Consider the following 45,104-nt stretch of genomic DNA (forward strand, 5'->3'; position numbering starts at 1 on the left):
TTGAAGACCAAGTCGCTGAATATAAATCAGCGATGGATAGCATCAGTCAGTTTGTAACAGATGAGTGCGAACAGGACAGTAATCATATCTGTGCAGCCTCTAAGTTCTACCAAGCCTATCGTGATTGGTGTTGTAGCGCTGGCCGAAAGCCACAATCACAAACAGCCTTCAAACGAGCATTGGAAAAGCTGAACGGCGTATATCAGCAGCGATCATCCAGTGGCCTTCAGTGGCATGGCATCCAACCCTGCCTAGCCTACTGATGTAGCCGATGTAGGCTGTGTAGCCCTTTCTGAAAACTATCTACTGGAATTTCTGTAGGGACTTTTCGGATTGGGCTACATTTACTACATTCTCTACATTGTTTTTTCTTCTACGAGGAAGAGGAATACTAATAGATTGCCCCAACCTCGTGGATGCACCGCCAGCCCCATCCCCCTGTATAATCAGAACTGTCAACTTGACGATTAACAAACCCCAATCTCAGGTCAGGCCTATATACGATACCCCCTAGGGCTGGGGTGGCACTCGCCCCCTACCGACTGATACCCCTGCGACGCTCTGTAAGGCCCTTATAAAACCATCAACTCCATCAGCCAACCTACTGACCAACAAGTGGATTGCCCTCGGCATGACTCACCGAGTGCCTCTGAGGCCTAGGATCAAAGGAAAGCCTATAAGCTAAGTTAACGTGCGGTAGCCCTAACTTTGGGCCGTAGACCAAATCGTAGACCAATATGGCCCTGTTGCAGGAACCCGAATGAGACAGTAGCCTTGTTTTATGAGGTTAATGCTTAGCCTTGGTGCCTGCTGGCAGAAAAGAAACCCTCCAGCAGCACCATTTCCCAGCCAGATGTTGTCGCCTATTACGCTTGGTCTGCGTTTGTCTTCGCGGTGAGCGCCAATTGTATCCGCGGGCGGCATGAGTCGAGTTTAACGGCTAGGCCATTAGATGGCTGTTGTGGCCTAAGCGCGCGTGTCCATCCAAATCGTAAATGGGCCGTCGTTCACCAAAGACACTTCCATCGCGGCACCGAATTGGCCGGTTTGGGCTGCAATGTTTTGGCTGCGGATGGCGTCAATGAACGCTTCATATTTTGCGCGGCCTTCATCGGGCGGGGCGGCGGCGGAAAAGCCGGGGCGGTTGCCGCTTTTGGTGTCGGCGGCCAAAGTGAATTGGCTGACAATCAACATTTCACCACCGGTTTGCAGCAATGACACGTTGGTTTTGCCATTTTCATCGTTGAACATGCGCAGCTTAGGAATTTTGCGTGCCAGTTGCGCCACGTCCTCGTCTGTGTCGCCTTGCATCGCGCAGATCAGCACCAACAACCCCGCGTCGCATTTGCCAATAACACTGCCCTCAACCACGACCTCAGCCCGTGTTACCCGTTGGATCAATGCCCTCATATCAGCCCCTCGCTTAGCGCATAAAAATAGCCCGACACACCTGCAAGCAGGGCACCGACCAAGAGTGCTAGCGTAATTTTCCACGCGGACCAAGGGCGCTCACCCTGTACGCGGCCGGTGCGTGCGTTAACCACAAAGCGGTATGTTTGTCCGCGGTATTTATAGGCAGCCAGCCACACAGGAAGCAGGATATGTTTGAACGTGACATCGCTGACTTGCGTATCAAGTGCGGTAATCTTTTGGGCATCGCCGCCAATGTCGAACTTCACGTCACGCTCAATCACACGGTCCATAATTTGACGCGCCTCATCAAATCCTTGCTCAAGGGGCACGGTATAGGCCTCGGCGCGAAAACCGGCCAAAAACGCGGGGCGGTAGGGTTCCAGAGAGGATAAATCCCACGGCTCTAGCGCGTCAGTGAAGCGTTTCGGCAATGATGTAGAAGCCAGCACAAGAACATCGTCAAACGCCCGTGCAACGCGGCCGCGCACAGCACTCCACCGAATTTTGCGCACTTGCCGTGTTTGACTTTTGCCGTTCACGCGTACTGTTTTAGTCGTTGAATAATACCGGCCCCGTTGGCCGCGATAGGTACTTTTGGTAGCGGCATCGAATGTCCAATAAGGCACGTAGATGCCCTCCATCTTGCGGCCCTTGCGAGCGTACGCTTGGAGCGAATTTGGCGCAAACCATAACTGCCCCAGCCAGTCGTTCATGGCTGCTTTTGCCTCGCGTTCGTCAAGGGCGAAGGGCAGCAGCCCTTTGGGCTTGATGCGTCTGTGCGTGCCTGTTCCCGTGACAACGGGTGTCGCGCAAAACGGGCACTCCGCGGCGTGGACAGCGCTTTCAAACGTTACCTGCGCACCGCAATTTGTGCAGGCCAGTACGTTTGTTTGTTCTGTTTCGCTGGCGTCAAGCTGGCCTTTCAGCGCGTCGGAAAAGTCCTGCTCGCGGATGGGACTGAAGTGATGGCCAGATCCCTCAAGAACGTCGGTACTTCCGCAATGATCGCACTCCAACTGCCCTTGCTGAGGGGCAAAGCGCATGTCCGCGCCGCAACTGTCGCATGGAAAGCGATGTTCAAGTTTTTCGTCCATTGCGTCTGTGGTCTACCGGTCTGGGGCAGGTGGTGGGGGCGGCAAAATCGTGAAAAGCTGGGCCAATTCGGTGACATCATCCGCTTTGAGCCAGCCGTCTTGGCCTTGGGTCCACACGTATGTTGCGCGATCGATCTCGCCTTTGCTTGCCATCTGTCCGATTGCGGCTTTTGAAAACGGCCCACGGGTCTCTCCGTTGATGGCGATGTGCCAAACATGTTCGATAGGCGGCGGAGGAGGGGCGACCGCCGCCGTAGAGCCACTCGGGCGTGGGCCCCATGGCCCTGGCTGTTGCGCCATCGCCATGCCGAGCCCCATTCCCAATCCGGCGCCCATGCCAGCTCCCATACCTGCGCCAGCACCGCCTTCGCTCTTCAGGCTCTCGGCCGCTGAGTACTGCATAAACCCGCCCAGATCACCGGCCATTCCCATTGAGGTCCGTTTATCTAGGGCGGTCTCCACAGCGGGGGGCAGACTGATGTTTTCGATATAAAGTTCGGGGATGGTCAGCCCGTAGTTTGCAATTGCGGGTGCAATCGCTTGGGCAACCAGCTTGCCCAGATCACGGGTGTTGGCCGCCATATCCAGTACAGAAATTCCAGCGTTTGCAATGACATGGCTGAACTCTTGCACGATGATGTTTCGGATTTGATAGCTGATCTCATCCATGGTGAACTCACCATCCGTGCCGACGATCTCGACCAAGAATTTTGCCGGATCACTGACCTTTACCGAATACGTGCCAAATGCGCGCAACCGCACCATGCCAAACTCCGGATCACGGCAGATGATCGGGTTTTTCGTGCCCCACTTTAGGTCATTGAAACGTGTTGTGTTGACGTAATAAATCTCTGATTTGAAGGGGGATTTAAATCCGTGATCCCAATGGTTCAGGGTGGTCAAAACAGGCATGTTGTTGGTTTCCAACATGTAAAGCCCAGGCGTGAAAACATCGGCCAATTGACCCTCATGAACAAAGACAGCCGCTTGGCCTTCGCGCACAGTTAGCTTTGCGCCGTATTTGATCTCGTGGGCTTCACGCTCAAAGCGCCAAACCATTGTGTCACGCGTATCATCAACCCAGTGAATAACATCGATGAACTCGCCGCTCAGAAAATCAAAAATACCCATGAAATAACCTCTCTGGGGGAGAAACAAATAAAGGCGGGACCGCTAGGTGCCACCCGTTAATTCAGCCGCAATGCGGCGCACAATTGGAAGCGCTTGTTGCGCGCTCATGCCTGTCTTTAGGCGGGGATCATAAAGCATGCGCAGCAAAAACTCGTCATGTGATGTCAGCAAAGCAAACTCTTCGTCGTCATTGAAAATAGATTGGCGTGCAGCCGCACTGTCATTGGCAAGGCCTAGCCCTTGGGCAACTTCTTCATGCACGCACGACCAGCGGAGTAGATCAGGGTGTTCTGCGCGAATGATGGCGACCGCTTTGGTATAGCCGCCGGTGCTTTGGGCCTCGGACAGGGCCAGCACCAAACATAGGGTCGTCTTAGGCAGGTTCTCAACTGTGCGGATCAACCCGTCAGAGGCACCAGGGATCATGTCAAGCAGGCGTGGCCCGATCTGGCGGCGGTCATCTTCATTGAGCACTAACACATGGTAATTTGCGTGGCGGTTCGTCAGATTGATCCGCTTGCGCGAGACCCGCTCAAGGCGCTTTGCATAGGCCTTGATGCGCGGCAGGTCGTCTTTGCGGATTTGCGCGCTGACTGTGTCGCCAAATTCGATCGACATCCGAATAGGCCCGTCCCACCGCCTCAAAGGGCTGGCTTTATTGTTAACGGCTTGAAGGCCACCATTGGTGTCGTATTCGTCAAAAAACGCAATGCGCACAAAGTTTTGCACCAAGTCTTCGGTGCTAAAGGGTGTATCTACACCGCCGCCGTCCTTGCGAAGAAGACCGCGCACCAACAGATAGTCCTGCAGTTTTTGGTAGTGGGCCTCAATTTTGTAGCTTTTGGCAGAGCGGATCACCTCGGGGCGTAGGGCATCGATACTGATTGTGTTGTCATAGAACGCATCATTTTGTCCGGGCGTGACACAGCCCGTTGCTGCTAAAAGGCCAAAAGTGGCCGCGAATTTACGCGCATTTTGGCGTAAAAGACGGCCCAAAGAATAGGGCGCTGCGCGATATGAACAGCGCCCTATCATTTACTTAGGAACAGACATGCCCGCGGCGTCACCAAGCCCTGTGCGTTTGGCTGTAGCTGCGGCAAGGGTCGCCTTTAATTCGGCTTCCATGGTTTGCAATTCGGTCTCGGTCTCGGTCTCGGCCTCGGCGCGTTTGCGTTTGCCTTCATCGGCAATTTCGAGGCTTTCCTGAATGGTGCCGATCAAATCCGCGTTTGCCTTTTTGACCGCTTCAATGTCGAAGACACCGCGTTCCATTTCCTGGCGGATCACCTTGTTGGCGCTGCGCAAGTTTTCAGCGTTTGACGTCAGCAGCTCGTTCGTCAGATCATTGGCATCGCGCACCGCACCCGCCGCCTCGGCCGAGCGCTGGATGGTCACCGCTTGGGCCAGTTGTGTCTCCTAAAGAGGCACGGTGTTCACCAGCGTAGAGTTGATTTTCGTGACCAGTGATTTGTCATTTTCCTGCACCAAGCGGATCGAGGGCAGCGATTGCATTGTGACTTGTCGCGTCAGTTTAAGGTTTTGCACGCGGCGTTCCAGATCATCGCGGGCGCTGCGCATGTCGCGCAACTCTTGGGCCTTCATCACACCGTCTTCTTCAGAGGAAGCGCTCACTTCGGCCTCTTTGGCGGGGATGGTTTTTGTGTCTAGTTCCGCCAGTTTCTCTTCGCCAGCCGCGATATAAAGCGCCAGCTCATCGTAGAAGTTCAGCGTTTTTTCATAAAGCACATCAAGGCTTTCGATGTCCTTCAACAGTACGTGTTCATGGGCCAAAAGATCATCGGTAATTTTGTCTATCTGTCCTTGCACATCTTCAAAACGGGCCACAAATTTTGCCATCGGTGCGGCGCGACCTAACAGCCGCTCCCACCATGATTGTTTGCGGCGCACATCAAGCTCGCTAACCGAAAAGCCGCGAATGGTGCTCACGATGCCGCGCAGGCTGTCACCGGCGGGGCCTACGTCTTTGTTGCGCACGCCTGCCAACATGGACTGGCTGATTTGTTGTAATTCGGTTTGCGCGTTTGATCCAAAGCTGATGATCGATTGTGTGTCGCTCATGTCCAATTCGGCCATACGCTTTTTGATCTGCTCGCTTGCGGGCGCGTCTGCATCTTGTAACGTCACCAACGCGTTCGAGGGTTCTGCCAAGACAGCCTTTGTGACCTTCTCCACATCCTGAAGCGCCGCCTCAGCCTTTTGCTTGTTTGCTTGAATACTCGTCATACTTTCACTCCCCACTTGCGCTTAAGCCTTCACGTCGCAGACGATCCCGCAACACTTTGATTTCAATGTCCATGTCTGTTCGGTCATCGAGCAACATTTTTTCGGTCTGTGCTGCAAAATTCAACTCCAGATCATCCAACAGCGCCTCGTAATCTGCGCGGACATCCGCATTGCCATTTCGCGCATAAAGATCCGCAAATTTTGCGGTGGTATCCCGCGCCCCCTGCAAATAGACCCCCAAAAATTTGCGCTCGCCAGTCAGATCGCGCGGATCGTCTTCAATTGTGCGAAACATCGTGCGCGCGGTTGCTCCAAATTGCTCTACCCGTTCGGTGAGGCGCCGGTCGCCGGCGCGCAGCACTTCGCGTTTCATATTTTGCAAGTGCGCCTCGGCCTGATCAACGGCCTTCGTGACGCGGTCTTGTTGAAAACTGTCGACCCCTTCAAGACCCTTGTCGCGCAGGGGATCAGGACCAAACACAAACAAATGCAGCACGACCCCCGCCATCATAAATACGGCTACATTCATCAACGATGCAGCGCCCGAGAAGCCAGCAAGCCCAAGCCCCAACGCCAAGGCGACGCTTGCTAAAATCTTGCGTGGTATGGCGGGTTTTCGGGCGGTTTTGCGTGCGTCATAGGCCTCATGGGCGATGACGCCTTCGCGGGTTAGCCAAGCCGCTAGAATGAGCAGCCCAAACGCGAGTAAGTTCTGTGCAAGCTCGCTTGGGGTGCCTTGGAATGCGCGGATCGCCAAAGGGATCGCCACGAAAAACATCAGGTTTACGCGACCACCCGCTTTGGTGCGTTTTTTGCCCGCAAAACTTTCGGCGCGGGCAGGGGAACGAGGGGCTTGGTCACCGCTTTGGCGCGGCGAATGTGTGCTTGAGTACCGTTTTGCCATCACGCGCCCCCCGATGCCGCAACATAGGCAATCAGCGCGATCAACAAAAAGAACGCAATTTTTCTAAGGCCCGTTTCTTCCATCGGCTTACCTTTTCACTCTCTTACCAGATTACATATGTACGGTTTGCAAAACTACCAATGGCGCGCGATTGTGGGCCGCTTAGTGCCCACTAGGCCGCGCACCTGTGCGCCGCTCGGCGTTTAGTTTGCGGGTATAGCCCGATTGGATGATTTCTACCGCAAATAGCACCACGACGCTGAAATAGAACGTGGTTTTGGACATTGGGATGACTTCATATCCGAACACCATCAAGGCAAGGCTGTCGTCATGCATAGCGTGGGCCGCGGCTTGGCCGCTTTCGCCCAACAAGACAACGCCGACGATCAACAAGATGAAAAGGCCAAGAACCTCGTACATGCGGTTCTTTTCCAAAAACGCAGTCACCGCGTCTGCAAGGGCCAGCATGGCGATGCCCGATAGAATAATCGCGGTGGCAAGCACCCAGAACACGTCTGTGATGGCCAATGCCGATAGCACGGAATCGAAACTAAAGATCAGGTTCATCAACACAATCAGCATCACGACTTTCATTGCAGATTTGCCCGACTTGCCCTCAACGTCGTGATCAAGGTGCTCAACAGTCAGCAGGTGACTGATTTCTTTGACGGCTGTGTACATGATGAAAATACCGCCCAACAAGAAGACGCAGGTGGCAAAGTTTACGCCCCCCGTTAGCACACCGTCCCAGTTCATAATGAAGAACGGTTCTGCCAGCGCGTCGATCAGCCGGATCATCACAAATAAAAGGACAACGCGCAGCGCCACAGCGATGATGATTCCCCAAAATCGCACGGCTTTCTGGCTGGCAACGGGGGCGCGTTGGCTCTCGATTGAGATGTAGAGCAAGTTGTCAAAGCCCAGTACCGCTTGCAAAAAGCACAGCATCAACAAGTTACCGAGGTTTTCGATCGTTAAAATATCAGCCATAAAACGCGGCTCCTTACACCATAAACACTTGGTCTATGGGTAAAGCAGCTTGGCGGAGAAAGGAACAGGGCTGTTCAGTTTGGCTTAACGCCCGTGTTTACCGGCGGCCTTTTGGCTTGCCGCCACCTTGGGGTCCTTTGGCAGGTCCGCGCCCCGGTCCTTTAGAGGACCCTTTGGGTCCATTCGGATTTTCCATCCGGCCTACACGTGTTGCACTGCCTGCGCGTTTTCCAGGTGCTACGCGGCCGGATCGGTCAAAATCACGTTGCACACTGCGCGTTACGGTGCGCTTTGGCTTGCCGCTTGTGTCATCTGTATCGCCGCGCGGCTTGAATGCTGGCTTACCTTTGCCTTTGAACGCTGGCTTCTTGCCTGCCTTTTTGGCGAAGCCTGTGTCGTCGTCAGCCCCGATCCCGAGTTGGTCGCGCAGGACGCGGCCTTTGACTTCTTCTACTTCGCTGGCTTTGAGGTTGTTAAGGCGGAACGGACCGTAGCTGATGCGGATCAGGCGGTTCACCACCACGCCCATCGCTTCCATCGTGCGGCGAATTTCGCGGTTTTTGCCCTCGCGGATACCCACGGTTAGCCACGCATTGGCCCCTTGCTGGCGATCAAATTGCACGTCCATGCCGAGGTATTTCACCCCGTCAACGGTAATCCCTGCGCGCAACTCATCCAACTTGCTCTCCGACAGGCTACCTTTGATCCGCACGCGGTAACGGCGCAGCCAGCCGGTGCTTGGCAGTTCCAAACGGCGCTTGATGTCCCCGTCATTGGTCAGCAGCAAAAGCCCCTCGGATGTAAGATCAAGCCGGCCCACAGACATCACGCGGGGCATGTCTTCGGGCAAATCGTCAAAGACAGTGGTGCGGCCTTTTTCGTCACGGTCCGTTGTCACCAAGCCGCTTGGCTTGTGGTACAGCCACAGACGGGCTTTTTCAGCGGGACCAACGGGGGCGTTATCCACCATCAACCGCGCGCCGGGGCCGACATTCAACGCGGGGCTGTCGATAATTTTACCGTTCACACTTACGCGACCGGCTTCAATCATACGCTCCACCTCGCGCCTGCTGGCAACACCGGCGCGGGCAAGAACCTTGGCGATGCGCTCGCCTTTGACTGGCTCACCGCTGGCGTCAGGGCGCGGCGCACCAATGGCCTCAGCAGCAGAAGAGGGTGTTTTCGCGGCGGTTTTGTCGGCGGGCGTTTTGGGTGTGTTGCTCATACGCGCGCTCGTAGCACGCAAGCCTGCCCACGGCTAGCGTATAACCTTTGCTGCGTTGATCTGTTTATGGGCAGCACGTGAAACGGCGGGCGGGGATGGCGGCCACTTCATAAAGAGCTTTCACGCAGGCACAGGCGAGCGTAAACTGCGTCTATGCGGTTTCAAACTCATATGGATGTGGCCTTAGCCCAAGCAACCGCCGCGGCAGAGCGCGGTGAGGTTCCCGTGGGTGCGGTGATTGTCTGGCAAGGGGATGTGATCGCTGCTGCGGGCAATGAGACGCGTGCGCGATCAGACCCCACCGCACATGCGGAAATATTAGTGATCCGTGACGCGTGTAAAATGTTGGGTGTTGAGCGGCTCACGGGATGTGATCTCTACGTCACTCTTGAGCCGTGTCCGATGTGTGCGGCGGCTATTTCCAACGCACGGATTGCGCGGCTTTACTATGGCGCGGCTGATCCGAAATCAGGTGGTGTTGCCCAAGGCGCGCGCGTGTTTAGCCACCCACAATGTCATCACGCCCCTGAAGTCTATGACGGCATCAACGCCTCTGCGGCCCAAGACATGTTAACTCGTTTCTTTTCTGGTTTGCGCGGCTGAATTAACGACCTGTTGCGTTGCGCGTGTGGGGCGAAGATCAGCTCAAGCCGATCAATGTGCGAAAACAAACCGGTAATTGACGTTTTTGAGGTCTATTGCACCTTGCGGGCGCGGCACGTGCTTGGCAATTCCGGCGCGCCCCGCTAAACCGCCCTAAATAGGTTTCGGAGCACCCCAAATGTCGATTGATATAGATACCGCCCGCAAAGTGGCCAAGCTGGCCCGGATCAAAGTGGAAGACGACGCGCTGCCCGCGCTCGCCACGGAATTCAGCAATATCTTGGGCTTTATCGAACAGCTCAACGAGGTCGATGTTGAAGGCGTTGAGCCAATGACATCCGTGACACCGCAGCGCCTTTATCGCCGCGAAGATGTGGTCGCTGATGGTAACCAACCCAAGTCAGTTTTGAAAAATGCCCCCGATGCACGCGAAGGCTTTTTCGCCGTGCCCAAAGTGGTGGAGTAAACCCGATGTCTGATCTGTCTAAACTTACTATCGCCGCTGCCCGTGACGCCATGCGCAAAGGTGAGCTGACGTCCGTTGAACTGACTGATGCGTGCCTGTCTGAAATCGAAGGTGCTTCGGCGCTGAATGCATTTGTTCACAACACGCCCGAGATCGCCCGTGAGCAAGCCAAAGCCGCAGATGCGCGTCGCGGTGCAGATGCGCCCGATATGAACGGCGTCCCTGTGGGCATCAAAGATTTGTTCTGCACCAAGGGCGTGCCGTCACAGGCCGCTTCGGGCATTCTTGAAGGCTTCCGCCCCGAGTACGAAAGCACGGTGTCTGGCAAGTTGTTCGACGCTGGCGCGGTCATGCTTGGTAAGTTGAACATGGACGAATTCGCCATGGGGTCATCAAACGAGACCTCTGTTTACGGTGACGCAATCAACCCGTGGAAAAACGATGACCGTGCGCTGACGCCGGGTGGTTCTTCTGGTGGGTCGGCAGCTGCGGTTGCTGCTGATTTGTGCCTTGGGGCAACAGGCACGGATACTGGTGGATCAATTCGTCAGCCGGCGGCCTTTACTGGCATCACCGGTATCAAGCCTACGTACGGGCGGTGCTCGCGGTGGGGTGTTGTGGCGTTTGCGTCATCGCTCGATCAAGCGGGTCCTATGACAAAAGACGTGCGCGACGCGGCTATTATGCTTGAGGCCATGTGCGGCTTTGACGCCAAGGACAGCACATCAGCCAACCTTGCTGTGCCAAACTTTGAAGCGGCGCTGACTGGTGATATTCGCGGCAAAAAGATTGGTATTCCCAAAGAATACCGCATGGAGGGTATGCCCGCCGAGATTGAACAGCTTTGGGCCGATGGCCAAGCAATGCTCAAAGACGCAGGTGCCGAGGTTGTTGATATTTCACTGCCCCACACCAAATACGCGCTGCCTGCGTATTACGTGATTGCACCTGCCGAGGCGTCTTCAAACCTTGCGCGCTATGATGGCGTTCGGTTCGGCCATCGCGCCACGCTTGATGCGGGTGATGGCATTACTGAGATGTATGAAAAGACCCGTGCCGAAGGGTTTGGCGCCGAAGTTCAGCGCCGCGTCATGGTGGGTACGTATGTGCTGTCTGCAGGTTTTTATGATGCGTATTTCAACCGCGCCCGCAAAGTGCGCACGTTGATCAAGCAAGACTTCGAGAACGTCTTTAATGCGGGTGTGGATGCCATTTTGACCCCTGCGACCCCATCTGCGGCTTTTGGCCTTGGTGAGGCGAAGTCAGCGGATCCAGTGCAAATGTATCTTAATGACGTTTTCACCGTCACAGTTAACTTGGCTGGTCTGCCAGGCATCGCTGTTCCTGCGGGGACAGATGGGTCAGGGCTGCCGCTTGGTTTACAGCTGATTGGCCGTCCGTGGGAAGAGGGCGATTTGTTGAATTCCGCCTACGCGTTGGAACGCGCCGCAGGATTTGTAGCAAAACCAACCAAATGGTGGTAATCCCTTGGCCGTGCGGTAAAAATCGCGCGGCCTTTGACGTTTTGTCGCCCGAGGCCGCCACGTGATCCACGCACGCAATTGAATTGAGTGTAAGGACGTATTTGCGGTGAAAAACTTTGTGATCTTGGGGCTTGGTGTGGCTCTTTTGGCGGCGTGCCAGCCTGCAGTGCCCAACAGCGCACGCGGCGTTGGGTTTGATGATTTCAAATTGCGCAGCCAGCAACGCGATGCAGAGTTGCGCGGCACAGGGTCCGTCGGCTTGCCAGTTGAAAACGAACCCGCAGTGACCACCGCTTCGCTTAACCCGCAGGTAAACGGCATCACAGTTCCCGCAGGAACGGGCCCAGTGAACGGGGCCGCGCAAGGGGTCAGTGGCGCACAAACCTCAGGTCTGACTGACGCCCAAGAGATTGCAGCGGCCACAACGGCTGCGTTGAATAATTCGGGCCAAGCACCCCTTGAGGCATCCCCGAGCAACCCCGCCCCCGAAGCTGTTGCTGTAACCGGTATCAGCCGTGAGAACGACTTTGACGCGGTTTCGCAATTACGCGATATTGAAGCGGACGCGGCACGGCGCACGGCAAACCAAGGCCGCTTTGAGCAGGTCGCCCCAACTGCGTTGCCCACGCGGGACGGCGCGTCGGGGCCGAACATTGTGCAGTATGCGCTGCAGACCACCAATGCGCGGGGCGAGAGCCTTTACACCCGTCGCGGCATTGCCCTTGCGGCTAAAAATGCCCGCAATTGTGCCCAGTATTTATCAGATGATCTGGCCCAGCAGGAATTTTTGGAGTTAGGCGGCCCGCGTCGTGATCGCAAAGCACTTGACCCTGACGGTGATGGATTTGCCTGTGATTGGGATCCAAGCCCCTACCGCCGCGCCCGTGCTCAGGCACAGTCGGGCAATTAAATAGGGTCCGCGCACAGCATGCTTGCGGATAGTATTTGGCACCCAAGTCCTAATTTCGGCCCCCGCCGGGATGGGCTGACGCCCCAGCTTGTGGTGCTGCATTACACGGCGATGACCGATTTGGACGAGGTGCTTGAACGGCTCTGTACCCCCGAGCATGAGGTCAGCTGTCACTATCTGATTGATGAGGATGGTCGGCTCTTTACGCTTGTGGATGGCGCTATGCGCGCGTGGCACGCAGGGGCGGGCAGTTGGGCTGGGGTGAGTGATATCAACTCGCGCTCAATTGGAATTGAGTTGCTAAACAGTGGGCGGGTACGTTTCAGTGACGCGCAAATGCACCGTCTTGAAGTGGTGCTGGCCTGTGTGATGGATCGTTGGCGCATCGCACCTCACGGCGTTATTGGTCACTCGGACATGGCCCCTGCGCGCAAGCAAGACCCGGGCCGGTTTTTTGATTGGCAACGTTTGGCCCAAAAAGGGCTTTCTGTTTGGTCTGATGCATCGATTGGGCGCGACACAGCTGATTTTGCGCAGACTGCTGCACAGTTTGGCTATCCTGTGAACGAGGCGGGTGTGGATGCGGTCTTTGAAGCATTCCGCCATAGGTTTCGCCCGTGGCACGTTGGCCCGCTTGATGCGACGGACTGCGCGATGATGGACGATCTTGCGACACGGTTCAGCGCGCGCAGCTTGTCGTTGACCTGAGACAGGCGCGGGGGTAAGCGCGAGCCTATGTGTGGAGGGTCGGATGACCGCGCTGTTGCGTCCTTTCGGGGGCGCGCATCGAGGAAAGTCCGGACTCCGTGATGGAATGGTGCCAGGTAACGCCTGGGCAGAGCAATCTGACGGATAGCGCCACAGAAAACAGACCGCCTTGCATGCAAGGTAAGGGTGAAACGGTGGTTTAAGAGACCACCGCGTCGCTGGTAACAGGGACGGCATGGCAAGCCCCACCAGGAGCAATGCCAAATAGGAACCGCGTGCCTGATTTCGGTCGGGCGGGGCGCCATCGGCCCCAGCAGGTTCGGGTTGGCAGCTTGACGGGCTTGGTGACAGGTCCGCTAGAGGAATGGTCATCCAGAGGTGGTAACGCCTTGGACAAAATCCGGCTTATAGACCCTCCACACATTTTAAGTCTGCATGAGCTTCGGTGTTCCGAAAACAAATTGTAAACTAAACGGTACACATTCATGTGTGGTTAAAAGTTTACAGTGTAGATTCAAACAATGAGGCGGCAGGTTCGCTGTGTCTAAGTATATTCATACTTTGTTTATGATTGGGGTCTGCCGCTATGGCAGCGTTAAATGTAATTCGAACAATTGATAGTTATGCGTGCGATTTGAGCGGAGCGCGAGCTCAGGCGCGCATGGATTTAATGATGGACGAAACCAACCTGTCCGTCGAAATTCTTGAAACGGATGGCAGGATCATCCGCGAAAATAACATGAGCCAAAGCCACTTCGGTGTAGGTGAGCGCAAGGGGCTGCATTGGGAGATGCTTTGGCCTGCTTCAGTGCGAGAGGCGATAGCAGCAGCGATTTGTAGCAGTGCAGATGGGCTTACAGTGCGCGTTGAGCACAAGCGCGTAGACAGCAGCGGCGTCAGCAGATTATGGGCGGCGGTGCTTGCGCCGATCACGTATGGACCTGATGATATCACGGCAATTATGGTGGTATCCCATCCGCAATCCGCCAATCAGCCAGTTTAGCGCAGGTATTTTTCAAGCGGCGGATGATTTGCCCGATTTGGACGCAGAATCAGGTTGACTTGGGGCCTGTTGCGGATAGAAGGCGGGTTCAAGTTTCCGGAGCGGCCCCCGAGGTGTGGCGCGGCCCCCTTTTAGGAGAGATCAAATGGCGAAGCCAACCACGATTAAAATCCGCCTGAATTCAACAGCAGGCACTGGCCACTTCTACGTGACCAAAAAGAACGCCCGCACGATGACTGAGAAAATGGTTGTGAACAAATACGACCCCGTCATCCGAAAGCACGTTGAGTACAAAGAAGGCAAAATCAAGTAAGCTTCGCGCTACTGATTTTCCGACTACTCAATCTAATTCAAGAAGCCGCGCAGATCTGCGCGGCTTTTTTCGTTCGCTGGTTTGTGTTTAGGCGTCTCAACAGTGTGTAGATCAGTTTGGGTGGATGCAATGGTATCACGTACCAGATCACCTTAAAGAGACCTACTGCGTCTCTCTTCCTTCTCTCAGAGCACTTCCTTAGCTGCAGGTTAAACCCGCATCGCAGAAAGAAAAAAGCCCCCCGTGCGATGTGCGCGGAGGGCTTTACGTTCGTCAAAATAGCGTTTGATTATTCACGATTGCCGAGCAGTTGCAGCAGGAACATGAACATGTTGATGAAGTCGAGGTAGAGGTTCAACGCACCCATGATTGCTGACTTTCCGAGCCACTCTGTATCGCCGTGGTGAGCGTGTGCGAGGTACTCTGTCTTGATCTTTTGGGTGTCGTAGGCTGTGAGGCCCGCGAAGATCAGAACACCCAGAACAGATACGACGAACATAATCGCTGGTGATTGCAGCCAGATGTTGACGACCATTGCCACCAAGATGCCGATCACGCCCATGATCAAGAAGCTACCCCAGCCTGAGATGTCTTTCTTTGTGGTATAGCCGTAAAGCGACAGACCCGCGAAAGCGATCGATGTTACCAAGAACACTTGTGCGATGCTCATGCCTGTGAAGGCCACGAAGATCCACGCCATTGACAGCCCCATCACCGCCGCAAAGGCGTAAAAGAACAGCTGTGCAGCAGCTGCCGAGAAGCGGTTAATCATGGCGCTGAAGCCGAAAACCATCGCCAGCGGCGCGAACATGATGATCCAGCCGAGGATGTTTGGTTGCAGTGTTGCGGGATCACGGAACACAGACAGCAAGGCAGGGGATGTACCCACGGCCCAAGCCACTGCGAATGTGATCAGCATGCCCACGGACATTGTGCCGTAGACTTTGTTCATATGTGCGCGCAGACCCTCGTCGATTTCTGCGGTGCGGATGCCCACGCCTGCGCGGGCAGTGTCGAATTGTGCCATTTCCATTGGCCCTTTCGCTTAAGTTTCCCTGACGCCGCGTCGGGAAGGGTTAAAACCCCCGCCGCGATTGCTTGTCATATTGTCATACTCGCGCCCGTTTTCAAGGGATATCGGTCTAATATACTGGTCTGTAGTATGGAATATCCAGTTCAAAATTACCTTTAATCACGGTGTTTTGAAATTGCCTTGTAAGGACTGCATTAAGCCGTGCCGCTAGAGCGTAATAACGATCTTTCCTGTGGATTTGCGTGCACGCAACAGCTCAAAGCCGTCTGCTGCTTGCTCAATTGGTAGAACGTGGCTGACGTGGGGCGCAAGATTTCCGGCAGCGTGCCAACGCATCAGATCACCCAGGCTTTCATACAGCGCGCCCGGATTTATGGGTAGGTATCCACCCCAATAAAAACCGATCAGATCAATGTTCTTCACCAAGAGGTGATTTGCGGCAACGGGGGGCACAGTGCCACCAGCAAAGCCGATCACAACGATACGCCCGCCTCGGTTGCACGCTTTGAAAGCTGACGTGAAAATATCACCGCCGATGGTTTCATAGATAACGTCCGCGCCGCCAAGCGCTTTGACGCGGGCGGTTAGGTCGTCAGTGTCTGTGTCGATCACATGATGTGCGCCTGCCGCTTTGCAGATTTCGAGCTTTTGTGCCCCGCGCGCGGCTGCAATCACTGTTGCGCCAAGCTTGGCCCCCAATTCAACTGCGGTCAGTCCAACACCACCGGCGGCGCCAGTCACCAGCAAGGTTTCGCCCTTGGCAAGGCGCGCGCGCTTGGTGAGCGCTAGGTGGCTGGTCCCATAGGCCACCTGAAAAGCGGCCGCGGTTATGTCGTCCATGGTGTCATCCAGCGGGGCGCAACGGTCTGCTGCCAGTGCGCAGTAATCTGCAAGCCCGCCGTGGCCGCCAAATCCAATGACTCGTTGACCCACGCGAAGATGGTGCACACCATTACCTACTTCTGCCACCGTGCCCGAGATTTCCATACCTAATGTAGCAGGCAAGGGCGGGCGTTCTTGGTAGCGGCCCGTCATCATCAGTAAGTCACCAAAGTTCAGCCCGCATGCGGCAACTTTCACGACCACTTCACCAGCGGCTGCAGTGGGTCGGGGCACGTCACGCAAAGTGGGAGGCGTTTCCAGGTCATGAATTTGAAAAGCGCGCATATCGGGCCTCATTGGTTAAGCATTCAGGCGAATCGTTAGGGACAAAAGGGTGCTTTTGTAAAATTTCCCATACAATTTTGTATGCTGTTTAATTGCAGACCAATGGATACAGTGAAGTGACGTAGGGGCAAGGTGTCAAATATGTACCATAAATGCAGGATTTTGAATATTTTCTTGTTTCGAAAGATATTCACGCACATATTCAATAATTGAGGCTAGTTATCTATAACGTTATCAATGTATTGCATCACATTGAAATTTTTTGACTACAGCAGCGTGAATTTTTTGTGATTTGTCGCATGGGTTGCTTGTGGTAATTGCTATGCAATCAGAGGTGGAATGAATTTATGACGCATCACGTCGACGAACATGTTGGGAAACGGATCCGTCACCGGCGATGGCTGGTGGGGATGACCCAACAGCAATTGGCGGAAGCTGTCGGGATCAAGTTCCAGCAGATCCAAAAGTACGAGACCGGTGCAAATCGGGTTTCTGCGTCTCGACTTTGGGACATTGCCGGTGCTCTTGATTGCCCCGTTAGCTTTTTCTTTGATGGCGCAGACACGCCCACCACTGAGGTTGATGACATGTTCGCCGAAAAAGAGGCGATGGAATTGGTGCGCACATATTACGCCATTCCAGAAAACCAGCGCCGCAAGCTGTTTGATCTTGCGCGTGTCCTCAGCGATGTTGCGTAGCGCAGCTTACCGTTCCTCATTTTCGGGATCACTTGAATAGGGCAGTGGGTCTGCTGTAGGTCTTTAGGGCGCCGTAGGGTGCCCTTTTTGCTTTGATGGAGCGCCGCACATGGACCGCCGCACGATTGATCCAGACCTGCAACGCGCTTTGATCGAAGCCGCACATGCCGCAGCAGATGCTGCGCGTGATGTGATCCTGCCGTATTTCCGCGCGCCGCTGGTCGTGGACAACAAGCGCCCAGCTGATTTTGACCCTGTGACCGAAGCAGACCGCGCCGCCGAGCGTGCGATGCGGGACGTTTTTGCAAATCTGCGGCCCGATGATGGGATTTTGGGTGAGGAATACGGCGCGACCTCTGGCACATCGGGGCTGACGTGGGTGCTTGATCCGATTGATGGCACACGCGGGTTCATTAGTGGCACGCCGACTTGGGGCGTGTTGATTGCTCTGCAAGATGAGCACGGTGTTTTGCTTGGCGTGATTGATCAGCCGTATATTGGCGAGCGTTTCGTGGGCGGGTTTGGCACCGCACGGATGAGCGGCCCGCACGGTGAGATGCCGCTGCGTACATCGACCCAGACGACAGCACTTGGCGATGCGATTTTGCTCAGCACTTTCCCCGAAGTGGGCAGTCCCGTTGAACGCGCAGGTTTTGAGGCCGTCTCGAAGCTGTGCAAACTAACGCGGTTTGGCATGGATTGTTACGGATATGCTTTGGTTGCGACGGGTCAGGTTGATTTAGTAATCGAAGCGGGGTTGAATGCTTATGATATCGCGGGTCCGATCGGGGTGATCGAGGCCGCGGGTGGTGTTGTGACCAGCTGGGATGGGGGTGTGGCCCATCACGGCGGGCGGGTCGTCGCCGCGGCAAATGCGCAGGTACACGCTGAAGCGTTGAAGATTTTGGAGCCGTTTAACGATAGCGTTTAGTAAGGGGTGAAAGATGTTACGAGTATGGATCGGGGCGTGTATTTTGGCCCTAAGCGGATGCGCTGTTGGCGGTAATTTACGGCCCATCGTAATTGAGGGTGAGCAATACGCAGAGCTGTCCGCGGTACAGGGTGATTTTCTGCTCACGGTTAATCAAAACAGGTTGCGCAACAGTGTGCCCGCGGTTGTGCGTGATACGCGTTTGGACCGCGCAGCACTGGCCCATGCCTCTGATATGAGCACTGTTGGTTTTTTCTCGCATCGCGGCTCAAGCGGTTCTAACGTGCTGCAGCGGGTGAAAATGACCGGTTACGATGCCTGTTTTGCTGCAGAAAACATTGCCAACACGTGGCCCAGTGAGGCAGCTGTGCTGGCCGCATGGCTGGGCTCTGCGGGGCACCGCGCCAATATTTTGAACCCCAAAGCCCGCGCTTTTGGTTTGGCGCAAGACGGCGATACCTGGGTAATGGTTTTGGCCGCCCCCTGCCGCTAGGTTCGGGCGATTGCGCGGTTGATTGATTGGCCCGCGCGTTTCATACAAGAGACGCAGCGACGAGGGCGATGGGGGCAACAATGGCCGAGCACGACAGCACAGCATCCATGAGTGACGCCGGTGATTTCGCCCTTGATGGACGGTTTGCCTCGGCGGTGCGCGAGGCTGTTGAGGCGCAAGACGGGGATGCAATCTCGGTCCTGATGGAGCCGCTCCACCCCGCCGATATTGCCGACTACCTCGAGCAAATTGATGACAGCGCGCGGTCGCGTTTGCTATCGGTTTGGAAGGGCGGCGTAGACGGGGATGTTCTGTCCGAGCTGGAAGAAAGTCTGCGCGAAGGGGTCATTGACGGGCTTGAGCCGCAAGAGCTTGCCTCGGCGGTGCGCGATCTTGAAACTGACGACGTTGTTGACCTGCTTGAGGACATGGGCGCCGAGCAACAGGGCGCGGTGCTTGAGGCGCTTGATGATGCGGACCGCGTCGCTGTTGAGCAATCACTTTCATACCCCGAGGAATCCGCTGGCCGTTTGATGCAGCGTGAGGTCGTTATGGCCCCGCAGCATTGGAAAGTCGGCCAAGCCATTGACTTTCTACGAAATGAAGATGATCTGCCAGATGATTTTTATCACGTCGTTCTGACGGACCCGCGCATGAAGCCTGTGGGCTATGTGACACTCGGCAAGCTTTTGGGCTCACGCCGCGACACAGATCTGAGCGAGATCGTTGAGGACAGTTTTCGCACGTTCCGCGTGGATCAGGACGAAGGCGATGTGGCCTATGCGTTCAACCAATATCACCTCATTTCGGCCCCCGTTGTGGATGCTGACGAGCGCCTTGTGGGCATCATCACGATAGATGACGCCATGGCCGTGCTGGATGAAGAGCACGAAGAAGACATCCTGCGGCTTGCAGGTGTGGGCGAGGGATCGCTGTCGGACAAAGTGATCGAGACCACCAAGCGCCGCTTCCCGTGGTTAGCTGTCAATTTGGTCACCGCGATCTTGGCCTCGCTCGTGATCGCGCAGTTTGAAGATGTGATCGCGCAATTTGTGGCCCTTGCGGTTTTGATGCCGATTGTTGCCTCCATGGGCGGGAATGCGGGCACGCAGTCATTGACCGTGGCTGTGCGCGCGATTGCGACCAAAGATTTGACGGGCAGCAACGTGTGGCGCGTTATCCGCCGCGAGGTTTTGGTGGGCTTGGTGAACGGTTTGATCTTTGCAGTTGTGATGGGCGTGGTCGGTGTGCTGTGGTTCGGCTCGCCCGTGTTGGGGGCTGTCATCGGTGTGGCCATGGTGGTCAATTTGGTTATTGCGGGGCTCGCAGGCACGGTCATTCCTGTGGCGCTTGAAAAGCTGGGCGTTGATCCTGCGCTTGCCTCTGGTGCTTTTGTGACCACCGTTACGGATGTTGTAGGCTTTTTCGCGTTTCTTGGCTTGGCCGCGATGGTGCTGTTGTGAGCAGCGCTGAAAACGAACTTGCTTTGTTGAAAAAGGCCGCCCGCGCCACTGCTTTTGCTGCCCGCCGCATTGCCCATGAGGCCAGCACAGACGCGGCTGCGGGTGTGCTAAGTGAGGTTCTTGCAGGATACCGTGGTTCTTGCGTCGCTGGATACTGGCCCATCAACACCGAGATTGATCCGCGCCCTGCAATGTCCGAGGCCGCTGCACACGGTAAAGTGTGCTTGCCCGTTATCGAGGCTGCGGGAAAACCGCTGACGTTTCGTGAGTGGGTACCAGATGCGCGCATGATCGAAGGCCCGTTTAAGGCGATGGTGCCCGAAAAGGGCGATACGTTGATCCCCGAAGTTGTGATTGTGCCGCTTGTCGCATTTGATGCCGCTGGCGGGCGTTTGGGCTACGGTGGCGGTTTTTATGACCGCACTCTTGAGTTGCTGCGCGCCGCGCGTCCTACGTTGGCGATTGGCTTTGCCTATAGCGCACAACAGCAAACCGCCTTGCCGCTTGAGCCAACAGATCAGCCGCTCAACATGATTGTGACCGAACAGGGCGTGATTACGCCATAGGCGTTTGTTGGATTATTTGAGCGCGCATCTTGCTCACACCGGCGACTAGGCCTAGGCAGGGACCTTATGAAGATACTCTTTTTAGGTGACGTCGTTGGCCGCTCTGGCCGCAGTGCTGTGGTCGAACATCTGCCCAAGATGCGGGCGCAATGGGGCCTCGATTTTGTTGTGGTGAACGGTGAAAACGCGACCAATGGCGCAGGTCTGAACGAAGCCCATGCCAAGTTGTTGTTTGAGGTAGGGGCTGATTGTGTGACGCTTGGCGATCATGCTTTTGATCAGCGCGACATGCTGCAATACGCCGAAAAAGAGACACGCATCATTCGCCCTTTGAACTTTGCCAAGCAAGCACCGGGCCGCGGGGTGCGCATTTTCGAAACCGCCAGCCGCAAACGCATTTTGGTTACTCAGGTTTTGGGACAAGTCTTCATGAAGCGTGCGTTTGATGATCCGTTTTCGGCCATCGATGCGGTTTTGTCGCGCCATCCGCTGGGCGGTCAGGTGCAGGCCATTTTGGTCGATGTGCATTGCGAGGCAACATCCGAGAAGATGGCCATGGGGCATTTTTGTGACGGGCGCGCCAGCGTCGTTGTGGGGACACACACCCATGTGCCAACCGGTGATGCGCAGATTTTGCCAAGCGGTACAGCCTTTCAGGCGGATGCGGGCATGTGCGGCGATTACAATTCAGTGATTGGCATGGACAAAAAAGAACCGTTGCGCCGTTTTGTGACGGGCATGGGTAAGGGGCGTTTTGAACCGGCGGCTGAGGCGGGCACGTGCGCGGGCCTATATGTTGAGACTGATGATGCCACGGGCAAGGCGCTGCGCGTCGAGATGGTGCGCATCGGGGGGCGGCTTCAGCAATCTGGGCCAAGCCCGCTGACTTAGATCGTTTTCACCTCGCAAAAATAAGCCCCAAGCATGCGCAAGCATTTCTTTTGCGCGCAAGACAGACGCGCTATACTTACGAACAAGTCTATTGAGTAAGGTAGCATCATGATTGAACTTTTATCCCTTGGACAGACGGGCCAAGCGGTTATCACGCTGGCGGTTGTTGTGGGGATGTTTGTGCTGTTTATGCGCGAAGCCTTTCCCACCGAAGTGGTCGCGATTTTGGGCGTTGCGATGCTGTTGGCTTTGGGTGTGTTGCCCTATCAGGCGGCGGTGGATGTGTTGGCCAACCCTGCGCCGTGGACAATTGCCGCGATGTTTATCGTGATGGGGGCTTTGGTGCGCACTGGCGCTTTGGCGGCTTTTACCCATTTGGCCGAGCGGCATGCGGATAAAAACCCTGCCCTCGCGGTGGGTGGGCTGATCGGGTTCGTGGTGATTGCCAGTGCGTTTGTCAGCAACACGCCTGTGGTTGTTGTGATGATCCCTGTGTTTATCCAATTGGCCAAAAAGCTTGGCAAGAAACCCTCGAAACTTCTGATCCCGCTTAGCTATGCGGCGGTGATGGGTGGCACACTGACGTTGATCGGCACGTCGACAAACCTGCTAGTAGACGGTGTCGCGCGTGCGGAAGGACTGGCGCCTTTCACAATCTTTGAGATCACGCCTCTCGGTATCATCTTGGTGGCGTGGGGTATGGTGTATCTTGGGGTGATCGCACCGATGCTGCTACCTGACCGTGACAGCATGGCGGGCCTTCTGGGCGGCCGCAGTAAGATGAAGTTTTTCACCGAAGTCGCACTGCCTGAAGGGTCGGGGTTGATCGGACAGCAGGTGGTGAACGTGGATATGTTCAAGCGTGAAGGTGTGCGCCTGGTTGATGTTCTGCGCGGAGATTTGTCTTTGCGCCGCAATTTGCCATCCGTCAGCCTTGAGGCAGGTGACCGCGTGGTATTGCGCACCGAGATGTCCGAGTTGCTGGGCATCCAAGCCAGCAAAGATGTGGCAACTGTCGATAAGCTTAGCTCTGTTGAGACAAGCACCGTTGAGGTGTTGATCACACCGGGGTGTAAAATGGTTGGTCGTTCACTTGGGGCGATGCGGCTGCGTCGGCGTTTTGGTGTGTATCCCTTGGCCGTGCACCGCCGTAACCAAAACATCGGGCGCGGCCTTGATGATATTGTGGTGCGGGTCGGGGACACGTTGCTGATTGAAGGCGCGGCAGCAGATATTTCCCGCCTTGCCGAAGAGATGGATTTGGTCGACGTCAGCCAGCCATCGGACCGCGCCTTACGCCGCAGCAAAGCTCCCATCGCCCTAGCGGCTCTTGTCGCGATCGTGGCTTTTGCTGGCCTTGGTGTTGCGCCAATTTTCTTGTTGGCGATTGTCGCAGTTGCAGTTGTTTTGGCCACCCGCTGCATCGATGCAGAGGAGGCCTTTGGTTTTGTAGATGGCCGTTTGTTGGCGCTAATTTTTGCAATGCTCGCGGTGGGTGCTGCGTTGCAATCATCGGGGGCTGTGTCGCTGATTGTTGGCATTCTTGAGCCCGCTTTGGCGATCTTGCCACCCTTCTTGTTGGTGTGGGTGATTTATCTCATCACTTCTGTTCTGACGGAACTGGTTAGCAACAACGCTGTTGCAGTGGTTGTCACCCCCGTGGCCATTGGTGTCGCGACCCAATTAGGGATTGATCCGCGCCCGCTTGTTGTGGCCGTGATGGTCGCTGCCAGTGCCAGTTTTGCCACGCCAATAGGCTATCAAACGAATATGCTGGTGTATGGTCCCGGTGGATATCATTTCAAAGATTTCATGCGGGTGGGTATTCCGCTGAACCTGTCAATCGGTGTGCTGGCAAGTGCGATAATTCCAATCCTGTGGCCGTTCTAGCTGCGTAGTTATAGCGGCCAGAACACCAAGATGGCTGGTATGGACACACCGACAACAAGAATTTCAAGCGGCAATCCCATCCGCCAGTAGTCCCCGAAACTGTAGGCCCCGGGCCCCAGAATAAGGGTGTTATTCTTGTGCCCGATGGGGGTGAGAAACGCCGATGATGCGGCCACTGCCACAGCCATCAAAAACGGATCGGGGTTCACACCCAAAGACTGCGCCATCTGGATGCCAATCGGGGCCGCCACAATAGTCGTTGCGGTGTTGTTCAGCACGTCAGACAGGGTCATGGTCACAATCATCAGCACTGTCAAAATGGCCCATGCGGGCAGGCCTGTAGTCAGATCAATCAAGCTGTCCGCGATCAATTCTGTGCCGCCCGATGTCTCAAGAGCAGCGCCAAGCGGGATCATTGAACCAAGCAGGACCACCACGGGCCATTCGATATGGTCATACACTTCGCGGATCGGAATGATCTTCAACAAAACAAAACCGATGACCACAATACCAAGGGCGATGGGCAGGTAAATCCAGCCAAGAGAGGCGGCAATAACCGCAGCTGCGAAAAGTCCAATCGCCACCCAAACTTTATTGTCTTGGGTCACACTAAGGCCACGGTCCGCAAGGGGCAGACATCCAAGCCAATCAGTGACATCCGCCTCAGTTCCGTCAGGCAGCAACACCAGTAAGATATCACCAGGCTTAAGGGGGGTTTGGCGGATTTGGCTTTTGATTGCGCGACCTTCGCGGCTGATGCCCATCAAAATGGCCCGCCGTCGCCATGACATACCCACGGCCTGCGCGGTACGGCCGTTCAGACGTGACGCATCGGTCACAACAATTTCTATGATGTTTAGTCCGGCCCCATCAGCGCGCAGCAATTCTTCGCGGCGTTCATCTGCAAAATCTAACGAAAGGGCTGCACGGAATTCATCCAATGCCTCGGGGGAGGCTTCGATCACTAAGGCGTCAGCCGCTTTTAACGTGCGGGTTTTGGACAGCCCGCGCAGGCGTTTGCCATCGCGGATCAATCCTAAAATTGCCACGTCGTTCTTCTCGGCCACTTCATCAAGCTCGGCCACGGTTTTGCCGATATGTTTGCTGTCCTCAGGCACAGTCAACTCGGCGATATATGAGGCAAACTCATCTGCGGCGTTGGTGCTATCGGCTTTGCTGGGGATTAATCGCCACCCGATTAGCGCGACAAATGCCAAACCGGCGATGGCCGTGATCCCGCCAACAGGGGCGAAGTCGAACATCTTGAGCGGCTCACCAAGGCTTTCTTCGCGGATCGTTGCAATGATGATATTCGGGGGTGTCCCAATCAGCGTGGCCATGCCCCCAAGAATTGTTGCAAACGATAAAGGCATCAGGGATAGCCCCGGCGCACGGCCTGCTTTGCGCGCGGTTTGAATGTCGACTGGCATCAAAAGTGCCAGCGCCGCCACGTTGTTCATAAAGGCCGATAATACCCCGCCAATGCCGCCCATTAACGCGATATGCCCGCCAAGTCCACGTGTGGCGTCCACCAACGTGCGGGTGATCAAGTAAACCGCGCCTGATCTGACCAGACCTGCAGACACAATCAAAACGAGGGCTACCACCAAAGTGGCTGGATGACCGAAGCCGCTGAACGCATCCTTGGTGGGGACAACGCCCAACACCACCCCGATCATCAGGGCCGCAAACGCCACCAAATCATAGCGAAACCGCCCCCAAAGAAGCATGCCGAACACGGCACCAAAAAGAGTGAAAAGGATAATTTGATCAATCGTCATAAGGCACGCTCCGTTTGGGTCATGTGAAAGCAAGCCCCTGCCCATTGCAACCCGCTTTCACGCGGGGCTATAAGGCAGCAACACTAAATTAAAGAGGGAGGATGGCACATGGCTGGCCACTCAAAATGGGCGAATATTCAGCACCGCAAGGGCCGTCAGGATAAGCTGCGCTCAAAGCTGTTTTCCAAGCTCGCAAAAGAGATCACTGTGGCCGCCAAAATGGGCGACCCTGATCCAGACAACAACCCGCGCCTGCGTCTTGCGGTGAAAGAAGCCAAATCACAATCGGTTCCCAAGGACGTAATTGATCGCGCGATCAAGAAGTCCCAAGGTGGTGATGCGGAAAACTACGATGAGATCCGCTACGAAGGCTACGGCCCAGGTGGCGTTGCTGTGATCGTGGAGACAATGACCGACAACCGCAACCGCACCGCCAGCACCGTACGTTCAACTTTCACCAAATCAGGTGGCAACTTGGGCGAAACCGGTAGTGTGGGCTTTATGTTCGACCGCAAAGGCGCGGTTAGCTACCCAGCATCCGTAGGCGACAACGACACAGTTATGATGGCAGCAATTGAAGCCGGTGCCGAAGATGTGGAAAGCGACGAAGAAGGCCACGTGGTCTATTGCGCCGACACAGATTTGCACGCGGTATCCCAAGCGCTTGAGGCTGAATTGGGCGAGTCAGACAGCACAAAACTGATCTGGAAACCCACAACGACGACCGAGCTTGATCTTGAAGGTATGCAAAAGCTGATGCGCCTGATCGAAGCGCTTGAAGACGATGATGACGTGCAAACAGTCACCGCCAACTTCGAGGCTAGCGACGAGGTCATGGAGCAACTGGGCAGTGAGTAAACCCAGCTACTAGCTCTGTAAGGTTCTAATGTCGCGGCTCGGGGTCGCGGCATTTTTTATTTGGATATTTTGAACAAAAGAAGAAGAGGGTATGCCCATGGTGAACGGTGCGTTTTTCGCGGGCTATGGTGTTGCTTTGTCATTGATCGTGGCGATTGGGGCACAAAATGCTTTGGTGTTGCGCTATGGTGTACGCCGCGAGCATGTCCTGCCGCTGGTGCTGTTCTGCGCAACTTCAGATGCCATTTTGATCACAGCAGGTGTCATGGGATTTACAGCCATGACAAATGCGGCACCGTGGGTTGAGCCGCTTTTCACATACGGCGGTGCGGCGTTCTTGATCGCCTATGGCGCGCGTAGTTTTCTGTCCGCCTATAAAGGCGGGCAAGCGCTGGTACCATCGGAAGGGCAACGCACCCCGCTGATTGGGGCTTTGGCCGCGGTGGCTGCCATCACATGGCTAAACCCACACGTGTATCTTGATACAGTCATCCTAATCGGATCGGTGTCAGCGGAATATGATGATAAAATGGCTTTTGGCATTGGGGCAATTTTGGCCAGCTTTTCGTTTTTCTTCACTCTCGGATATGGCGCGCGGTTGCTGACGCCTTTCTTTGCCAAGCCGCGCAGTTGGCAAATCTTGGATGCCGGTGTGGGGCTGTTGATGTGGGCTATTGCGCTTAAGTTGTTGCTGCCATGACGCAACCTTCTGCGCGCCGCGGTATTTTCTGGATGGTCGTCACGGGTGTAATGTTCGTGACAGTCACGGCGTTGGTCAAATACACGGATGGCCGCGTGCCCGCCGCACAAAGCGCATTTTTGCGGTACCTGCTTGGGTTGGTGTTCCTGATCCCAATGATCAAGCCGATCCTTGATGCGCATTTGACCAAGCGTCAGTTGGTCCTGTTTTCAGCACGCGGTTTTGTACACACGCTTGCGGTGATCTGTTGGTTTTATGCAATGACGCGCATCCCTTTGGCCGAGGTCACAGCGATGAATTACCTAGGCCCTGTTTACGTCACCATCGGTGCGGCGCTGTTTTTGGGTGAAAAGCTTGCCCTGCCGCGCATCGCTGCGATTATCTGTGCGCTGGTTGGCGCACTGATCATTTTGCGCCCCGGATTTCGGGAAGTTGATATTGGCCATATCGCAATGCTATTTACGGCTTTTGGTTTTGGTGCTGGATATCTTCTGGCCAAACAACTCAGCGGACAGCTTGGACCGGCGGTGATTGTTGGCATGCTCTCGATCACGGTGACAATTGGCCTTGCGCCTTTTGCCTATGCAGTCTGGGTGCCGGTCAGTTTTCACGACATCGTTATCTTATTTGGCGTTGCGTGTTTTGCCACCGCTGGTCACTACACCATGACGCTTGCATTCGCGGTAGCTCCGGTCACCGTGACCCAGCCCGCAACGTTCCTACAGCTTGTCTGGGCAACGCTTCTGGGGGTTGTGGTTTTTGGCGAGCCTGTTGATGCTTGGGTCGTTTTTGGCGGGTTAGTCATTGTCGCATCCGTCATATTTATCACGTGGCGCGAGGCACAAAAAAAGCGCGCCGTCACGCCAGTTACACATGAAACGAAGGTATAAATAATGAAGCCGAATATCCTAATCCTTATGGTTGACCAGTTGAACGGCACACTCTTTCCCGATGGTCCTGCAGAGTGGCTTCATGCACCGAACCTTAAAAAGCTTGCGGCGCGTTCAACCCGTTTCAAAAACGCCTACACGGCAAGCCCGCTTTGCGCGCCGGGCCGGGCTGCGTTCATGTCGGGGCAGTTGCCTTCCGCCACAGGTGTTTACGACAACGCGGCCGAGTTTCCGTCAAGCGTGCCAACTTATGCGCACCATCTGCGCCGCGCTGGCTACCGGACCTGCTTGTCAGGCAAGATGCACTTTGTTGGCCCAGATCAGATGCACGGCTTTGAGGAACGTCTGACCACAGACATTTATCCCGCTGATTTCGGCTGGACCCCCGATTACCGCAAACCCGGTGAGCGGATTGATTGGTGGTATCACAACATGGGCTCTGTGACCGGTGCCGGTGTGGCTGAAACGTCCAACCAAATGGAATATGATGACGAGGTCGCCTATAATGCAAAGACCAAGCTTTACGAGTTTTCCCGTGGGCTTGATGAGCGTCCGTGGTGCATGACCGTCAGCTTCACGCACCCCCATGACCCTTATGTGGCGCGCAAGAAATATTGGGACCTTTATGAGGATTGTGAGCATCTTGAACCGGAAATTCCGGCGATGGATTACGAAGATCACGACACCCACTCCAAGCGTATCTTCGATGCGAACGATTGGCGTAGTTTTGACATCACAAAAGAAGATATCCGCCGCTCGCGCCAAGCGTATTTTGCCAACATCTCGTACCTCGATGACAAAGTTGGTGAGCTGCTTCAGGTACTTGAAGATACCCGCCAAGAAGCGATCATCGTCTTCGTTTCAGATCACGGTGATATGCTGGGCGAGCGTGGGTTGTGGTTCAAAATGTCGTTCTATGAAGGGTCGTCGCGGGTGCCCATGATGATCTGTGCGCCGCAAATGGATGCGGGCCTTCACGAGACCCCCGTTAGCAACATCGACGTATGCCCGACCTTATGTGATCTGGCCGGTGTCAGCATGGATGAGGTCATGCCATGGACCGCAGGTCAGTCGCTGGTTCCGATGGGGCAGGGCGTTGAACGGACCGAGCCTGTGGCAATGGAATACGCGGCCGAGGCCTCTTACGCGCCGCTTGTCTCGTTGCGCTATGGCCCGTGGAAATACAACCGCTGCACCCTTGATGCAGATCAGCTTTTTAACCTTGAAGATGACCCGCACGAACTGACGAACTTGGCAGAAGACCCTGCGCATCAAGGCACGTTGCAAACCCTGCGCGCCAAGTCAGAAGCCCGTTGGGACCTTGCCCGTTTTGATGCAGATGTGCGCCACTCACAGGCCAAACGGTGGGTGGTCTACGAGGCGCTTCGAAACGGCGATTACTACCCTTGGGACTATCAACCGCTTAAGCGCGCATCCGAGCAATACATGCGCAACCATATGGATCTGAACGTGCTGGAAGAAAGCAAACGCTTCCCGCGCGGCGAGTAAGGAGAGCATCATGCAAACCCAACCCAAGGCGAGCCATTTTGTGGATGGTAAATACCTCGAAGATACTGCGGGCACGCCAATCGACGTGATTTACCCCGCCACTGGCAAAGTGGTGGCCACAGTTCATTCGGCCACGGATGCGGTGATCGAAGCAGCGGTGCAAAGCGGTATGCGGGCGCAAAAAGCGTGGGCGGCGATGACCGGCACAGAGCGTGGCCGCGTGCTGCGACGGGCCGCTGACATCATGCGCGCGCGCAACCACGACCTGTCTGTCCTTGAGACTTATGACACCGGCAAACCCTACTCGGAAACCTCTGTAGCGGATGCCACGTCTGGTGCGGACGCGCTTGAGTATTTCGGCGGGCTGGCAGGCTCTTTGACAGGCGAGCACATCCAGCTGGGCGATGATTTCGTCTACACGGTGCGTGAGCCATTGGGGCTTTGCGTTGGCATTGGCGCGTGGAACTACCCCACGCAGATTGCATGCTGGAAAGGCGCGCCCGCACTGGCCTGCGGCAACGCGATGATCTTCAAACCATCCGAAACCACACCGCTTTGTGCGTTGAAAGTTGCGGAAATCATGATGGAAGCAGGCGCCCCTGCGGGCCTTTACAATGTGGTCCAAGGCTTGGGCGATGTGGGGGCTAAACTGGTGGGCGAACCGCGCGTCAACAAAGTGTCGCTGACGGGCTCTGTGCCAACGGGGCGCAAGGTCTACGCGGCCGCTGCGGCGCAGATGAAGCACGTCACGGTGGAGCTTGGCGGCAAATCCCCCATGATCGTTTTTGAGGACGCTGATATTGAAAACGCCGTAAGTGGCGCAATCTTGGGCAATTTCTATTCCTCAGGTCAGGTGTGCTCAAACGGCACCCGTGTCTTTGTGCATGCAGACATTCTTGAGCAGTTTCTTGAGCGGCTCTGCGCGCGCCTTGATACGGCAATCATCGGTGATCCGATGGACCCTGAAACAACTTTCGGCCCCATGGTCAGCGCTACGCAAATGGAGATCGTCAAAGGCTTCATCGCCAAAGGCGAGGCCGAGGGCGCGCGTCTGGTCTACGGTGGTAAACAGCTGGACCAAGATGGGTTCTACCTTCAGCCGACTGTGTTCGCGGACGTCACAGATGACATGACAATTGCCCGCGAGGAAATTTTCGGCCCCGTGATGTCCGTGTTGTCATTCACCTGCGAAGACGAAGTTCTGGCCCGCGCAAATGACACGGAATTCGGGCTGGCCGCAGGGGTGTTCACCAAAGACATCACCCGTGCGCACCGCGTGGTGAAAGGCTTTGAGGCGGGCACCTGCTACATCAACACCTATAACCTTGCACCTGTTGAGGCCCCCTTTGGCGGTGCGAAAGCGTCCGGTGTGGGCCGCGAAAACTCGAAAGAGGCGATCAATCATTACTCGGAAGTAAAGACCGTCTACGTGGCAATGGGGGACGTTGAGGCCCCGTTTTAAACGGTTAACCTTTCACCCGATTTGACTTGCGCCACGGCGCGTTGGGGCACATCTTAACCAAATGGTAAGATGTGCCTTTTTTCTTTTCCTGACCCTGTTTTCAGCAACACTTGCTGCGGTTGATCCGTCAGGTGTTATCCGTGTGATTGATGGCGACACCTTCGATGTGGGTGGTGAACGTGTGCGGTTGCACGGCATTGATGCGGTCGAAGTAGGCCAAACCTGCCGCTCTGCACAGGGCGTGCGGTGGGACTGTGGCACTTATGTCCAAGACGAAGTGCGCGCCCGTTACCAAGGCCAGCGCGCAACCTGCAAAACCCGTGATGTGGACCGGTATGGCCGGATCGTGGCCAAGTGTTTTGTGGCGGGCCGCGACGTGGGCGCAGAACTTGTGGCTGATGGATTGGCGCTGGCCTACGTGAAATACTCACGCGATTACGTCACCCTTGAAAAGTCGGCTTCCGTGCAAAACCGCGGCCTCTGGTCAAGCACCTACGAACGTCCCGCCGTGGCGCGACAACAAGCGGCCCGTGGCCGTGATGCACCGGATCCAAACTGTGCGATCAAAGGCAATATCTCAAAGAACGGCCGCATCTATCATATGCCCGGCGATCGATTTTACGCGCGCACGGGCATCAACGAAAACCGTGGCGAGCGCTGGTTTTGCTCCGCATCTGAAGCGCAGCGCGCAGGTTGGCGGCGTGCGGGGCAATGACGGTCGGTTACGGGTCCAACGTATAAGGCAGAATTTCACGACTATTTGGGTCCGCGTTCAAGCTGCGCTCAAGGGGCGGAACGGATCGTTGGTGGCAATTTGACCGCTCACAAATACGACACGACACGCCGATCGGTTCAAACACATGAGGTCCCGAAATATCCATTCCGTCGGCGTAAATGATTTGCGGTGCGTGCTGCACTTCGCAGCCAAGGGCAATGGCATAGCGGCGCGTGGGCGCATCAAAAGCACCACCTGATTTACTGACGTCACGGGCGATGCTGATGTAGCGATGCCCATCAGGGGTTTCGGCCAGTTGGCGCAAGAAACGCCCCGGCGTTTCAAAAGCGCGGTGGACATTCCAAAGCGGGCAGGCCCCACCGAAACGGGCAAATTGCAACCGTGTAGAGGAGTGACGTTTGGTGATCGTGCCCGCCGGATCAACGCGCACAAAGAAGAACGGAATCCCCTTGGCACCGGGCCGCTGCAGGGTGGAAAGCCGGTGTGCGACCTGCTCGATTGAGGCGCCGAAATGCGCAGCCAACCGTTCAAGATCATGGCGCGTACTGCGCGCCACATCCAAAAACTCACCGTAGGGCATCATCGCAGCGCCCGCGAAATAATTAGCCAGACCAATCTTGGCGATGTCGCGCGCCTCAGTCGTTTGAAAGCGGGCCAGGTCAAGGGTCGCTTCAAGCAGCTTGTCGTGGGTCAGTAGGGCAATTTGCACCAGTGCTTGAAAGCGGTAAGTGGCGGGGCTGGCGCGTTCGGAAATGCGCAAACAGCGCGTGGCCTGATCATAGCGCCGCAACGGGCCTGCGTCCGTGCGCAGCAACATCACACCGATCTCGTCAAATGCCTCATCCAGGGTCAGTTTACGCAACGCAAAGTTTTCAGCGGCCACATCGACTGCATCAATGTAGTTGTCGCAATAGTGAAAAAAGTCGCGCACTTCTTCCCAAGGCGACAGGCGCAGCCCCGTGCCATCGCGGCCAAGGGCCTCGTCGAGCGAGGCAAGCCTGTCATGCACTTCGCGGTAGGCTTTGTGTAAATCCAGAAAAGACTTGGCAAAAGCCGGTGCGTTTGAGCTGATCAGTTGAAGGTCGGGCAGGGGGACTTGATCGGGGAAAACGGGATCGGCCAAGGCCTCGCGGATATCCGTGACCATCCTTTCGGCCTCACCCATGGATAGGCCGCGCACGTCATACCCAAACTCGGACGCCAGCGCTAAGACAACTCCCGTCGCAAGAGGACGGTTGTTGTTTTCCATCTGGTTTAGATAGCTCAAGGACACGCCCAACCGCTCGGCGAAAAGCTTTTGGGTCAGCCCGTGTTTGGTTCGGATGTCGCGTAGCTTTACGCCAGCGTAGAGTTTTTGCTGTGCCATCCCGAAACATTTGCAAATACGCTGCGGTTAATCAATGGGTTTGCAAAGTTACGCTTGGCGGGTCAATTGGCGCTCTCTGTGGATTGTGTAGAGGATGCACGCCAGTGCGGCGAACGACGTCAGTATCATGATCCACAGCAGTGGCCATGCGCCGGTCTCTTCATTCAGCATGATACCCGCCATGGCTGACAACGCAGCACCCCCACCAATCATGATGGCGCTTCCTAGACCAGATGCAGTGCCCGCAAGTTGTGGACGCACGCTTAGCATGCCCGCAGTGGCGTTGGGGATGACCATGCCGTTGCCCAATCCCACGGTTGTCATGAAGCCGAAAAAGACCAACTCCGTTTGGATGCCCGCCAGAAATGTCAGGAACAAAAGTGTCATTCCAAGGGTGATCAAAATAGCGCCCACAAGCACCATCATATTCACGCCGACGCGGGCTGCGTATTTGCCCGTGATCCAATTGCCCGCAAAATATCCCAACGCTGGCGCGCCAAACAAAAAGCCAAGCATCGCAGGATCAAGGTCAAAAAGGGTCGTGCCCACAAATGGTGCGCCACCAAGGTAGGCGAAAAACGCGCCTGATGCGAAGGCAGATGCAAGGCAGTAGCCCCAGAAGCGCTGTGAAAGAAGCAAATGGGGATAGTCGCGGATTTGGGCGCGAAAACTTTGGCCGGCGCCAAAACGGTCTGCGGGAAGTGTTTCCCCCAGATCCACATAGACGGCGTAAAGCATCGCAACACCAAGCCCGAGGAGTAGCCAGAAATTTGCCTGCCATCCAAATGCTTGATCCAGCACGCCGCCGATTCCGGGGCCAATCATCGGCACGATCGACATGCCCATAGTCACATATCCGATCATGCTGGCGGCTTGATCTGTGGGCACCATGTCGCGGACCACGGCGCGCGACAGCACCAACCCTACGGCCATCACTGCCTGTGCCATGCGCGCGGCCAGAAACCATTCGGTCGTTGGGGCCACAAGGGTGCCAACCGTTGCCAGACAAAAAAGAGAAAGCCCCCAAAGCAGCACCGGCCGGCGGCCGTATCTGTCAGACAACGGGCCGATGACGATCTGCAGTGCGGCACTTACCGCAAGATAAAGCGCAACGGACAGCTGCATCACTGCGTAGTCCGCCCCGAAATGTGCCGTCATCGTTGGCAGCGAGGGCAGAAAGATGTTCATCGTCAGCGCAGAGATGCCTGCAAGCGAGATGAGGGTTGCGATGTGAGGAGCCGTACGCGCTGGCTGCATGGTAAACTTCATGACTTTGCTTTAGCGGGTTTGGGGCAGCAAGGGGAAGCGGTTTCGTATCTTTGCAGTTTCGCAATTTGCATATGCTAGTGTATGCAAACTATGCAGCTTGACGAAATAAGCCTTCTGTTGGGGCGCGGTTAAGCCTATGGTCAGCGCAACTTTGTGCAGTCGCAGCATTTGTGACACTCCATGCGTTGATAAAGGGGACACCCGATGAAAGATATCCTGAGTGAACTTGAGGCCCGCCGTGATGAGGCCCGCATGGGTGGTGGCGAGCGCCGTGTCGCAGCACAACACGCCAAAGGCAAGCTGACTGCGCGCGAGCGTATTGATCTGTTACTTGACGAAGGCAGCTTCGAAGAATTTGATATGTTCGTGGCGCATCGCTGCACCGAATTTGGCATGGAAAAAACCAAGCATCCGGGTGATGGCGTCATCACCGGTTGGGGCACGATCAATGGCCGCATGGTCTATGTGTTTTCACAGGATTTCACAGTTTTGGGTGGCTCGGTCTCGGAAACTCATGCCAAGAAAATCTGTAAGATCATGGATATGGCCGTGCAAAACGGCGCACCCGTGATTGGCCTGAACGACAGTGGCGGCGCGCGCATCCAAGAGGGTGTCGACAGCCTTGCCGCCTACGGCGAGGTGTTCCAGCGCAACATTATGGCCAGCGGCGTTGTCCCGCAAATCAGCGTGATCATGGGGCCGTGCGCCGGTGGTGCTGTTTACAGCCCCGCGATGACTGACTTCATCTTTATGGTCAAAGACACCAGCTACATGTTTGTGACCGGTCCAGACGTTGTGAAAACAGTCACGAACGAAGTGGTCACTGCAGAAGAGTTGGGGGGTGCGTCGACGCACACGCGTAAATCAAGTGTTGCGGATGCGGCATTTGAGAACGACGTCGAGGCGTTAACCGAAGTGCGCCGCCTTGTGGATTTGCTGCCGCTTAACAACAAAGAAAAGCCGCCAGTTCGCCCGTTTTATGATGACGTGCAGCGCATTGACGACAGCCTCAGCACGCTGATCCCCGACAACCCGAACACGCCTTATGATATGAAAGAGCTGATCACAAAGCTGGCGGATGAGGGCGACTTCTACGAGACCCAAGAAGAATTCGCCAAGAACATCATCACCGGTTTTGTGCGTCTTGAGGGCTCGACCGTTGGTGTTGTGGCCAACCAGCCGATGGTTTTGGCGGGGTGTGTGGACATTGATAGCTCGCGCAAGGCGGCCCGTTTTGTGCGCTTCTGTGATGCGTTTGAAATTCCGATTTTGACCCTTGTTGACGTGCCGGGCTTCTTGCCGGGGACGAGTCAGGAGTACGGTGGCGTCATCAAGCACGGTGCAAAACTGCTCTTTGCCTACGGCGAGGCGACGGTGCCAAAAGTAACAGTGATCACGCGCAAGGCCTACGGCGGTGCCTATGATGTGATGTCGTCCAAGCACCTGCGCGGCGACATTAACTATGCATGGCCCACAGCCGAGATTGCGGTGATGGGTGCCAAGGGCGCGACGGAAATTCTGTACCGTTCTGAATTGGGTGACGCGGATAAGATTGCGGCGCGTACAGCGGAATATGAAGACCGGTTTGCCAACCCGTTTGTGGCCGCTGAGAAGGGCTTTATTGACGAGGTCATCATGCCCCAATCAACGCGCCGCCGCGTGTGCCGCGCGTTTGCGTCCCTGCGCGGCAAACAGCTAAGCAACCCTTGGAAAAAGCACGATAACATTCCGCTATGATCCGAGCTTGTCTGCCATATCTGATGGGCGCGGCGCTGCTGCCATCGTTTGCTTTCGCGATGGCGGATGTGGCGGATTTAGCGTTGCCGTCGGGGCAGAGCGTGCAGATGCATGAGGTTTTAACGCAAGAGGATGTGGTGCGGTTCCGTCTGATTGCCCCTGAGATTACACGCGACGCTGGCGGTCTGAAATATGCGGATGTTGAGTTGGATTTTCAGCAACTCTGCGAGGAATATGCGCTTGATTGGCTTGACGAAAAGGCGCTGCGTCCCGAGCAAATTGTGATCTCTCTTGCGGATCGTGCCGTCCCGTTTGGGGCCGCGGATGCAAGCGCGACGCAGTTTTTTGAGGCGTTCTCGCGCGATGGTGCGCGCTGTGTTTGGGAGCAATTCTAATGCGGTTCTGTGCAATTAATCCTGATGCGCGCCTACGCCCGACCTGTGACCAATTTGCAGCGGGATTTCGCGCGATTTTGCAAATAAAGTATCTTTTGATCTCTGGAGCGACTATGGTTTTGGCTATGTCTGCATGGGCAGGCTTTAACACGCACGCAGTGTGCTGGCGCAACGCCGGTACAGATGCATTGGACACTGGGAGTATTTCATGTCGCAAACACTTAAACTCGTCGCCGTTCTTGGGGTTACTGCATTCTTGGCAGCATGTGCTGGCAAGCAAGCGGATGATGTTGTCATCATCGAGCAAGAGCCGATCAGCCAAGAGCCTGCTTTCACAGGCAAATACAAGTAATTACTCACGCGGGATGGCGGTTACGCCCTCCCGCTTCCATGCAGCATCTTATTCAGGGGGTGCGGTATGTTGAAACACCGCGGCTTTCCGGGCCGTTTACCTGGGACTGATTTCCAATTTGTCATTCGCCGTCCTGCAAAAGCAGGGCCGACCAAGCTTGTCTCGCGTGAGCGGTTTCGCGACCGCCGTCCGCCCGATAAGCGCGCGGACGAAGGCTTTATTCGCGCCCTTTGGGAGCATTTCGGCGATCAACCTTTTGAGCGCGGCAATCTTGATGCGGGCCGCCTGAGCTGGTTTTTCGGGCGTGAAGTGATCCCTGCCGAAGACCCGTTTGATCCTGAAAGTTACGAGGCGATGTTGGTGATTGATGTCGCCCGTGCGCAGGCTTCGTTTCCCGAGGTGATCGTGTGATGCGCTCTTTTGCTTTTGAATTTCTGACATTTAAGACCGGTGCTGCCTTTGGGCCAGCCCATGAAAGGACACCCCATGTTTAAAAAGATCCTGATCGCCAACCGCGGTGAAATTGCATGTCGTGTTATCAAGACCGCACGCAAAATGGGCATTGCGACTGTCGCTATTTATTCGGATGCTGACCGCAATGCGCTGCACGTGAAGATGGCCGATGAAGCGGTTCACATCGGGCCTGCACCGGCCAATCAGTCCTACATCGTGATCGACAAAGTGATGGATGCAATTCGCCAAACGGGCGCGGAAGCGGTCCATCCGGGATACGGCTTTTTGTCCGAGAATAAGCTTTTCGCCGAGGCGCTTGCGGCAGAAGGCGTTGCCTTTATCGGACCACCTGCTGGCGCGATTGAGGCGATGGGCGACAAGATCACATCCAAAAAGCTAGCCCAAGAAGCGAACGTATCGACTGTGCCAGGGTACATGGGGTTGATCGAGGACGCGGACGACGCGGTCAAAATCTCTAACCAAGTGGGCTACCCTGTGATGATTAAGGCCTCTGCTGGCGGCGGCGGCAAGGGGATGCGGATTGCGTGGAATGACACCGAAGCCCGTGAAGGGTTCCAGTCGTCCAAGAATGAGGCGGCCAACAGTTTTGGTGATGACCGCATTTTCATCGAGAAGTTTGTGACACAGCCGCGCCACATCGAAATTCAGGTGCTGGCGGATGCGCATGGAAACACGCTTTATTTGGGCGAACGCGAGTGCTCTATTCAGCGCCGCAACCAAAAAGTCATCGAAGAAGCGCCCTCGCCGTTTTTGGATGAGGCGACCCGCAAAGCCATGGGCGAGCAGTCCTGCGCCTTGGCTGCTGCGGTGGGCTATACGTCTGCTGGTACGGTTGAGTTTATCGTGGACGGGGATCGCAACTTCTACTTCCTTGAGATGAACACACGCCTTCAGGTGGAGCACCCTGTGACCGAGTTGATCACCGGTGTTGATTTGGTTGAGCAGATGATCCGCGTGGCATACGGCGAGGCACTGACGCTTAAGCAAGAAGACATCAAATTGAACGGCTGGGCGATGGAAAGTCGCCTTTATGCGGAAGACCCGTATCGCAACTTCCTGCCGTCAATTGGACGTTTGCAAACCTACCGCCCGCCGCTTGAAGTGGCCGAGGAAACCCGTGTTGTGCGCAATGACACTGGTGTTTTTGAAGGCGGCGAAATCAGCATGTATTACGACCCGATGATCGCAAAGCTGTGCACATGGGGCCCTGACCGTGCGACCGCGATTGAGCATATGCGCAACGCGCTTGACGGCTTTGAGATGGAGGGGATTGGTCACAACCTGCCGTTCCTTGCAGCGGTTTATGACCATGAGAAATTCACAAGTGGCAACATCACCACGGCCTTCATTGAGGAAGAATATCCTGACGGTTTTGAAGGTGTGACCCTTGCGGAAGCTGATCTTAAGCGTCTCGCGGCGTCGGCGGCGGCGATGTACCGTGTTGCCGAAATTCGCCGCACGCGCGTCTCGGGCCGCATGGACAATCACGAGCGTAAAGTTGGCCAAGATTGGGTCGTCGTGACAGGCGGGACGGAAATGCCTGTGCACATCGATGCAGACCAAGCTGGGGCCAGTGTACGTTTTGATGATGGCAGCACGCACCGTATTGAAAGCACATGGACGCCAGGCGACACGCTTGCAGAAGTCTTTGTCGACGGTGCGCCGATGCTGATCAAGATGAACAAAGTGACTGCCGGTTTCCGCATGCGGTGGCGTGGTGCTGAAGTGATCTTGAAGTGTTACACCCCGCGTCAGGCCGAGCTTGCCCGCTTGATGCCCGAAAAAGTGGCGCCTGATACCTCAAAGCTGCTGCTGTGCCCGATGCCCGGATTGATTGTGAAAGTGGACGTAGCGGTTGGTGACGAAGTGCAAGAAGGCCAAGCGTTGTGCACCGTGGAGGCGATGAAGATGGAGAACATCCTGCGCGCCGAAAAGACCACGAAGATCACCAAAATCAACGCCGCTGCGGGTGACAATCTGGCGGTTGATGACATCATCATGGAGTTCGAATAACCCAAATGTCTGCGCAACGGCTGTATCATAACATGCCGTATTCGGTGGTTGCTTTCGTGGCGCTGGTGCCCGTTGCTGCAGTCTGGGTTTTTCTGATCGGTGGGGGAATTTGGCGCGCCGGTGGCGTGTTTGAATACCCTCTTGATGATGTCTACATCCACCTCGCCATGGCCGAGCAGATTGCGCGCGGTGGTTACGGGGTGAACGCAAATGAGGTTGCCAGCGCGGCCTCATCGCCTCTTTATCCCTTTCTTCTGGCGCCGTTTGCCCAAGAAAGCATCGGGTGGATGATGCCGTTTGCGCTTAATCTTGTCGCGATGATTTGTGCGGTTTTAGTCTGGGCGCTGATCTGTTGGCGGGCTTTGCCCGAGGACAACGGGGGGCGCGCGTGGGTGTTGATCGGCGCGGGGCTGGCACCTGCGGGGCTGAACCTTGCGGGCGCTACAATGACCGCGATGGAACACACCCCCCACATTGCTGCAACGTTGATGATTGTGGCCGGTCTGCAAAAATGGGTGCAAGGGCGCGGTGTGTCGTGGATGTTGGTGGCGGGTATTTTGCTTGCGCCGGCGCTGCGTCTTGAGGGGCTTGCTTTGGCGGTTGCTGCAGCGGTTGTGAGTGGCGTTGAGCGGCCAAAGCTGGGTGCGATATTGGGTGCCGCTGCCCTTTTGCCGATTGCTGCATTTATGGTGTTCTTGAGTGGTCTGGGACTTGAACCCCTGCCAAGCTCGGTGGTGTCAAAACTTAGTGATGGGATCAGCCCAAGTGGCGGGGCTTTGGCGCAGTTTTTTGGCGGTGTGACGCAAAACCTCAACCAAACGGGCGGGCTGTTTTTGGCTGTGCTAAGCGGTTTGCTGTTGCTGTCAGCACGTGGTGTGTCTGGACGGATGCGTGGTGCGGTTTTGGCTATTTCCGCGGCAGGGTTCGCGCATCTTGTGCTGGGACGGATCGGCTGGATGGACCGCTATGAGGCCTATGCTTTGTTGATGCTCGCTGCGGGATTGATCATGGCAGGGCAGTGGCGTGTGCCCAGTGTGGCGGTAATTGCGGCGTGTTCGGGCCTGCTGCTTTGGCAACAAAAGGATTTCATCGATAACCCTCGCGCGATCCACCTGCAGCACACGCAAATGGCGCGGTTCGCCCAAGATTTTGCGACAACTCCCGTAGCGGTAAATGACTTGGGTCGCGTGGCGTGGGGTAACAACAATTATGTGCTGGATCTATGGGGCCTCGCCAATGCGCAGGCCCGTGAGATGCGCCTGAGCCAGCCGCAAGATGGCTGGGCGGGTGAGTTGGTACGCGCCCAGAATGTCCCGCTGGTGATGGTCTATGACCACTGGATCGATGAGGGGCTTGGCCCTGATTGGACGCGGCTTGGTGCGTTGCGCATGCAAAATCCCTCTGGTTTTCTGGGCGGCGCAGAGGTGCAGTTTTATGCAGCTGATCCCGCGTTTATGACGTCGCTCACTGCGGCGCTTCGTTTGTGGGAAAAAGGATTACCGCGGGACGCGGTTTTCGAATTTGCCGAGGAGGGCGTATGAGTTATTCCGCCGTCAGACCTTCTCGGATTTCACGCTTGCGCACGGGCATTTTGTCGATGGTCCGTGACAGTTCGCGTACGTCCCACGGAAACGGTTTGCGCAGTTTGATGCCACCGTCTTTGCCGATCAACGCCAGCATAAATCCGCGTGGTCGCAGTTTTTTGCGCAACGCAGAGTTGGCAGAAGGCGCTGTGTCCACCATCACAACCACGTCGCGCTCGGCCAGGTCATCTGCGCGGGCGGCAAGCAGTTCCATTTGCTCGATGAAACGCGGGTCATTCGGGCTGTCGGCGAAAACAACAATGGGCCGTGCGAGCCATTTGAAATCATCAAGGCTAACTGCATCTGTGGACAGTATCACCGCCCGATCAGCGCGCCATTCATCCACTGGCGACAGCACGGGTGACAAGGGGGCGTCAGCCGCAAGGGCCGGACCACAACTGATAAATGCGCCAAGCGCGAAAGCTAAAACTCGTTTCATACATAATGATATAATCACCAATTTCCCGTTGCACAGCCCAAGGAGGCTCAGATGACGAAAAAGACCGAAAACAAAACCGAATGGACTGAACTGGCCAACAAAGAACTGCGTGGCCGTCCGCTTGATGATCTGAAGTGGCAGACGCCCGAAGGTATCGAAGTGCAGCCGGTTTACACAAGTGATGACGCCGAAGGGCTTGAGCATATGGGCGGCATGCCAGGCAGCGCGCCGTTTACGCGCGGGCCGCGTGCCACGATGTACACAGGCCGTCCTTGGACGATCCGGCAGTATGCGGGCTTTTCCACCGCTGAAGAAAGTAACGCCTTCTACCGCAAAGCACTTGATGCGGGCCAGCAGGGCGTTTCGGTTGCGTTCGATCTGGCAACGCACCGCGGGTATGACAGCGATCATGAACGCGTTGAGGGCGACGTCGGCAAGGCCGGTGTGGCGATTGACAGTGTTGAAGACATGAAAACGCTGTTTGATGGCATTCCGCTTGATAAAATCTCGGTCTCTATGACGATGAACGGCGCGGTTATTCCTGTCTTGGCAAGTTTCATTGTGGCGGGCCAAGAGCAGGGCGTGCCGACCGAGCAGTTGTCTGGGACCATTCAGAACGACATTCTCAAAGAGTTCATGGTGCGTAACACCTACATCTATCCGCCGGAGCCTTCGATGCGGATTGTGGCGGACATCATCGAGTTCACCAGCACCGATATGCCCAAGTTCAACTCGATCTCGATCAGCGGGTACCACATGCAAGAGGCGGGTGCGAACCTTGTTCAGGAGTTGGCGTTTACGCTGGCGGACGGGCGCGAGTATGTACGCACGGCCATCGCCAAAGGGCTTGATGTTGATGCGTTTGCAGGGCGGCTTTCGTTCTTTTTCGCCATCGGGATGAACTTCTTTATGGAAGCGGCAAAGCTGCGGGCAGCGCGCTTCCTTTGGCACCGCATCATGGAAGAGTTCGAGCCCAAAAAGCCGGGCTCACTGATGCTGCGTACACACTGCCAGACCTCTGGTGTGTCACTGCAAGAACAAGACCCCTATAACAACATCGTTCGCACGGCCTACGAGGCGATGTCGGCGGTGTTGGGCGGCACGCAGTCTTTGCATACCAACTCGTTTGATGAGGCGATTGCGCTACCGACAGAGTTCAGCTCGCGGATCGCGCGCAATACCCAGCTGATTTTGCAAAACGAAACTGGCGTTACCAATGTGGTCGATCCGCTGGCGGGCAGCTATTACGTTGAAAAACTGACCGCTGATCTGGTGGATGAAGCGTGGAAGCTGATCGAAGAAGTCGAGGAAATGGGCGGGATGACCAAAGCGGTTGCCTCGGGCATGCCGAAACTGCGCATCGAAGAAGCCGCTGCGCGCCGTCAGGCGGCTGTGGACCGCGGCGACGAAGTGATCGTTGGGGTCAACAAATTCAAGCTGGATAAACAGGACGAGATCGACATCCGCGACATCGACAATGCGTCTGTGCGCGACAGCCAGATCAAACAACTTGAGCGGATCAAAGCGACCCGCAACCAAGCCGATGTGGATCACACGCTGCATGCGCTGTCCCAAGCTGCAGAAAACGGGACGGGCAACTTGCTGGCTTTGGCGGTGGAGGCTGCGCGTGCGCGTGCGACTGTAGGAGAAATTAGTATGGCGATGGAAAAAGCGTTTGGCCGTCACCGCGCCGAAGTTAAGACATTGGCGGGTGTTTATGGTGCCGCATATGACGGTGATGCAGGGTTTGCCGCGATCCAGAAATCTGTTGAAGATTTCGCCCAAGAGGAGGGCCGCCGCCCACGGATGCTGGTCGTCAAAATGGGCCAAGACGGACATGATCGGGGTGCCAAAGTGATCGCGACCGCATTTGCGGATATCGGGTTTGATGTGGACGTTGGACCACTATTCCAAACGCCGGAAGAAGCGGCACAAGACGCCATCGACAACGACGTGCATGTGATCGGCATCAGCAGCCAAGCAGCGGGTCATAAGACGCTTGCGCCCAAACTCGTTGAGGCGCTGAAAGCCGCAGGTGCTGGCGACATCATTGTGATCTGTGGCGGCGTGATCCCGCAACAGGACTACGATTTCTTGTACAACTCAGGCGTGAAGGCGATCTTTGGTCCAGGGACAAACATCCCCGAAGCCGCGCAAGATATCCTGCGTATCATCAAAGAGACGCGCAGCTAAGCTGTCTCAAGCTGAGGTTGGAAACGAAAAAAGCCCACGCGTGATGCGTGGGCTTTTTGTTGTTCGTTCAAGAGCGTGGCTTAAGCGGCGACGGCTTGTTCTTTTTCGTCACGTCGCGCGGCAATCTTGAGGGCCGCAAAGCCCAGAATTGCAGAGACGACAGAGCCTGTCAGAACACCTACGCGGACTTGATTCATCAAGGCCGGATCATCAAAGCTGAGTGAGCCAATGAACAGCGACATTGTGAAGCCGATACCGGCAAGACAGGCAACGCCGTAGATGTGCAGCCAGTTGGCGCCAGCGGGCAATTTTGCTAGTCCCGATTTGACCATCAGCCATGTAACGCCGAAGACACCGACCTGCTTACCGACGATCAAGCCAAGTGCGATACCAAGTGGCAGCGGTAGGAAGATATCGGTCACAGACATGCCTTTAAAGACCACGCCTGCGTTGGCAAAAGCAAAGATCGGCACGATCAGGTACAGCACGTAAGGCGACAAAGCGTGCTCAAGCGAGTGTAGCGGTGACTTGCCCCATTTGTCCTTGAGCGGGATACAGAACGCCGCAACAACACCGGCCAGTGTTGCGTGAACACCGGACTTCAAAACAAAGACCCACATGATTGTCGCAAGCAAAATGAACGGCGCAATACGGTGCGCGCCTTTGAGGTTAAGCATCACCATACCAGCCAGCGGGATCAGCGCGAGATAGAGATAATCGACCTGCAGATTGGCTGTGTAGAACAGCGCAATAATAATGATCGCACCCATGTCATCCAAAATCGCAAGGGTCAGCAAAAACACCTTAAGCGAGGACGGCACGCGGTCACCCATCAGTGCAAGCACACCAAGGGCAAAGGCAATGTCTGTTGCGGCAGGGATGGCCCAGCCTTTGATGCTGACAAGGCCAGAGTTCAAGGCGAAGAAAACAAGTGCGGGAACAACCATACCGCCAACAGCGGCCATACCCGGAAGTACCACATCGCGCGGATTTTTCAGTTTGCCCTCAAGCAGCTCTTTCTTCAGTTCAAGACTGATGGGGTGGATGCTCCCTCCCACAACGGCATCGCAATGTGCCAGACTGGCTTTGTTGGAAGTCAGTTCAAAAGAAAGGAAACATCCATGTCAGATATTAGCATTCTGGCCATCGACCTTGCAAAGCACTCGTTTCAGGTTTGCGCTACGACGGCAGAAGGCGTCGTCAAATTCAATCGCAAGTATTCGCGTGGAAAGCTGAGCCAGCTCTTGGCGGAACACTCGAGTTGCCTCGTTGCGATGGAAGCCTGTGCGACCAGCCATTGGTGGGGCCGATATGCACAAGAAGCCGGTCATGAGGTGAGGCTCATCCCGCCGATCTATGTGAAACCCTTCGTCAAACGCTCCGCCAAGAATGACGCCAACGACGCTGCGGCGATTGCAACGGCGGTGCGTCAACCCGGCATGCGGTTTGTTCAGGTCAAAAGCCAAGAACAGCAAACCCACGCTATGCTCTTTCGCACGCATCAGACCTTAACCCGCCAGAGGGCGACATTGATCACGACCTTGCGTGGTCATTTTGCCGAGCATGGGATCATTGTCGCCAAAGGAGACGCCGCACTCCTGGCCTACGAAGACACAATGGAAGCTCAAGAAGGCGCTATGCCGGATTTGGTACGCGAGACCGCGCGCCTGTACTATCACCACATGGCTCAGCTGGCTCAGACAATCGCCACCTTGGAACGCCAAATG

Annotated in this window: 43 protein-coding genes, 1 other RNA gene and 1 pseudogene; 30 read left to right on the plus strand and 15 right to left on the minus strand. The window is 55.8% G+C overall.

Annotated elements, in window-relative coordinates:
* Nucleotides 1-263, plus strand: a 263-nt coding sequence (locus NIG5292_RS00005; protein WP_048597298.1) for a primase-like DNA-binding domain-containing protein, incomplete at its 5' end; no start/stop codon positions are given.
* 703 nt (nucleotides 264-966) lie between these two features.
* Here NIG5292_RS00005 and dtd read toward each other — a convergent pair.
* The 8 genes and pseudogenes from dtd to NIG5292_RS00045 all read right to left on the minus strand — a co-directional run bounded on the left by dtd (nucleotide 967) and on the right by NIG5292_RS00045 (nucleotide 9,001).
* On the minus strand, nucleotides 967-1,410 hold the full coding sequence (gene dtd, locus NIG5292_RS00010; protein ID WP_048597299.1) for a D-aminoacyl-tRNA deacylase: 444 nt from the start codon (nucleotides 1,408-1,410) through the stop codon (nucleotides 967-969).
* Entirely contained in the window at nucleotides 1,407-2,507 is a 1,101-nt protein-coding gene (locus tag NIG5292_RS00015; protein ID WP_048597300.1) for a TFIIB-type zinc ribbon-containing protein, read from the minus strand. The genes dtd and NIG5292_RS00015 overlap by 4 nt, the downstream gene beginning before the upstream one ends.
* A gap of 12 nt (nucleotides 2,508-2,519) precedes the next feature.
* Nucleotides 2,520-3,638, minus strand: a complete 1,119-nt coding sequence (locus NIG5292_RS00020; RefSeq protein ID WP_048597301.1) for an SPFH domain-containing protein — start codon at nucleotides 3,636-3,638, stop codon at nucleotides 2,520-2,522.
* A 42-nt stretch (nucleotides 3,639-3,680) separates the two neighbouring features.
* The gene (locus NIG5292_RS00025) at nucleotides 3,681-4,634 is read right to left on the minus strand and encodes a DUF2927 domain-containing protein (RefSeq protein WP_048597334.1); all 954 of its coding nucleotides are present in this window, start codon (nucleotides 4,632-4,634) and stop codon (nucleotides 3,681-3,683) included.
* Nucleotides 4,635-4,673: 39 nt separating this feature from the next.
* A pseudogene (locus NIG5292_RS00030) lies at nucleotides 4,674-5,882 on the minus strand (toxic anion resistance protein).
* A gap of 4 nt (nucleotides 5,883-5,886) precedes the next feature.
* Nucleotides 5,887-6,786: a 5-bromo-4-chloroindolyl phosphate hydrolysis family protein gene (locus tag NIG5292_RS00035; RefSeq protein ID WP_048597302.1), complete on the minus strand. Its 900-nt coding sequence runs from the start codon at nucleotides 6,784-6,786 to the stop codon at nucleotides 5,887-5,889.
* A gap of 162 nt (nucleotides 6,787-6,948) precedes the next feature.
* Nucleotides 6,949-7,776 (minus strand): TerC family protein, encoded by an 828-nt coding sequence (locus NIG5292_RS00040; RefSeq protein WP_048597303.1) that lies wholly within the window; start codon nucleotides 7,774-7,776, stop codon nucleotides 6,949-6,951.
* A 97-nt stretch (nucleotides 7,777-7,873) separates the two neighbouring features.
* Nucleotides 7,874-9,001, minus strand: a complete 1,128-nt coding sequence (locus NIG5292_RS00045) for a pseudouridine synthase (RefSeq protein WP_143082018.1) — start codon at nucleotides 8,999-9,001, stop codon at nucleotides 7,874-7,876.
* A gap of 153 nt (nucleotides 9,002-9,154) precedes the next feature.
* Here NIG5292_RS00045 and NIG5292_RS00050 point away from each other — a divergent pair, with 153 nt between their 5' ends.
* The 8 genes from NIG5292_RS00050 to rpmG all read left to right on the plus strand — a co-directional run bounded on the left by NIG5292_RS00050 (nucleotide 9,155) and on the right by rpmG (nucleotide 14,488).
* A complete protein-coding gene (locus tag NIG5292_RS00050; RefSeq protein ID WP_048597304.1) occupies nucleotides 9,155-9,604 on the plus strand; it encodes a nucleoside deaminase in 450 nt (149 codons plus the stop codon).
* A gap of 178 nt (nucleotides 9,605-9,782) precedes the next feature.
* A complete protein-coding gene (gatC, locus tag NIG5292_RS00055; protein ID WP_048597305.1) occupies nucleotides 9,783-10,070 on the plus strand; it encodes an Asp-tRNA(Asn)/Glu-tRNA(Gln) amidotransferase subunit GatC in 288 nt (95 codons plus the stop codon).
* Nucleotides 10,071-10,075: 5 nt separating this feature from the next.
* Complete coding sequence (gene gatA / locus NIG5292_RS00060) at nucleotides 10,076-11,554, plus strand: Asp-tRNA(Asn)/Glu-tRNA(Gln) amidotransferase subunit GatA (protein ID WP_048597306.1); 1,479 nt, start codon at nucleotides 10,076-10,078, stop codon at nucleotides 11,552-11,554.
* Nucleotides 11,555-11,660: 106 nt separating this feature from the next.
* Entirely contained in the window at nucleotides 11,661-12,464 is an 804-nt protein-coding gene (locus tag NIG5292_RS00065; RefSeq protein ID WP_048597307.1) for a hypothetical protein, read from the plus strand.
* A gap of 18 nt (nucleotides 12,465-12,482) precedes the next feature.
* Nucleotides 12,483-13,172, plus strand: coding sequence for an N-acetylmuramoyl-L-alanine amidase (locus NIG5292_RS00070; RefSeq protein ID WP_048597308.1), 690 nt, complete (start codon nucleotides 12,483-12,485; stop codon nucleotides 13,170-13,172).
* 31 nt (nucleotides 13,173-13,203) lie between these two features.
* Nucleotides 13,204-13,596: RNase P RNA component class A (gene rnpB / locus NIG5292_RS14430), an RNA gene on the plus strand.
* A gap of 249 nt (nucleotides 13,597-13,845) precedes the next feature.
* On the plus strand, nucleotides 13,846-14,175 hold the full coding sequence (locus NIG5292_RS00075) for a hypothetical protein (protein WP_143082019.1): 330 nt from the start codon (nucleotides 13,846-13,848) through the stop codon (nucleotides 14,173-14,175).
* Between the two features lie 145 nt (nucleotides 14,176-14,320).
* Nucleotides 14,321-14,488, plus strand: coding sequence for a 50S ribosomal protein L33 (gene rpmG / locus NIG5292_RS00080; protein WP_048597310.1), 168 nt, complete (start codon nucleotides 14,321-14,323; stop codon nucleotides 14,486-14,488).
* 289 nt (nucleotides 14,489-14,777) lie between these two features.
* Here rpmG and NIG5292_RS00085 read toward each other — a convergent pair whose 3' ends face one another.
* Nucleotides 14,778-15,515: a Bax inhibitor-1/YccA family protein gene (locus NIG5292_RS00085; protein WP_048597336.1), complete on the minus strand. Its 738-nt coding sequence runs from the start codon at nucleotides 15,513-15,515 to the stop codon at nucleotides 14,778-14,780.
* A gap of 213 nt (nucleotides 15,516-15,728) precedes the next feature.
* On the minus strand, nucleotides 15,729-16,688 hold the full coding sequence (locus NIG5292_RS00090) for an NADPH:quinone oxidoreductase family protein (protein WP_048597311.1): 960 nt from the start codon (nucleotides 16,686-16,688) through the stop codon (nucleotides 15,729-15,731).
* A gap of 347 nt (nucleotides 16,689-17,035) precedes the next feature.
* On the opposite strand from NIG5292_RS00090, the gene NIG5292_RS00095 reads away from it, so the two are divergent.
* From NIG5292_RS00095 to NIG5292_RS00125, 7 genes are all read left to right on the plus strand, one after another.
* Nucleotides 17,036-17,386 carry a helix-turn-helix domain-containing protein gene (locus tag NIG5292_RS00095; protein ID WP_048597312.1) on the plus strand — a complete coding sequence of 117 codons (351 nt, stop codon included), beginning with the start codon at nucleotides 17,036-17,038 and terminating at the stop codon, nucleotides 17,384-17,386.
* A gap of 109 nt (nucleotides 17,387-17,495) precedes the next feature.
* Complete coding sequence (gene hisN / locus NIG5292_RS00100) at nucleotides 17,496-18,317, plus strand: histidinol-phosphatase (protein WP_048597313.1); 822 nt, start codon at nucleotides 17,496-17,498, stop codon at nucleotides 18,315-18,317.
* Nucleotides 18,318-18,330: 13 nt separating this feature from the next.
* Nucleotides 18,331-18,810, plus strand: a complete 480-nt coding sequence (locus NIG5292_RS00105; RefSeq protein ID WP_082136574.1) for a CAP domain-containing protein — start codon at nucleotides 18,331-18,333, stop codon at nucleotides 18,808-18,810.
* Nucleotides 18,811-18,917: 107 nt separating this feature from the next.
* Nucleotides 18,918-20,273, plus strand: a complete 1,356-nt coding sequence (gene mgtE / locus NIG5292_RS00110; protein ID WP_233488126.1) for a magnesium transporter — start codon at nucleotides 18,918-18,920, stop codon at nucleotides 20,271-20,273.
* On the plus strand, nucleotides 20,270-20,839 hold the full coding sequence (locus NIG5292_RS00115) for a 5-formyltetrahydrofolate cyclo-ligase (RefSeq protein ID WP_048597315.1): 570 nt from the start codon (nucleotides 20,270-20,272) through the stop codon (nucleotides 20,837-20,839). Before mgtE ends, NIG5292_RS00115 begins: the two co-directional genes overlap by 4 nt.
* Before the next feature lie 66 nt (nucleotides 20,840-20,905).
* Nucleotides 20,906-21,730 (plus strand): TIGR00282 family metallophosphoesterase, encoded by an 825-nt coding sequence (locus tag NIG5292_RS00120; protein ID WP_048597316.1) that lies wholly within the window; start codon nucleotides 20,906-20,908, stop codon nucleotides 21,728-21,730.
* 108 nt (nucleotides 21,731-21,838) lie between these two features.
* On the plus strand, nucleotides 21,839-23,620 hold the full coding sequence (locus tag NIG5292_RS00125; RefSeq protein ID WP_048597317.1) for an SLC13 family permease: 1,782 nt from the start codon (nucleotides 21,839-21,841) through the stop codon (nucleotides 23,618-23,620).
* Nucleotides 23,621-23,628: 8 nt separating this feature from the next.
* On the opposite strand, the gene NIG5292_RS00130 is transcribed toward NIG5292_RS00125, so the two are convergent.
* Nucleotides 23,629-25,401, minus strand: coding sequence for an SLC13 family permease (locus NIG5292_RS00130; protein ID WP_048597318.1), 1,773 nt, complete (start codon nucleotides 25,399-25,401; stop codon nucleotides 23,629-23,631).
* A gap of 108 nt (nucleotides 25,402-25,509) precedes the next feature.
* Between NIG5292_RS00130 and NIG5292_RS00135 the strand changes: the two genes are divergently transcribed.
* The 6 genes from NIG5292_RS00135 to NIG5292_RS00160 all read left to right on the plus strand — a co-directional run bounded on the left by NIG5292_RS00135 (nucleotide 25,510) and on the right by NIG5292_RS00160 (nucleotide 31,535).
* A complete protein-coding gene (locus NIG5292_RS00135; RefSeq protein WP_048597319.1) occupies nucleotides 25,510-26,259 on the plus strand; it encodes a YebC/PmpR family DNA-binding transcriptional regulator in 750 nt (249 codons plus the stop codon).
* A 91-nt stretch (nucleotides 26,260-26,350) separates the two neighbouring features.
* On the plus strand, nucleotides 26,351-26,959 hold the full coding sequence (locus NIG5292_RS00140; RefSeq protein WP_082136575.1) for a LysE/ArgO family amino acid transporter: 609 nt from the start codon (nucleotides 26,351-26,353) through the stop codon (nucleotides 26,957-26,959).
* Entirely contained in the window at nucleotides 26,956-27,849 is an 894-nt protein-coding gene (locus NIG5292_RS00145; RefSeq protein WP_048597320.1) for a DMT family transporter, read from the plus strand. The genes NIG5292_RS00140 and NIG5292_RS00145 overlap by 4 nt, the downstream gene beginning before the upstream one ends.
* A complete protein-coding gene (betC, locus tag NIG5292_RS00150) occupies nucleotides 27,850-29,358 on the plus strand; it encodes a choline-sulfatase (RefSeq protein WP_048597321.1) in 1,509 nt (502 codons plus the stop codon).
* Nucleotides 29,359-29,368: 10 nt separating this feature from the next.
* On the plus strand, nucleotides 29,369-30,820 hold the full coding sequence (gene betB / locus NIG5292_RS00155) for a betaine-aldehyde dehydrogenase (RefSeq protein WP_048597322.1): 1,452 nt from the start codon (nucleotides 29,369-29,371) through the stop codon (nucleotides 30,818-30,820).
* Between the two features lie 61 nt (nucleotides 30,821-30,881).
* Nucleotides 30,882-31,535 (plus strand): thermonuclease family protein, encoded by a 654-nt coding sequence (locus tag NIG5292_RS00160; RefSeq protein ID WP_048597323.1) that lies wholly within the window; start codon nucleotides 30,882-30,884, stop codon nucleotides 31,533-31,535.
* A gap of 7 nt (nucleotides 31,536-31,542) precedes the next feature.
* Here the strand turns inward: NIG5292_RS00160 and NIG5292_RS00165 are convergent, their stop codons facing one another.
* Nucleotides 31,543-32,922, minus strand: coding sequence for a helix-turn-helix domain-containing protein (locus NIG5292_RS00165; RefSeq protein WP_048597324.1), 1,380 nt, complete (start codon nucleotides 32,920-32,922; stop codon nucleotides 31,543-31,545).
* Between the two features lie 48 nt (nucleotides 32,923-32,970).
* On the minus strand, nucleotides 32,971-34,191 hold the full coding sequence (locus NIG5292_RS00170; protein ID WP_048597325.1) for a multidrug effflux MFS transporter: 1,221 nt from the start codon (nucleotides 34,189-34,191) through the stop codon (nucleotides 32,971-32,973).
* Between the two features lie 204 nt (nucleotides 34,192-34,395).
* Between NIG5292_RS00170 and NIG5292_RS00175 the strand changes: the two genes are divergently transcribed.
* The 6 genes from NIG5292_RS00175 (at nucleotide 34,396) to NIG5292_RS00195 (ending at nucleotide 40,703) form a co-directional block, all read left to right on the plus strand.
* Complete coding sequence (locus NIG5292_RS00175) at nucleotides 34,396-35,928, plus strand: acyl-CoA carboxylase subunit beta (protein ID WP_048597326.1); 1,533 nt, start codon at nucleotides 34,396-34,398, stop codon at nucleotides 35,926-35,928.
* Nucleotides 35,925-36,323: a DUF6497 family protein gene (locus NIG5292_RS00180; protein WP_048597327.1), complete on the plus strand. Its 399-nt coding sequence runs from the start codon at nucleotides 35,925-35,927 to the stop codon at nucleotides 36,321-36,323. The genes NIG5292_RS00175 and NIG5292_RS00180 overlap by 4 nt, the downstream gene beginning before the upstream one ends.
* A 208-nt stretch (nucleotides 36,324-36,531) precedes the next feature.
* The gene (locus NIG5292_RS15005; RefSeq protein ID WP_177193447.1) at nucleotides 36,532-36,675 is read left to right on the plus strand and encodes a hypothetical protein; all 144 of its coding nucleotides are present in this window, start codon (nucleotides 36,532-36,534) and stop codon (nucleotides 36,673-36,675) included.
* A 66-nt stretch (nucleotides 36,676-36,741) separates the two neighbouring features.
* Entirely contained in the window at nucleotides 36,742-37,086 is a 345-nt protein-coding gene (locus tag NIG5292_RS00185; protein WP_048597328.1) for a hypothetical protein, read from the plus strand.
* A gap of 75 nt (nucleotides 37,087-37,161) precedes the next feature.
* Complete coding sequence (locus NIG5292_RS00190) at nucleotides 37,162-39,162, plus strand: acetyl-CoA carboxylase biotin carboxylase subunit (protein WP_048597329.1); 2,001 nt, start codon at nucleotides 37,162-37,164, stop codon at nucleotides 39,160-39,162.
* Between the two features lie 5 nt (nucleotides 39,163-39,167).
* Nucleotides 39,168-40,703 carry a DUF8728 domain-containing protein gene (locus NIG5292_RS00195; protein WP_048597330.1) on the plus strand — a complete coding sequence of 512 codons (1,536 nt, stop codon included), beginning with the start codon at nucleotides 39,168-39,170 and terminating at the stop codon, nucleotides 40,701-40,703.
* Nucleotide 40,704: 1 nt separating this feature from the next.
* On the opposite strand, the gene NIG5292_RS00200 is transcribed toward NIG5292_RS00195, so the two are convergent.
* A complete protein-coding gene (locus tag NIG5292_RS00200) occupies nucleotides 40,705-41,184 on the minus strand; it encodes a DUF4174 domain-containing protein (protein WP_048597331.1) in 480 nt (159 codons plus the stop codon).
* A 51-nt stretch (nucleotides 41,185-41,235) separates the two neighbouring features.
* Here NIG5292_RS00200 and scpA point away from each other — a divergent pair, with 51 nt between their 5' ends.
* A complete protein-coding gene (scpA, locus tag NIG5292_RS00205; protein WP_048597332.1) occupies nucleotides 41,236-43,377 on the plus strand; it encodes a methylmalonyl-CoA mutase in 2,142 nt (713 codons plus the stop codon).
* Between the two features lie 80 nt (nucleotides 43,378-43,457).
* On the opposite strand, the gene nhaA is transcribed toward scpA, so the two are convergent.
* On the minus strand, nucleotides 43,458-44,435 hold the full coding sequence (nhaA, locus tag NIG5292_RS00210) for a Na+/H+ antiporter NhaA (protein ID WP_233488125.1): 978 nt from the start codon (nucleotides 44,433-44,435) through the stop codon (nucleotides 43,458-43,460).
* A 63-nt stretch (nucleotides 44,436-44,498) separates the two neighbouring features.
* Here nhaA and NIG5292_RS00215 point away from each other — a divergent pair.
* Nucleotides 44,499-45,104, plus strand: a 606-nt coding sequence (locus tag NIG5292_RS00215; RefSeq protein WP_048597333.1) for an IS110 family RNA-guided transposase, incomplete at its 3' end; no start/stop codon positions are given.

Source organism: Nereida ignava (assembly GCF_001049735.1).
In the GTDB taxonomy this organism is placed as follows: domain Bacteria; phylum Pseudomonadota; class Alphaproteobacteria; order Rhodobacterales; family Rhodobacteraceae; genus Nereida; species Nereida ignava.

What these genes read in the sequence shown, in the direction of transcription:
- dtd (WP_048597299.1), bottom strand. Translation starts at nt 1,410, where the DNA reads ATGAGGGCATTGATCCAACGGGTAACACGGGCTGAGGTCGTGGTTGAG.
- NIG5292_RS00015 (WP_048597300.1), bottom strand. Translation starts at nt 2,507, where the DNA reads ATGGACGAAAAACTTGAACATCGCTTTCCATGCGACAGTTGCGGCGCG.
- NIG5292_RS00020 (WP_048597301.1), bottom strand. Translation starts at nt 3,638, where the DNA reads ATGGGTATTTTTGATTTTCTGAGCGGCGAGTTCATCGATGTTATTCAC.
- NIG5292_RS00035 (WP_048597302.1), bottom strand. Translation starts at nt 6,786, where the DNA reads ATGGCAAAACGGTACTCAAGCACACATTCGCCGCGCCAAAGCGGTGAC.
- NIG5292_RS00040 (WP_048597303.1), bottom strand. Translation starts at nt 7,776, where the DNA reads ATGGCTGATATTTTAACGATCGAAAACCTCGGTAACTTGTTGATGCTG.
- NIG5292_RS00045 (WP_143082018.1), bottom strand. Translation starts at nt 9,001, where the DNA reads ATGAGCAACACACCCAAAACGCCCGCCGACAAAACCGCCGCGAAAACA.
- NIG5292_RS00050 (WP_048597304.1), top strand. Translation starts at nt 9,155, where the DNA reads ATGCGGTTTCAAACTCATATGGATGTGGCCTTAGCCCAAGCAACCGCC.
- gatC (WP_048597305.1), top strand. Translation starts at nt 9,783, where the DNA reads ATGTCGATTGATATAGATACCGCCCGCAAAGTGGCCAAGCTGGCCCGG.
- gatA (WP_048597306.1), top strand. Translation starts at nt 10,076, where the DNA reads ATGTCTGATCTGTCTAAACTTACTATCGCCGCTGCCCGTGACGCCATG.
- NIG5292_RS00070 (WP_048597308.1), top strand. Translation starts at nt 12,483, where the DNA reads ATGCTTGCGGATAGTATTTGGCACCCAAGTCCTAATTTCGGCCCCCGC.
- NIG5292_RS00075 (WP_143082019.1), top strand. Translation starts at nt 13,846, where the DNA reads ATGGACGAAACCAACCTGTCCGTCGAAATTCTTGAAACGGATGGCAGG.
- rpmG (WP_048597310.1), top strand. Translation starts at nt 14,321, where the DNA reads ATGGCGAAGCCAACCACGATTAAAATCCGCCTGAATTCAACAGCAGGC.
- NIG5292_RS00085 (WP_048597336.1), bottom strand. Translation starts at nt 15,515, where the DNA reads ATGGCACAATTCGACACTGCCCGCGCAGGCGTGGGCATCCGCACCGCA.
- NIG5292_RS00090 (WP_048597311.1), bottom strand. Translation starts at nt 16,688, where the DNA reads ATGCGCGCTTTTCAAATTCATGACCTGGAAACGCCTCCCACTTTGCGT.
- NIG5292_RS00095 (WP_048597312.1), top strand. Translation starts at nt 17,036, where the DNA reads ATGACGCATCACGTCGACGAACATGTTGGGAAACGGATCCGTCACCGG.
- hisN (WP_048597313.1), top strand. Translation starts at nt 17,496, where the DNA reads ATGGACCGCCGCACGATTGATCCAGACCTGCAACGCGCTTTGATCGAA.
- NIG5292_RS00105 (WP_082136574.1), top strand. Translation starts at nt 18,331, where the DNA reads ATGTTACGAGTATGGATCGGGGCGTGTATTTTGGCCCTAAGCGGATGC.
- mgtE (WP_233488126.1), top strand. Translation starts at nt 18,918, where the DNA reads ATGAGTGACGCCGGTGATTTCGCCCTTGATGGACGGTTTGCCTCGGCG.
- NIG5292_RS00120 (WP_048597316.1), top strand. Translation starts at nt 20,906, where the DNA reads ATGAAGATACTCTTTTTAGGTGACGTCGTTGGCCGCTCTGGCCGCAGT.
- NIG5292_RS00125 (WP_048597317.1), top strand. Translation starts at nt 21,839, where the DNA reads ATGATTGAACTTTTATCCCTTGGACAGACGGGCCAAGCGGTTATCACG.
- NIG5292_RS00130 (WP_048597318.1), bottom strand. Translation starts at nt 25,401, where the DNA reads ATGACGATTGATCAAATTATCCTTTTCACTCTTTTTGGTGCCGTGTTC.
- NIG5292_RS00135 (WP_048597319.1), top strand. Translation starts at nt 25,510, where the DNA reads ATGGCTGGCCACTCAAAATGGGCGAATATTCAGCACCGCAAGGGCCGT.
- NIG5292_RS00140 (WP_082136575.1), top strand. Translation starts at nt 26,351, where the DNA reads ATGCCCATGGTGAACGGTGCGTTTTTCGCGGGCTATGGTGTTGCTTTG.
- NIG5292_RS00145 (WP_048597320.1), top strand. Translation starts at nt 26,956, where the DNA reads ATGACGCAACCTTCTGCGCGCCGCGGTATTTTCTGGATGGTCGTCACG.
- betB (WP_048597322.1), top strand. Translation starts at nt 29,369, where the DNA reads ATGCAAACCCAACCCAAGGCGAGCCATTTTGTGGATGGTAAATACCTC.
- NIG5292_RS00160 (WP_048597323.1), top strand. Translation starts at nt 30,882, where the DNA reads ATGGTAAGATGTGCCTTTTTTCTTTTCCTGACCCTGTTTTCAGCAACA.
- NIG5292_RS00165 (WP_048597324.1), bottom strand. Translation starts at nt 32,922, where the DNA reads ATGGCACAGCAAAAACTCTACGCTGGCGTAAAGCTACGCGACATCCGA.
- NIG5292_RS00170 (WP_048597325.1), bottom strand. Translation starts at nt 34,191, where the DNA reads ATGAAGTTTACCATGCAGCCAGCGCGTACGGCTCCTCACATCGCAACC.
- NIG5292_RS00175 (WP_048597326.1), top strand. Translation starts at nt 34,396, where the DNA reads ATGAAAGATATCCTGAGTGAACTTGAGGCCCGCCGTGATGAGGCCCGC.
- NIG5292_RS00180 (WP_048597327.1), top strand. Translation starts at nt 35,925, where the DNA reads ATGATCCGAGCTTGTCTGCCATATCTGATGGGCGCGGCGCTGCTGCCA.
- NIG5292_RS15005 (WP_177193447.1), top strand. Translation starts at nt 36,532, where the DNA reads ATGTCGCAAACACTTAAACTCGTCGCCGTTCTTGGGGTTACTGCATTC.
- NIG5292_RS00185 (WP_048597328.1), top strand. Translation starts at nt 36,742, where the DNA reads ATGTTGAAACACCGCGGCTTTCCGGGCCGTTTACCTGGGACTGATTTC.
- NIG5292_RS00190 (WP_048597329.1), top strand. Translation starts at nt 37,162, where the DNA reads ATGTTTAAAAAGATCCTGATCGCCAACCGCGGTGAAATTGCATGTCGT.
- NIG5292_RS00195 (WP_048597330.1), top strand. Translation starts at nt 39,168, where the DNA reads ATGTCTGCGCAACGGCTGTATCATAACATGCCGTATTCGGTGGTTGCT.
- NIG5292_RS00200 (WP_048597331.1), bottom strand. Translation starts at nt 41,184, where the DNA reads ATGAAACGAGTTTTAGCTTTCGCGCTTGGCGCATTTATCAGTTGTGGT.
- scpA (WP_048597332.1), top strand. Translation starts at nt 41,236, where the DNA reads ATGACGAAAAAGACCGAAAACAAAACCGAATGGACTGAACTGGCCAAC.